This window comes from Enterococcus sp. E5-37 (assembly GCF_035726925.1).
GTDB classification, from domain to species: Bacteria; Bacillota; Bacilli; order Lactobacillales; family Enterococcaceae; genus Enterococcus_B; species Enterococcus_B faecium.
The window spans coordinates 1-42,646 of the sequence record NZ_JAPMLG010000015.1 but is presented as its reverse complement, the minus strand read 5'-3'; the positions used below and the strand labels follow the sequence as shown (position 1 = coordinate 42,646).

Below are 42,646 nucleotides of genomic sequence, written 5' to 3'. Positions count from 1 at the left end.
GTAGTGAGGGGTTGCCCCTTGTGAGAGTAGGACGTCGCCACGCTGATGTTATTCCGGCATAGCTCAGTTGGTAGTAGCGCATGACTGTTAATCATGATGTCGTAGGTTCGAGTCCTACTGCCGGAGTTCTCATTTTGAGAAAGAGTATTGAGCTTCTTTCACTCTGGAGAGTTGTCCGAGAGGCCGAAGGAGCATGATTGGAAATCATGTAGATGGTGCAAACTGTCTCAAGGGTTCGAATCCCTTACTCTCCGTAGCAAATTTACCTGGCCCGTTGGTCAAGCGGTTAAGACACCGCCCTTTCACGGCGGTAACACGGGTTCGAATCCCGTACGGGTCATTTTAATTGAATGTTGGAGGTTTAGCTCAGCTGGGAGAGCATCTGCCTTACAAGCAGAGGGTCAGCGGTTCGATCCCGTTAACCTCCATAATGAACTGGTTCCGTGGTGTAGGGGTTAACATGCCTGCCTGTCACGCAGGAGATCGCGGGTTCGATTCCCGTCGGAACCGTCGTTCTTGTTATTCAATTAATAATTTTAAAATATGGCGCGGTAGCTCAGTTGGTAGAGCAACGGATTGAAGCTCCGTGTGTCGGCAGTTCGATTCTGTCCCGCGCCACCATGGAGGAGTAGCGAAGTGGCTAAACGCGACGGACTGTAAATCCGTTCCTTAGGGTTCAGTGGTTCGAATCCACTCTCCTCCATTTTATAGGGGCATAGTTTAAAGGTAGAACAGCGGTCTCCAAAACCGTTAGTGTGGGTTCAATTCCTGCTGCCCCTGCCATGGCGAATGTGGCGAAGTGGTTAACGCACCGGATTGTGGCTCCGGCATTCGTGGGTTCGATTCCCATCATTCGCCCTTTTTATTCTTGGGGTATAGCCAAGCGGTAAGGCAAGGGACTTTGACTCCCTCATGCGTTGGTTCGAATCCAGCTACCCCAGTTTCTATAATTTATTCTTTATTTTATAGATTGATAATAGTATAATGGCGGTATAGCCAAGTGGTAAGGCAGAGGTCTGCAAAACCTTCATCACCGGTTCAAATCCGGTTACCGCCTTAGTACTAATAAATCAACTTGCCGGCGTGGCGGAATTGGCAGACGCGCTGGACTCAAAATCCAGTGCCCGTTGAGGGCGTGCCGGTTCGACCCCGGCCGCCGGTATTGACTAAGATGTCTTCATCTTAGTTTTTTATTGAGAAATTAAATAACATCTTTTATGATGGCGAATGTGGCGAAGTGGTTAACGCACCGGATTGTGGCTCCGGCATTCGTGGGTTCGATTCCCATCATTCGCCCTTTATTCTTGGGGTATAGCCAAGCGGTAAGGCAAGGGACTTTGACTCCCTCATGCGTTGGTTCGAATCCAGCTACCCCAGTTATTATTTTTAAATTTGCCGGCGTGGCGGAATTGGCAGACGCGCTGGACTCAAAATCCAGTGTCCATTGAGGACGTGCCGGTTCGACCCCGGCCGCCGGTATAATTATCAATATAGCAACTTTCTTATAGAGAGTTGCTATATTTTTTTGTTTTTATGTAATTACCTCCAAATCAATTCGATACAAGTATTATCATAAAACGAGTAAAAAAGATATTGATAACGCTTTTATTATTTGTTAAACTATTTTTGTAAATTATGTAGGGTGCTACTATTCAATTAGGCACGACCTAAGAAAGGGTTCTTTCTTAGGTCGTTTTTTGTCTTTAAAAATTGTTTGGAGACAAAAATATGTATGAAGGAGTCTGCAAGTTGTTTTGTTTTATCATATAGAGGAGGTGAATTAACGGTGTATGTGATGAAAAAGCTGAATCATAATGCTGTATTGATCGATGACGATGGAATAGAAAAAATTGCGATGGGGAAAGGGATTGGCTTTTCTGCTAAAGTGAGTAAGCCATTTGATGTTGAGGATGCTGACAAATTATTTGTATTAGATTCTAAAGAAAAGATCAAACGATTCAGTGAGATAGTCTCGCAGATTCCAATCGAATTTATGGATTTTGCGGAAGAAGTGATTGAACTGATAACAGCTAGGATCTCCTCTCCATTAGATTCAAATATCTATATTACATTGACAGATCATATTTATTTTGCTATTCAACGAAAAAGAGAAGATAGAGATGTCACAGCAATTATGTTGCCAGAAATGAGATTCCTTTATCCAAATGAATATGATATAGCAATAGAAGTAGTCGAGCGAATCAATCATCGATATCAAACCGAGTTAGGGTCAAATGAAGTAGGATTCATCACTATGCATATCATTAATGCTGAGCTAGGAGAGCCTAATAGTTTAAAGAGCTTAAAAATAGTAGAAATGACGACCACGATTTTGTCCCATCTAGAAAAATCCTATTCAAACGTTTATGATAAAGAATCACTGACTTATCATCGCTTAATGGTTCATATCAAATTCCTGGTTAAACGCTTGATTTATCAGGAAGAAACGCCAGTAGAAAATATTGGTTTTTTTACTGAAACATTTAAACATAGCAAAGCGTATTGTACAGCACTAAAGATTAAAGATATCATCGAACAGCAATTTCAACTTGCCATTCAAGAAAATGAAATCATCTATTTGGCAATTCATCTAGCACGAATCTATTAAAATAAGGGCGTAACTATCTATAGGCGCAACCAAATGACACATAGTAAATGGACTATGATTATTTGGTTGCGCCTATTTTAGTAGAAAAAAGAAGGAGAATGAAATGGGAAAAGTGATTTTTAATTCGGATGATTTTGGCTATAGCCATGGTGTGAATTATGGGATTATGGATGCTTATCAGCGAGGAATTTTGACATCAACTACATTGATGGCAAATATGCCGGGTTTCGAGCACGCTGTGAAACTAAGAAAGGAAATGCCTAGGCTAGGTGTAGGAGTCCATTTAACATTGACGTGTGGCAAACCACTTCTCAAAACTGTCGATACTCTTATCGAAAGCGGAGAGTTCAGATCCTTATCTTATTATCAGCATCCATTTAACATTGACAAAGATCAACTGTATCAGGAATGGAATGCTCAGATTCAAAAAATTTATCATGCGGGGATCATACCAACTCATTTAGACAGTCATCATCATACTCATACTTTGGATGAAAATCAGGAGGTAGTTGTTACATTAGCAAAAAAATATGATTTGCCGGTTCGGAGCAACTTTGAACGAAAAGATGAAGTTCGTCATGTCGATTATTTTGAGCCTTGTTTCGATGTCGTAGGAGAAACTGATGAAAAAAAACGACAAATCAATACGAGTGTGGAAGAATATTTGGCAAGTTTACTCATGATATTGAGAGAAGATAAAACGATCGAAGTCATGTGTCACGCAGCGTATTTGGATCAGGAATTGTTAAATGGTTCAAGTTTTGTGTATCCTCGTACCCACCAAGTCGAATTTTTAATTCATTCAGCATTTGCTCAAAAAGTGAAAAATGATTCTTTGATTGAGTTAGTAACATATGAGGATATTTAATAGAGGAGGAATAAAAATGAATGTTAAATCAAATGTGCAGAAACTTGGAAGAGCGATGCTACTTCCAGTTGCAGCGATGCCATTAGCGGGATTGATCATGCGTTTATCAGCTGATGATATGCTGAACATCCCAGTAATCGGTGCAGCTGGAAATGCCGTTTTTGGAAACTTGGATATCTTATTTGCTATAGGAGTTGCAATCGGTTTTGCCAAAAATAAGGACAAAGGAATACCTGCACTTACTGGTTTTTTAGCGATTGCTACCTTGAAAAAAGGCTTAGAAATTATGGACCCAGAAGTGAATATGGGGATTTTTGGTGGAATTATTTCCGGTTTAGTAGCGGCATGGACGTATAATCGCTTTAAAGAACAAAAATTACCAGTAGTTTTTTCTTATTTTGCGGGCGAAAAATTCCCATTGACTATGGTGATGATTCTACAAACAATCGCAGCTGTTTTTTTAGGCTTTATCTGGCCGCTCATCCAAATTGGGATTGATAATTTTGCAAAACTGCTCGTTGATATGGGGGCATTAGGTGTGGGGATATTTATGTTTTTGAATCGTTTGCTGATCCCCTTTGGACTGCACCATGTGTTGAATACGTATATTTATTACGATTTAGGAAGCTATACATCTCCTAGCAAGGAAGTTTTCAGAGGAGAGATGACACGCTTTATCAACGGAGATCCTCAGGCTGGACTGTTTTTATCAGATTTTTTTGTAGTAATGATGTTTGGTATACCAGCTATATGTCTAGCTATCTATAAAGCAGCTTATAAAGAAAATAAAGAGATGGTCAAAGGAATCATGGGAAGCGGTGCAGGAACTTCATTTATTGCAAATATCACTGAGCCTGTTGAATTTAGTTTCATGTTTCTTTATCCTATGTTGTACGTGATCCATGCACTTTTTGCCGGTTTAGCAGGGATTGTCTGTTACTTATTCAATATACGAATTGGTTTTACATTCGGAGCATGTATTGTTGATTATCTCATCAATTTTCGAATCGCTACCAATGCTATTTTGATTCTTCCAATCGGAATTTTCTTTTTTGCCTTGTATTACGTTACTTTTTATTATTTGATCAATAAGAGAAACATTCAGACATTAGGACGTGAAGCTAAGGCAGAGTTTGGCAATGAAGTAACCTTAGAAGAAACAGAGTTAGGGTTAGCAAGTAAAAATTATGAATATATGGCAACAAAAATGCTACAAGCGTTTGGAGGAAAAGCCAATATCCTGGATGTCTATAGTTGTAATACACGCCTACGGGTAGAGGTAGTGGATCCCACCATGGTCGAGGAACAGCGAATCAAGCAATTAGGGATAAGCGGGATCATTAAACCAACTGAAAAAAATTATCAAATTATCATCGGCTTAGAAGTGACTTATGTTATGGCAGAATTCAATAAATTATTAGAAGAATAGAAAGGAAAAGATGATGATGAAAAAACAGATTATTACTATAGCTGGAGGCGGGAGTACGTATACACCAGGAATCGTTCAAGCCATTTTGAACAATGAAAAACGGTTGCCATTATCTGAAATACGTTTATATGATATTGATGAAGAAAGAAATATGGATATGTACTTGATTGTTAAATTTATGCTGAAAAGAAAAGGTTTTTCAAATATTCGCATTCGTGCAACGGATGATCCAAAGCTTGCTTTTACAGGATGCGATTTTGTTTTCTCACAAATTCGTGTTGGAGGATTGGAGATGCGAGAAAAGGACGAAAAGATTCCACTTAAACATGGATTAGTAGGACAAGAAACGTGTGGACTCGGAGGATTTGCTTATGGGATGCGCTCAATCAAAGGTTTATTGGAAATTGTTGATCATATACAAGACTATGCCCCCAAAGCATGGATTTTGAATTATACAAATCCAGAGTCGATCGTTTCTGAAGCTGTTCGTCGTAAATATCCGAATGTAAAAATGATTAATGCCTGTGATATGACTATTTCAATTGAAGAAACGATTGCAGTGAATTACGGTTATGATCGTAAGAATTGGATCGTTACGTATTATGGTTTAAACCACTTTGGCTGGTATACATCGATTTATGATAAAGAATTGCAACGAGAAATTATGCCAGAGATTATTGAAAAACTAACAACAAAAGAAATGCAAGTCGCCGATTTTAATATAGGAGACAAAACTTGGCAAAAAACCTTTCAAATGATGTCAGTCATCACGAAAAATTTTCCAAGTAATATCCCGAATAATTACTTAGAGTATTACTTATATCCTGATATGGTCATTGAGCATACTGACAAAGAGTATACACGTGCTAATATGGTCATGGATGGACGAGAGAAAAATACCAAAGAAATGGCTGATAAAATACGCCGCGGTATTGTGGAAGAAGTATTGAACTTTAATTTTGGGGAGCATGGACAATATATCGTCGATATAGCTATTTCCTTGTTGAATGATGATCGTCGTCGCTTTATGCTAATCGTTCCTAATCAAGGGGCGATTCCGAATCTACGGTCAGATGCAGTTGTTGAAATACCGGCATATGTTGGTGCAACTGGTGTGGAGCCAATTACACTAAGAAAACCAATCAGTGATTTTCATAAAGGATTGATGGAGGCACAAGTTGCAGCAGAGAAGTTACTAGTAGATGCTTACTTTGAAGGTTCTTATCAAAAAGCTTTACAAGCATTTACATTGAATCAAACCGTACCAAATGCTAGAGTCGCAAAAAAAATACTAGATGAAATGATCAAAGTAAACAAAAAATATTGGCCAGCATTAAAGTAGAGGTGATAAAAAGTGCATTTCTTTAAAACAAGAAACATTCTAAAAGCTGTAGCTAGTGGTCAAATTATTCCATTAACAGCAGTAAAAGACGAGGTCTTTTCTTCAAAAATGATAGGAGTTGGATACGCTATAACGAATCATGATGGATATATCCATGCGCCAGTTAAAGGAATAATCGATAATATATTTCCTACCCGACATGCCATAACGATCGAAAGTGAATCTGGCAGAAAAATACTGATCCATATGGGGTTAGATACGGTTGAACTCGAAGGAAGTCCGTTTCAGATACGGGTTGAAAGTAACCAGGAGGTAAAAGAAGGGACACTGTTAGCTATTATAGATTTGAAGAAGTTGGAGCAAGCACAAAAAGATACGGTGATCATTGTAGTTTCTCCAGGCATTTTTGAAGGAAATTTATTAAAACAAAACCAAGAAGTAAAGATTAAAGATAGTTGTTTTGAATTTTAGTGTACGATGAAAAAAGTTAAATAGGGTGATATTTATGGGTGAATTTACAAAATTTTTTTGAAATGATATGTTTCAATCACTAGATTTAATCATTTTGATTTTTGTTAATTATCGAATTTTTTTGTTGCTCCTATGATTTAGAAAACTTATTTTCAGGATTCTTAAAAATAAATTTGATTATTTAAGAGAATATATTGAAATAAAATTTCTTAATTATATAATTAGTTATGAACATTCTTTGCGTTGTCATGCAATGAATGGTTCATATTTTATTGAAAAGGAGTGGTTTTAGTGGAAAAGCTGATGAAATGGGTCGAAGAGAAACTTGTCCCACCAATGGCAAAAATTGGTACACAGCGTCATTTATTAGCAATTCGTAATGGGGTTGTTTCAACATTGTCATTGATTTTGATTGGGACATTTTTTATGGTCTTTATCAATTTACCGTTTCCTGGATGGAATGAATTTATTGCCCCTTATTCGGCAACGATTGTTTTACCCTTTAGGATGACGATGGGATTGATGGCTATTTATGCAACTTTTGTTATGGGTTCGGATCTAGCTAAATCATATGGATTAGATAGTGTGACAGGGGGTATATTATCTTTAGGAACGTTCTTTATGTTACAAGTTCCTGAAAACGTTTTAACTCCTGAAGAGGCACCTCTTGGCTGGGTCTTACCTATGAGTTCTTTGGGAGCATCTGGGATGTTTGCGGGGATCTTATCTATGATTTTTGCAGTGGAAGTATATCGTTTCTTTAAAAATCGAAATATTACTATCAAAATGCCAGAACAAGTGCCACCTGCTGTTGCCCGTAGTTTTGAGGCATTGATTCCAGGTGCAGTCATTTTAACAATTACTTGGCTGATTCGAAGCGTCGCGGGCTTTGATGTAAACGCCGCCTTATTATCGTTATTCGAGCCTTTAACCAATATTTTAGGGAATAATTTGCTTGGTGTTTTACTACCAATGTTTTTGATCCATTTGTTGTGGTCATTTGGTATCCATGGCATGAGTATTGTAGGGGCTGTTGTTCGTCCAATGTGGCTGATCATGTTGGATGAGAATGCAAAGGCATTGGCAGATGGTACAGCTGCCACCCAATTACCCTATATCGCTCCTGAACAGTTTTATCAATGGACGGTAACAATTGGTGGTGCAGGAGCAACGATCGTGGTATCTGTTTTGTTTATATTCTTCTGTAAATCAAAATTCTTGAAAGAGGTTGGTCGTTTTTCTATTATTCCTGGTATCTTCAATATCAATGAGCCCATGATTTTTGGAGCTCCTATGATGTTGAATCCTTACATGTTCATCCCGTTCAACTTAGTTCCTTTAGTTTTGACTATTATCAGTTATTTTGCAGTCAAATTAGAAATGGTCAATAGATTTACTGTTTTGCCAACATGGACATTACCAGCTCCAATCGGCGGTTATCTTTCAGCAGGAAATGACTGGCGTGTTGTTATTTTGATCATGATCAACACATTGATAGCATTTATTATCTATTATCCATTTGTAAAAGCTTATGATAAAAAGATGCTGTCAGATGAACAAAGTCGTGGAGAAAACGAAGTCCAAACTGTCTAAGTTTGGTTTTTAGAAGGTGGGAAACAATGTATTGGCTGATTTTATTTTTTGTTTTTATCTTTTTATTAACGGCTAGTCACCTTATATTGAATATGCTAGCTACATATCATATTCAAATCAATCGATGGATTTGGGCACTGGCATCATTTTTGATCGTGATTCTTCCAAAGATCATTGTACCGCATATGAATGTTTTGTTTTCATGGGGGACATATGTACTTTGTGGAATTTTTGCTATCAATTTTATGATCGAGCAGCATAGATGGTTTGTCACATCGAAGCTTTAAATGTTCTAAAAGTGGTTGTGACAGAAGTGGTTAGCTTCAAGAAATAAGAAGAAATTTACAAATAAGAAGAAATTTACGAAAATTGCTTCTTAAATTTTTGTGAAATGTTGGCTTATTTTTCGTTTGGTTGAACTTATTACCGCAGATGCAAGCTTTTGACCACCGTTTATTCGGAATATGGGACTGTGACAAGGCTTTTGTCACAGCCCTTTTTTACATAAAGATTATTATTGTTTTAACTGTTTTGGCAGAAAGAAGGAGGCAAAAATGAAAATTTTATCAGCAATGGATTTAGAATTAGTAGATCTACTACCAAAGTGATCAAGTCAAATATAGATTTGGGAGCTTACAACCATATAGTAGGGGCTGCAGTATGGTGTATGAATGGTAATATGTATGATGAGAGTGTTTATTCAAATCATGAAACGTGTATAGAAATAATTGCGCTGGGAATAGCAATCAGTCATGGTGAACGTGACTTTTAGTGTATCGTTGCTGACGACATAGAACATTCTGACATGATCTACTCAGCATGTGGGGATTGCTGGCAGTTTATATAGGAGTATGCATCGGATTGCGAGATCATTGTCTCAACAGAAGAGGGAGGTTGATTATTAAAGATAAAGTGGTAAATCCTACATTTGATTTAGTAATTGTTGAGGGGACTAGCAGCACAAATCTCTACAAAGCGATGCTTCTAGATCTATATGACACACTTTAAGAAAATGTATTTGCCTAATTATTATGGTCTTTCTTTTGAAGAAACGTTGAGATGATCCAACCAGAGAAAGGTGTCAAAGAATTTGACTAAGAATAAATGGCAGACGCTACCTATGCTCATTTGGATAGCGTCAGATCTTTTATTTTAAGGATGATTTTGTGTTTTTTAGACACCGTAATTTAAGTAACTCTAACTTTTCAATCCACTATTTACTTTTTTTGTATTTTCACTGTCTGGGTCTCGAATAGCGAAATTACTGATGAGTCTCTATTAAAAAAGCTTTTTCTACTTGAAACTATATTGGGTGGTTGCTCAGGAAGGTTTCGATTTCTTGAATTGCTTGTTGTGGACCATTTATTGGAAAAACGGCTTGCAGCGTGCGTGCCTGCTGACGAATCTTGGGTGAAGAAACTTCGCGCAGAGCAATCTGCAGTTTTCTTTCAGTCACTGGTTTTGTGAGGGCGATTGCGTTTCCGTATTTTACACAATAGTCAATATTACAGCTTTGCTCAAATTGCATCCCCACACCGATAAACGGTTTGCCGGATTCACAGGCAGTTTGGACGGTCCCTTCCCCGCCGTGGATAAAAGAAAAATCAATAAATTCATGCAAAAGATGACTAGACAGATATTCTGTTATTAAAAGATCTTCTGAGTCAGATTGAATGTCATCAAGCAGATAGTCAATAGGTGCAATAACCGCTAGATCCGGTTGTTTTTGTAAGAAGAACAAAATTTTGCGTAACATACGCGGATTGCCTGAACTACCCATTGCGAAATAGATAATACGTTTTCTTTCTTGTTGCTTTCGCTGTATAAAAGTTAGCACTTCTTCAGGCAAGGAAGTACTGAGCTTAGCAAAAATTGGACCAACGATTCGATAATTTTCCGGCAGCTGTTCTTCTTCCAAAAATAATTTAGGCGTTGTGATGAGATTTAGATCAGCATCCATCATTTGTAAACTTGTTTTTGGTAAAGGAAGCATTTCTTTTTGTGCAGCGTGTTTGAAGGCATTGGGGATCCATCGGGTATTTACTATACGCTTTTTTGTCCAGTGCCAAAGGGGATTGCTTAAAGGGCCGAAGAAACGTAACTCGTGGGGCATCAGCGCATGCTCTGATTGAAAAAAAGGTTCACTCAAAGCATAGGGTTTAACATATACTAAAGGAATCTTTTTACTGCGGGCCGATAAAAAAATTGTCACATTCGAACCTGTCACAATCAGTCGAGGCTCAAACTTAGCAATCAGACTCTGTTCACTAGTGATACGAGAGGCAACCATTTCTTTGGTAAAAGGGTTTTTAAGTGTACGCAACTGGTCAAATTTTATGATTTGTTCTTCTTGTTTTTTCGTAAGGATCGGCGCTAGTAAATGATACTCAAAGCCACTTTCTGTGATCAAAGGAGCAAAAGTTTTAGAAAAGCCAAAGAATACACAGTAATAACGGTCTTTCATAGCTTTGGCAACCTCAATCATTCGTGTTGTCTCAGCTAAATTGAATACTGCAGGAGCAAAAAGAATTGTCTTCATGAAATCCTCCTTATTGGAATGAGTCTATCCCTTCGTTTCTTACTAGTATACTAAAAAACACAGCGTTCGAGTAGCCTATGTATATTTTGAATATTAAACTGTCTCTCGCTGTTTTCACAACTTCTAAATTTAAATTTTGTAATCAAGTTGAAACTCCAATTTTCAAAAAAACACGCAACAATTTTTTGATCGATTTATATGTTGTGCCAGATAAATACGAGAAGTTGTGTCATTAAAAATAAACATGATGATTGAGAACATAAAAAAATAAAATAATTATATTAATTGATAGGTGTGCTGTCGTCATTATACACACGTAAGAAAGAAATAGTTATGTTTAAAAATATTCTTAGACTTTCTCGCCATGACAATTTTCACTATGTGTTATAACTGTAAACGATAATTATTCAGATAACACAAAAAGAAATCAAGGAGCAGATACGCCAGTTGTTTAATTTGAATATTATTTTAAAATTAAAATTTTTATTCTGTTCTAAACATTTTTGGTTGTTTAGAACTTTTTTTTGTGTATGATATAAAGGAGAAATAATTTTTTAAAGGGAAGGAAATTGTTTTGATTAAAGTAGATGGAGCGTTACTAAAAGAATACCGAAAGAAAAAGGGGTTAACACAAGTACAATTAGCAGAAGGCATTTGTGAACAAGCAACTGTCAGCAATATCGAAAACAAGAATATGTCGCCAGGCATCAATATCTTAAGTGCGCTTTGCAAAAAGCTGAATGTCGAGATCTCCGATATATTAGTAGAAACAGAAGAAGACAAAATCAGGAAAAAAATAAATGAGATTCAATCATTGAATTCTGTATCAAAATACCAAGAATCTTATAAAATTTTACAAACGATCGATCAGGAAAAAGTAAGTAATTCTGATCTTTTAAATCAAATTTTATTTTATCAAGGACTGCTTGATCATCTTTATGCGAAAAAACCAGATGCAGCATTATTTTATTTTAATCAAGTGTTGGAACAAACGACCGAAACAGATATCCATCACTTACAAGCAGCTGCAAACGTGGCAATGATCTACTTGTCAAAAGGAGAATTAGATTTTGCGAAAGTTTATGTGGAGCGTACACTTAAAATCTTGAGTGAGACTGATTTTGATAATCTGATGGTCTGCATTGTATATTATGATATCGCCACCTATTACCGCAAAATCGAGGATTATGATAAAGCAATCCAATTATGTGAGAAGGGTATTGAGTATAATAAGAAACATAAATCAACTTATACATTGGAATACTTGCTTTATGAAATTGCTTCTTGTCATAAGCAATTAGGAGAAGACGATTATTTAGAAAGATATATGGACGCAAAAAAAATAGCGCGTTTCAACGGAAATGATTACGCGGTAAAGGTGATTGAAAACGACCTGAAATAAAGTGGTTGTGAAATCAGTGTTCTGATTTGAATACCGTTTATTCGAAAAAAGGAGGTGTGACTTTTGTCACACCTCCTTTTTTCGATATTGTTTGATTCCTATTTAGGCAACATATAACGGTTATAAAAGAAGCAATAGATTATGATGGTATCGATTGGATGGATACATCTTGGGATTCCTTTATCAATTTGAACGTAGTGTGTTTTTTATTAGAACTTATAACTGTAAAAAATGGTGTTTTAACCAGTTTTTCGATAATCTTAACTACCTAAACAAGCATATTTACATCATAATTCTTAAAATGAATCTACTTGAATGGTTTTTATCCCCGTATTTCTGATCTCCTCTAATACTTTTTCAGAACAAAATTTATCAGTGATCAAATAGTCAAAGACAGAAATATCAGCAATCTTGAATTTTGACGTCAGTCCGATTTTTCGATGATCAGCGACTAAAATCTTACATTTGATTGTCTTGTTGACCATCATTTCGTTGATCGTTGATTCATTTAATATCTTTGTTGTGACCCCATGTACTACATCGACTCCGCTACAGCCAATGATACAAATGTCTGCATTGACTGAAGAAATCGTATTTAATGCGATGTCGCCCACTAGTGCTTCTTTTGGAAAGCGCATCTCTCCACCAGTTAAAATATAACTACAATTATCTTTGTGCGGAGAGTAATTGATTTTCACGTTGTTTGTAATGACTGTCAAATGGTTAGATTGAAGAAAATCCAGTGTTTTCAACGCAGTCGAGCTAGAATTGATAAACAGCGTATCATAATCGTTAATGTATTTACTAGCTTCTCTGGCAATCGCTTGTTTAATCCTTTCAGGACCAGATTGATCAAAATCAGTCTGGTTTTTGTAATTATAAGAACAATAACCGTAATTGCGTATGATCTCGTTTTTTTCTTCTAATAAATTTAAATCTCTGCGTATCGTACTAATAGATACATCCAGAGATTCAGCTAATTCAAAAGTTGACAATTGTTCGGTTTGCTGAAGCAGTTCCAAAATTTCTTTTTGACGTTTTTCAATATTGACAAGTGAGTTTTTCATGACTTTTGCCTCCTAAGGGACATCTTGATCCATGGGTTTATTTGACTAGTTGTTCATTTAAACATTCATATCTGTCTTTATTATACTGAAACAATCATTGGTTACTGAAAGAAAATCATATAAAAAACAAACGGTCATATAAAAGGGTTTTCATGGATGCTGATACACATTAATATTTACTTGTAAGTTGTAACAACGATATGGGGGGAGCAAGCAAATGAGTAAAACTGTCAATGAAGTAACAAAAGAAAAGTGGTTAGTAGAAACATTTCCTGAGTGGGGCACATACTTGAATGAAGAAATCGAAACAGAAGTAGTGGATCCTGGAACTTTTGCTATGTGGTGGTTAGGCTGTACGGGAATTTGGCTGAAAAGTCATGAAGGAACGAATATTTTATGTGATCTATGGTGTGGGACGGGAAAACGTAGTCATGGGAATGGCATGATGAAAAAAGGCCATCAGATGATGCGTATGAGTGGCGTTCAAAATATGCAGCCTAATTTACGTACTCAGCCTTTCGTAATCGATCCTTTTGCGATAAAAAATGTAGACGCTTTAATCGTTACACATATCCATTCCGATCATCTAGATATCCATACAGCCGCAGCAGTTCATCAAAATTGTCCTGAAGCAACATTCATTGGGCCAAAAGAAGTGGTTCGCACGTGGCAAAAATGGGGAATTCCTGAAGAAAAAACGATTACAGTAAAGCCAGGTGATGCAGTCAAAATCAAAGACATCAATGTAGTAGCTTTAGAAGCGTTTGATCGGACAGCGTTGGTCACTTGTGAAGATCCAGAAGAGGTATTAAAAGGAAAAATGCCTCAGGAGATGGATCAAATTGCAGTAAACTATTTATTCGAAACATCAGGAGGGAATCTTTATCATGCAGGAGATTCACATTACTCCAATTTATTTGCCAAACATGGTAATGAACACAAAATCGATGTCTGTTTAGGGGCCTATGGTGAAAACCCACGAGGGATAACAGACAAAGTTACTTCTGTTGATATGCTGCGCATGGCGGAGTCATTGAACGCAAAAGTAGTGATTCCTGTCCACTACGATATTTGGTCTAATTTTATGGCTGATCCAAAAGAGATCACTGAAATTTGGAAATTCAAAAAGGATCGCCTGAAGTATGGATTTAAACCTTATATCTGGCAAGTAGGCGGGAAATTCATCTATCCGACAAACAAAGATGATCTTGAGTTTAATTTTTATCGAGGATTTGAAGATGTCTTCTCGATTGAAAATGATACACCGTTTCCGTCGTTTTTATAAGAAAGAAGGGGAGTTTCTTGCTGAAATACTTTTTTGACCATCAATTGATTCATTACCCAGATAAAGAAATCACGGATTGGCGTGAAGCTATCGCCGAAAGCTGTCTTGTATTGATCGATAAGGAAATTATTGATGAAACGTATGTGGAGGAGATTATCCATTGTGTAGAAAAATACGGTCCTTATATTGTGATTGCACCTCAAGTAGCAATGCCACATTCTTCAGAAAAAAGTGATGGTGTTTTTGGAACAGCTATTTCATTTACCAAATTGAAGCAGCCAATCCGTTTTGAAAGTGAAGGGGAGAATGAGGAGAAAACGGCTAGTTTGTTTTTTACACTCGCAGCAAAAGATCCAGAAGAACATCTAGAAAATATCCAAAAATTATCCGAATTATTAATGACAGATGGATTGGTTGAGCGTCTCATCTCTACGAACTCCATCGATGATTACCAAGTTGTGATGGCAGAATATAATTAATTGATAGAGGAGAAAAAAGATGGGGGAATTTTTGTTAAGCATTTGGACGTATTTTGCAACAAATATCTTGACGCAGCCAGCATACCTGATTGGTTTTATCGTGTTATTAGGCTATATTTTGCTGAAACGCCCGCTTCATGAATGCATCGCTGGATTCTTAAAGGCAACGGTCGGTTACTTTATTTTGACTGTTGGCTCTGGTGGTTTGGTCAATAATTTTCGGCCAATCTTGGTTGGACTAAAGGAACGGTTCAATTTGGATGCCATGGTTACAGATCCTTATTTTGGACAAAATGCTGTGGATGCTGGATTAATGGAGACATTTGGCCGTACCTTTGGAGATGTGATGATTTTATTACTGATTGCATTTGTTTTAAATATCTTATTAGTCCGTTTTCAGAAATATACGAAACTGCGTTCCGTTTTCACTACCGGAAACGTTCAGGTTCAACAAGCAGCTACCGCTTTTTGGATTTTACTGTTTTGCTTTCCTGATCTAGGTAGGATACAAGTATTGATTTTTATGGGACTGATTTTAGGTTGTTATTGGGCAGTAGCTTCTAACTTAACAGTAGGAATCACGCAGGAATTGACAGAAGGTGCCGGATTTGCAGTGGCACATCAGCAAATGTTCGGAATCTTTATATTTGCAAAATTAGCTGAGTGGATGAAAAAGCGGGATGAAAAGAAAAATAGATCAATCAAGCAAGACAAAAAAATCGAAGATATCAAATTACCAGGATTCTTGTCGATTTTCAATGAGAATATGGTTGCTACTTCGTTACTCATGCTATTTTTCTTTGGGATCATTCTGATTGTACTAGGCAAAGATTATTTGATTCAAGCGCAATTCATGCAAGAAGGGCAGAGTTTCTTATTCTACATTATGACGACTTCTTTAAATTTTGCGGTATATCTGGCGATCTTGCAATTAGGTGTTCGGACATTCGTCGATGAACTAACTCAATCTTTCCAAGGAATCTCAAACACGATTTTACCAGGAGCTGTTCCAGGAATTGACGTAGCTGCTACTTTTGGCTTTGGTTCGCCAAATGCGGTAACGATTGGGTTCTTGTTTGGTGCTTTGGGACAGTTTTTGATGATTGGTTTACTGATTTTATTGAAATCACCAACGATCGTCATAGCCGGTTTCATTCCGTTGTTCTTTGATAATGCCGTTATAGCAGTTTATGCCAATAACCGAGGTGGATTCAAAGCCGCTTGCCTGTTCCCGTTTCTTTCAGGAATCATACAAGTAGGCGGTTCAGCATTATTCGCTACATGGATTGGGATGTCAACATATGGTGGTTATATCGGGATGTTCGACTGGGCAACAGCTTGGCCATTGTTTACAGTAATCATGAAAGTCCTAGGTTATGCTGGAATTGCCGTAGTTGTCATTGGTTTATTGGCTATTCCGCAGTTACAATACCGGAAAAATCCTGAGGGTTATTTTTTGATTGTAGAAGACTATGACACATATGCAGAAAAGCAGAGAGTATAAAAGAAAATCTGATTAGACAACACTCATAATGGAGGGATTAAGATGAGAATTTTAGTATCGTGTGCAAATGGATCAGGAACAAGCTTGATGATGATGAGAAGTGTGGAAAAAGCAATGAAAGAACTAAACGTACCAATTACCAAAATCCATCATTGTGCCATTTCAGAGGGAAAAAGTTCAGCTGGCCAATACGATGTAGTTTTTACGCCAGTCAATTTTTTGAATATGTTTACTCAGGCAGAGAAAAAAGGAGTTACAGTTATCGGTATCAAAAATGTGATGTCAGCCAAAGAAATCAGTGAAAAATTTGCTGAAACAAAGTGGTACCAAAAAAACAAGTAAAGGAAGGAACTAAGATGAGCAGGCCGAATTTGCAAATTGCGTTAGATCACAATGACTTAGAACATGCATTAGGAGATGTTATGAAAGTTGGTGATGTAGTAGATATTATTGAAGTGGGCACAATTCTTTGCTTACAGGAAGGACAAAAAGCGATTCGCTGTATTCGCAGTATGTTCCCAGATAAAAAACTAGTCGCTGATACGAAATGTGCAGACGCTGGAGGAACAGTGGCGAGTAATGTTGCAAAAGCAGGAGCAGACTGGATGACAGTCATTTGTTGTGCAACGATTCCAACTATGGAAGCAGCACAAAAAGAAATAGGTGAATTGCAAGTAGAACTCTACGGCAATTGGACTTTTGAACAAGCCATGGATTGGCATAACATCGGTATCCGGCAGGTAATCTACCATCAAAGCCGTGATGCGCTGTTATCTGGTGAAACTTGGGGTGAAAAAGATTTATCGAAGATCAAAAAACTGATTGAACTAGGCTTTAATGTTTCTGTAACTGGTGGATTAAATCCACACACATTACACTTATTTGAAGGGATCGATGTGTATACCTTTATCACTGGTCGTGGTATTACAGCAGCAAATGATCCGATGAAGGCCGCACAAAACTTCAAAGATGAGATCATTCGTATCTGGGGGTAAGGAAATGGCTCAAATTGGGATTTATGAAAAAGCATTACCCAAAGATATTTCATGGAAAGAACGTTTTTCCCTTGTAAAAGAAATGGACTTCGATTTTATCGAGATGTCGATTGATGAGACGGATGAGCGGTTAGCACGATTAGATTGGTCTGAAGAAAAGATAGCTGAGCTGAGAGAAGAGATGTTCAGCTCCGGTGTACGTATCCATTCGATTTGTTTAAGTGCGCATCGGCGATTTCCGTTTGGTTCTGCTGATCCAGAAAAGAAAAAAGCAGCGAAACAACTAATGAAAAAAGCAATCCATTTGGCGCATAATCTAAGCGTCAAAGTAATCCAAATAGCTGGATACGATGTTTATTATGAAGAGAAATCAATGAATTCCAGAGAAGACTTTATCGAAGGAATAAAAGAAAGCGTAAAGGAAGCTTCTAAATATGGCATCATTCTTTCCGTGGAAATCATGGATGATCCATTTATGAACTCCATTTCAAAATTTTTAGAAATCAAAGAACAGATTCATTCCCCTTTTCTACAAGTATATCCAGACCTAGGCAATTTGTCCGCATGGCCGGAAAATAATCCGGCTCGAGAACTTGAGAAAGGGATCGATTATATCACTGCTATCCACTTAAAAGATACTTACCCTGTAACAAAAGAATATTCAGGAAAGTTTCGAGATGTTCCTTTTGGTAGCGGTTGTGTTGATTTTCTTGGATTATTAAGACATTTGAAACGTCTAGATTATGATGGAACATTTCTGATTGAAATGTGGAGTGAAAAAAGCCAAGACTTTCGAAGAGAAATCCAGCAGGCAAAAGACTACTTAAGTTCTAAATTGAAGGAGGCTGGCTATGATGTCTTGTGAAGAAAAAATTGCAGCAATGAAGCAACGTGTCCTTGAAGCAAATCTGGCATTGCCGCGATACGGATTAGTCAAATTGACTTGGGGCAATGTGAGTGAAGTGGACCGTGAGCTAGGAGTCATCGTCATTAAGCCAAGCGGTGTCAGATATGAATGCATGCAAGCAGATCAAATGGTGGTAACAGATTTGTCGGGAAATATAATAGAAGAAGATAGCTTAAAACCATCTTCAGATCTGCCCACACATGTTGTTTTATATCAAACTTTTGAAGATATAACTGCTATTACTCATACTCATTCCACGCACTCCGTCATGTGGGCGCAAGCAGGACGCGATTTGCCAGCTTATGGCACGACTCATGCTGATGCTTTTTATGGTAAGGTTCCTTGTACACGCCAATTAACGAAAGAAGAAGTAAGAGAAGCTTACGAAGTTCATACAGGGAATGTGATTGTCGAGACGTTTAAGGAAAGAAAATTAGATCCAAACGAAGTCTCTGGAGTACTTGTCTATGGACATGGACCGTTCACATGGGGGGATTCACCTATGAAAGCAGTAGAAAACAGTTTGATCTTAGATGAAATTTGTCTGATGGCCAAAGAAAACGAGCTGATCAACCCCAATATATGTGAAATCCCGCAATATTTACTAGATAAACATTATTTTCGTAAACATGGAAAGTATGCATACTACGGGCAATAGAAATCCTGGATCAAGTGTAGAAACTCCAAAATTAATACTTGTTAAAATGAATTAGAGGTTGTGAAAAAATCTTATCACAACCTTTTTTGTATATCAAAAAAGCTTATATCTTAAAAGAAAAGCTGAATTCTAAGGAATCGAGAGAATTTTTACAGGAGAATTGTAAGAGATAGACTAAATAATCAAAGACTTATATAATTAAATGAAGAAATATTATAAGAAAGGAAGAAAAAAATGAATGTTGATTCCATTATAATCGATGAGATTTCTGAATTATATAAGAGCGTTGGTTGGACGAATTACACAAAAGACACTGCAAGGTTAGCTAGAGCATTTGAACAATCTGAATCTCTGATAAAGCGTAATGGGGAAGGGAAGATTATCGGAATCGTTCGTTGGATCACTGATTTTGCGACGATCGCATTTATTCAAGATATCCTCATTCATCCGAGATATCAGCGCCAAGGAATAGGCAAAGTGCTTTTGAATGAAGCTTTGGAGAAGATCACTAGTTATGGACCAGTCCAAATCGAATTATTGACAGATGATACTGAGAAAACAAAAAAATTTTATGAATCAGTAGGATTTGTTCAAGTAAAGGAAATGGGTGGTATTTCTTATGTCATAGATACTAGAAGGAAAAAGGTGCTTTTTGGTAATGACAAATAACATATAATAACGTACAAAAGAAAAAATTCTAGCTTAGTTCTTTAGAAAAACAAGAGGATAGACTTAGTATCACTCAATCTATCCTCCAATGCTCAGCTATTTTATTTTTTTACTCACCTCTTTATCAAATACAATTTTTTGCAAATTCGAACTAATATAAAAAATGAACACATGTTTTTTTTTTAAAGCAAATGCTATGCGATAATTTTTTTTATTAATTTTAACTTTCATCTCGTATATTCTTTTTGCCGAACGAGTACGCACTGGCTTTATACGAAAAAAATTATGCTCCAAATACTCTGTCACTTTGTGGGAAATTGCTTCTTTATACATGAAATGTTCTTCTTGTGGAAATTGCTTAAGTAGTTCACTGTCAAATTCAACAGTATAATCCATGTTTTATTTCCTTTCTATACTGATACATTATAAAAATAAACAATTTTATAAGTCTCTATATTTCATGATGAATGACAAGTATATTTGATTCATCTTGATATAGCTCTACGAGATCTCCAATTCCAGGATACATATTGAAATAATCATATGGTATACAAACGTTTATTTTTTTTCAATTGTCAACACTGCGTCTTCTTCTTCTAATTCTATAATCTTAGCAATTTGTACGTCGCTTTTCATGTGTGATCTTCCTTTCTATACATTGGATTTACTTTTCGATGATATCTACAACAGCTTTGCCACAAGTCAGTTCTTTTTCTAGCTCGTTCTTTATTTTTATGGCACATGGTTTGGAAAAAGGAGCAGCTTCTTTCCATGAACCAAGTAAAGGATATTCGTTACTGATACCTTTCACATATTGTTTGTTTTTGACGCCATTTGTTTTTACTTCTACATAATACATTTGATCCTCTTCTTTCTTGCTGTTTTTAGTTAATATTCAAATATATGTAAGTGAAAATGATTATGTATCTATATCTTTATGATAAATAAAAAGAATCAATTTGAAAGTTTTTTTCACTCGATATAACTAATTTGAATAATATATATAATAAAAGGCTATTGTTCTTAAAATATAAATAGTATATAAAGAGATTGAAGGTAATGCTCAAATGAACATTACCTTCAATCTTAATGATGCCTATAACTAACGTAATAAAAACCTGAAACAAAAATAGCTCCACCGATGATATTTCCAATATAAACGGGGATAAAATTCGAGAGAAATTCTAACCAAGTCGCTTGACCTTCAAATATGGCAGCAGGTATCACAAAACAGTTGGCCACACTATGCTGGAAACCGATTGCCACAAAAATCATGACTGGAAACCAAATCGTTAGTACTTTGCCGGCCGCATCTTTTGCTCCATATGATAACCATAACGCTAAACCGACAAACCAATTACAACCTATTCCGGAGCCTAATGCTTGCCACCAAGAAACAGCGATTTTATGATCAGCAATATGAATCACTTGGTCGAGATAGACACCTGAATGAGTTAAACCAACAAAGTGTCCAAAGAAATAAGCAACGAAAATTGCACCAATAATATTTGCAAAAGTAATCACTGACCAATTCTTAACCAGCTGTGAGAATGTGACTTTTTTATCCATAAAGGCAATCGCCACAGCCATCATATTTCCGGTGATCAATTCACCACCGCCAAGAAGGATGACCAGCAGGCCGATAGGAAAAACCGAGGCACCAACTAAACTAGTCAAGCTAGCCATAGATTCTGGGATAGAAGCAGAGACTCGTACGTATGCCAAATAACCTAGAGAAATCATGGCTCCTCCGATAAAACCTAAAATCAGTTTAGCTAAGATAGGTTTATGTATTTTTTTCGTTCCAAGATGAATACTGAGTTCCATAATTTCTTCTGGTGTGTGCATAATACTTCGATTCCTACTTTCTTAATGAATTTTCATGTGATAAAATATAGTGAAAAAATTCACATTTTCTTTGTTGATTATATCATCTTATTATTTATATGTGCATATTATTGTAAAATTTTCTATTTAATCACATTTGATTCTAAAGAAGAAACAAAAATAAAAGTCATGTATATGGTGGTCAAAAAGTAAGTAATATCAGTTATTAAATTTCCTGTAAATTTTCTTGAAACTACAGCATATTATTACTTTAAAACAATCTACATTTTTTATAAAAAAGGAAATGAATAACTGAAAAAAATTATTATAGGAGAGAAAAAATGTCAAAATCTAAAAAAAATATCACCATAATTGGTTTAGGCTTAACCGTATATTTATTTACAGAATTTGTTTATAGACATGTGAATTTATTTGCAGAACCTTTATTTGTATTATACGAATCAAATTCCTCAATCGTCAGTGAACTTGCTAATTTAATGATAGCATTGCTGTTTACTCCCGCGTTGAGAGTCATAACTATTTTGGTCTGTTTAGTGCTATTGTTTTTTGTTAATAAAAAGAAATAACGTAGTATTTCAAAAGACAAAGAAGTGGGATGATGATTGCTATAGTATGTTATACGTGGTGCTAGTCAAGTGATAATAAACAAAAAAAGAAACACGCAATAAAGTTTATTTCAAAACTTTATTGCGTGTTTCTTTTTTAGATTTTTTATATCTGTTGCTTTAGTAGTTACCAATAGTTTTCGCTTAATCAATCAAAACGATTTTTTGTTTATTGTATTCTTTACGAACCTTTTCAGGAATTTCTTCTGAAATAAGATAGGTAAGGTCTTCAATTGGCCCGACGATATGATTACTGATGGTGCCGAATTTATCATTAGTTATCATCCCAAGTACTTCAGTAGAAATACGTATCATCTCACGTTTAATGTCGGATTCTTGCATAGTTGGCACGCTCGTTCCAACATCTAGATCTATGTTATAAATACCCATAATATAAAGGTCAGCTCGAATGTTTTGTAGTTGCTTATAAGCTTGTACCCCAATATTGATCATAGATTGTTTATAAAAAGTACCGCCAATATTGATAATTTCCAAATTAGGATGCTGTGCTAATGCTATGGCAATCGGCGGGCTATTGGTAATGATTGTTGCACGAAAATCTTGTGGGATTTCTTTTGCTAAAGCCAAGTTAGTTGTACTTCCATCAATGATGATGACAGATTCTTCTTTTAAAAAAGGGAGGGCTTTATGAGCTAATGCAGTTTTTTGTTCGCTAGCTACAGTTTCTCGGTAGTTAAAATTGGTAATTGGTGGACCAACACGTAAAGCGCCGCTGTGTACTCTTTTTAAGAGACCTTGGCTATCCAAATCTTTCAAATCTCGTCGAATCGTGTCTTCGGATACATTGAAACGTTGACTTAAATCACTAGCGATAACTTTTTGTTCTGCGTTTAATAAATCTAGAATTTTTTGATGACGTTCTAATTTCAACATGTTGCGTGCTCCTTCTTATTTATTCTTGTTTATCATGTCATTTATGCGTTTTTATGTCAATAATTTCCGTTTTTAATACACTAAAACGGCATAAACAAGCAAAAACAAAATATTTTTATGCAGTTTTATGTTTACTAGTATTTGTTAAGCGGTTACAATGAGGGAGTAATTAAAGGAGGGAATGTATGGAGAAAAAAATTATTTTGTCGCCTTCACTTATGTGTGGGGATCTAGCAAATTTGGAAGGAAGCATCCAAGAACTAGAAAGTATTGGGATGGATTCCTTGCATATTGACGTGATTGACGGTTCTTTTAGTCCCAGTATGCCTTTAGGGATCGAAACAATCAAAAGAATTAGAGAAATCACTTCAATGAATTTTGATGTACACATCATGGCTAAGGATAACGATTTTTTTATTGGAGAAATGTTGAAAATTGGCGTAGAGAGCATTACTTTTCATTATGAAACAAGCCTCCATATTGATCGATATATCCAGCTCATCAAGAATTCTGGAACAAAAGTAGGGATAGCTTTGAATCCAGCAACTCCGTTAAATGTATTACAATATATTTTACCCGAGATTGATAGGATTTGTTTGATGCTGATTAATCCAGGTTTTGCAACAAACAAGTCAGAAAAACAAATTTCTTACGCGCTAAAAAAAATTACAGATCTTTGCCAGTTAGTAAATGAGAAAGAGTTAGCAGTAGATATCCAAGTGGATGGACGGGTATCGTTAGAAATGATCCCGGGATTATTAGATGCAGGCGCAACAAATCTGGTATTAGGAAGTACAAGTTTGTTTCTTAAAGGAAATACATTAGCAGAAAATCAAAAACTACTTTATCAAGCGATGAAGCAATCAGTTAGGAAAAATCAATAGATGTAGTGGTCCTGAATAATAGAAATGGAGGGGAAATAGTTGAGTTATAAGGCGGCGAAACAAAATATTGTAAGAGAAATTACTGAAACATTAGACCGTATTTCTTCAAAAGATGTGGAACAATTGATAAAGAAAATTGAAAAAGCGGAACGAGTTTTTTTCGTGGGGGTTGGCAGAGTACTGTTAGCGCTAGAAGGAATGGCAAAACGCTTAGGGCATCTAGGAATTCAGACAGTAGTCGTAGGACAAATCACTGAACCGGCAATTACAGATAAAGATTTATTGATTGTTGGTTCTGGTAGTGGGGAAAGTGCTTTCCCACTAACTATTGCAAAAAAAGCAAAGGAATTTGGGTCCCAAGTTGCCCATATAGGATCAAACCCAGATAGCACAATGAAAGAATATTCAGATCTTTTTATTCGTATACCCGTACAAACAAAATTAGCGTTACCAGAGGAAATTTCTTCTATACAGCCAATGACTAGTCTGTTTGAACAAAGTGTTCTTTTGTTAGGAGATAGTATTGCTTTAGTGATGATAGAAGAAAAAGCAATTGATATGTCAAAGTTGTGGCAATACCATGCTAACTTAGAGTAGGTGAAAAATGAAAGCGGTACATTTTGGAGCAGGGAACATCGGCAGAGGGCTTATTGGACAAATTCTACATCAGAATGGATTCGATCTATGTTTTATTGATACGAATCCTGAACTGATCCATCAATTAAATCAAGATAAGGGTTATACTATCGAAATTATTGATGAAATGAACAGGAGTGATTTCATTGATCATGTTGTGGCACTGAATAGTTTATCCGAGCTAGAAGAGGTGATTACAGCAACAAAAAATGCAGATATCTTAACAACATCTGTTGGCGCAATAAATTTAGTAAAAATTGCACCGATCATTGCGCAAGCCTTAAGTAAGCGATTTGAACAAAAGCATAGCATCAATATCGTAGCTAATGAAAATGTGATAAATGCAAGTGATGTGTTGAAAAAAGAAATTTATTCTTTGCTGTCAGAAAAAGAACAAGAGAATTTTGATGAATATGCATATTTTGTGAATACGGCAATCGATCGACAATCTTTAGGAAAAGTTCTTGGAGGAAAAATGATCTCTGTTGTCGAACCTTATTATGAATGGATAATGGATCGACAGCAGTTAGATCCAACTACATCTTTTGATATGAAAAATGTAAATTTGGTTGATGATATGGAGCCTTACATTGAGCGAAAGCTTTATATCGTTAATGCTGCTCATGCGGCAGTAGCTTATTTAGGCGCACTGAAAGGATATAAGACAATTCAAGAAGCAATCCAAAATATGGAGATTTTCAATCTAGTCAAGCAATTTTTAATGGAGAATATAGAGTACTTTGTACAAAAATATCATTTTTCTAGAGAAGAATTAACATCTTTTGTGGAAAAAACATTAAACCGTCATGGGAATCAGAAACTCTCCGATGAAATTACTCGTGTAGGAAGTTCCCCTATTCGAAAATTAGGCCCTAATGATCGTTTAATTGCTCCCATAGTAAAACTAGATTCATATCATTTACCTTACGATGCAGGAATAAAAGTAATTGCTGCGGGATATCATTATCGGAATCTTGCTGATCCAGAAGCTGAACAACTACGTCGAATGATTGTAAATGATGGGTTGAAAGCAACGATTAAAAAGATTTCTCGTTTGGAAGGTAAGCTGCTGAATGAAGTTGTCGCTGCTTATGAGTCCCAGATTTAGAGGAGGAGAATATGCTAAAAGAACAATTGTCAGGAAATACAATGTTTATGGATGCGATCGATTCATGGCAAGAGGCAATCCGAGTAAGTGCGCGTCCTTTGATAGGAAAGGGAATAATAGAGGAAAGCTATGTACAAGCGATGATACAAAACGTGTTGGATAACGGAAATTATATTATATTACTGCCACTAGTAGCAATGCCTCATGCGCGTCCAGAATTTGGGAGCAAAGGGGTCGGGATGAGCTTTTTATGTTTAGATAAGCCAGTCATGTTCCCAAGTGAAGAACCAGTAAAATTCTTCTTTACCTTTTCTTCTGATTCGCCAAAGGGACATTTAGACTTAATGGCCAATCTTGGAGAATTGCTGAGTGATGAAAAAATGTATCAAAAATTATTCGATGTGAAGACAGAAAAAGCATTGTTAGATTTGATAAAGAAGTAAAGGAGAGAAGAAAATGGAGGTAGCAAACAAAAAAAAACGAGTCTCCATGCGAGCTAAAGTTCAAGCGATTGGCGGTTTCTTAACAAATATGGTATTGCCAAATATAGGCGCATTTATTGCATGGGGAATTGTTACTGCATTATTCATTCCAACTGGGTGGTTCCCAAATGAATCTCTGAATGAACTCGTAAGTCCGACAGTCAGCTATCTATTGCCCTTACTACTTGCCTATACTGGTGGTCGGATGGTTGGTGGTACACGTGGAGCTGTTTTAGGTACAATCGGAACAATAGGTTTGATTATTGGTGCTGACATACCAATGTTCATGGGAGCAATGATTATGGGGCCACTTGGTGGGTGGATGATGAAAAAAACAGATGATTTTTTAGATGGGAAAGTTCCTGCTGGTTTTGAAATGGTCGTCAATAATTTTTCTATAGGAATTATTGGTTTCATACTGATGTGCCTTTCTTATCTGGTAGTTGGACCAATAATCCAATCAGCTAATCAATTTGTAACGAGTGCAATTGAAGCATTAGTTTCAACTGGTTTTTTACCGATACTGTCCTTAATCAACGAACCGGCAAAAGTCTTATTTTTAAATAATGTTATTGACCAAGGTGTTTATTATCCATTAGGTATGCAACAAACATTAGAGGCAGGCAGATCAATTTATTTCATGGTAGCATCAAATCCTGGCCCTGGCTTAGGACTATTGTTAGCTTATTCTTTATTTGGTAAAAAGGCAGCAAAACAGACAGCACCAGGTGCAATCATCATCCATTTTTTCGGCGGAATACATGAGATTTATTTTCCATATGTATTAATGAAACCACTCACTATATTATCTATGATTGCTGGTGGAATGACAGGAATCATCACTTTTGAATTATTTGATGCGGGCCTGGTAGCAGGTCCAAGTCTAGGTTCTATTTTTTCTTATTTAGCTCTAACGCCTCGAGGAAATTTTTTGGGTGTCATGGCGGGAGTGGTCACAGCAACACTGGTTTCCTTTTTTGTAACATCAGTAATTTTAAAAGCAGATAAATCAACAGATGAAGACAGAAATTTTGAACTATCAGTTCAAAAATCGAAAACGATGAAATCAGAAGGAAGAAAATTATTAAAAGAAGAAAATGCTAGAGAAATATGTACCGAGAAAAAAGAGATGAATAAAATTTCCTTTGCTTGTGATGCAGGAATGGGAAGCAGCGCAATGGGCGCAACAATATTCAAGAAAAAATTGCAAAAAGCAGGTATTACTGATATTGAGATAAAAAATTATCGAATTGAAGAGGTACCAGAAGATAGTGATTTGGTGATCGTACATCAAGATTTGGAGGAACGGACTAGAAAAGCACATCCCAACATGAAAATTGTGACATTAAAGAATTATTTGCAAGATCCAGTAATCAATGGATTAGCAGAAGAAATCATTGGATTAAAAACAGAAGACTAATTTATGGGAATTTTTGATTAACCTTTATTAAAATTATTTTGCCTAATATAAAAAGGTTGTGACATGGCTTGTGTCGCAACCTTTTTTTGTCGCACAAATAATTAATCGGATATTTTATGTTCATATTTTTTGTGATCAACGAGAACTGATGGGGCAAAGATACATTTTAGATACTTTTAACTGTTAATTTACAAAACAAGGTGAAACGAATAGAAAAATGAAAAAATCGATACGGAAGAATATGTTTGATTAAAACATGCATGAAGATAAGGAGGGTGATGATACATGAAAAAAATATATTCAAAGGAAATTGATTGTTTTAGAGGCATTGCTGTTTTAGCAGTGATATTTTATCATTTGCCAAATAGTATGCTGCCAGGCGGATTGCAAGGAGTAACGATCTTTTTTGTGGTTTCTGGTTTTTTAATGGCTAAAAATACGATAAGAGATGAAAAAAACAGACAATTCAGTTTTTTACATTTTTACTATAAGCGTATCAAACGTATCTATCCATTTTTACTGTTTTCTTTGGTCGTATTCATTTTCATACTAGGGATTAGCAACATTCGATTGATTGGAAATATTCGTAGTGAGCTACCCAGTTTGATTTTTGGCTATAACAATTGGTGGCAGCTGAATCAAGGAGTATCTTATTTTGACTCTTACTTTAATGCTTCTTTATTTAAACATTATTGGTCGCTTTCAGTTGAACTACAATTCTATTTGATATGGCCATTTTTGTTTATTGTCATTAAGCGTATGAGAAGAAAACAAGTGTTTTACTTAATCTATACATTGATTTTTGTTTCTATTCTTTTTAGTTTGTTTTTACCTTCAACTAAGGCATATTATCATACGATAGCTAAACTTTTTCCATTTTTATTAGGAGTTTGGGGGTATTTTAATCGAATAACTATTGGCCGTTTCTTTGAACAAAACACTTTTAGTAAAATCTGGCTTTTATTACTAGCTAGTCTTTGTCTGATTCTGTTCCCGATTTTTCCTTATACACTAAATGAACTACTGATCAGTATTTGTTTTGCTCTATTGTTAGCCAGTATCCATGATATGAACATTGCAAAAAAGACCAAAATCGCTAGTACAAAACTTTCTTTTGTAGGAAAAATCAGTTATGAACTTTATTTGGTGCATTTCCCAGTATTGATTGCTCTGACAAATCTATTCAAACATCATCATTGGAAATATTTGGATATCGCAGGTCTATTCACTGTATTTTTATGTACATTACTCATGATTACTTGCTTTAGAAAAGGAGTGCAGAAGATGAGATCACCCAAAATTTGGACAGCTATGGCACTAATGATAATCGGAGTTTCTGTACTGGTATTACGTGCTCCTGAAAATCGACTGACCGCTGACCAAAATCAGTTGCAAAGTTTATTAAAAGAAAACTCTAGTAAAGCAAATGCAGGAGAAAATCTGTTGTCACAAGAGAAGAAAATATTATTTATCGGTGATTCTGTTATGCTGGGGGCGTATCAGGAACTGAAAGAGACATTTAAAAAAGAAGCATTGGTAGATGCAAAAGAATCAAGACAAATCACTGCGTTACCAGAAATCTTAAAGGAGCATAAAGATTTAGTTTCTTACCAACAAATAGTGATCGGGTTAGGAACCAATGGTGTGATAACAGATGAAGCTATAGAACAAACAATGTCTTTGCTGAAAGATAAAAAAGTATACTGGGTAAATATAAAAGCTCCAACTGGCTGGCAAGATACGATAAATGCCACATTAGCTACATTGCCAAATCAGTATTCTAATATAACGATGATCGATTGGTATAGTGAGAGCAAAAACCATCCTGAATTTTTTTATGATGATGAAACCCATTTGAATGAAAGTGGACGTACAGCTTATGCAAAGTATATTGCTTCAGTTATTCAATAAGGTAGTGATTACGTGTGTTAACCTTACTTTTTCTTAATAGGTGAATCAATTTAAATAAAAAATACTTCATATGATAAACGGTGTTTAAGAGGAGGAGCTTTTTAATATTCGTGGTAAAAAAGAGATGGGCGAGGTCGTTAACTGAGAGCTTCTTGGAAAGAAATCGCTTTGGATTTATCCTCTTTGTTATACAGAACATGAGCGAGACGACAATACTAGGATGTATGTTCTGATCGAAGTTTTATGGTTACAAGCAGCAATCAGCTTAGATAAAATTAAGGATCGTAGGAACCAAGTAAAGAAGGCTGTTAGTAAAGAAACAAACGATCAAGCATGTTTTATTCTTAAGAAGATGCAGTGAATAAATAATAGTAATATAATGCTAGAAGGGACTGTGACAAAAGACGTGTCACAGTCTTTTTTGTTATTTTAATTATCGTCCAGTCTTTTTTTATAAATGATTGCTTAAGCATTAAATATTAAAAAATATAGAGTTCAAAATTACTGCACAAATTAGGTGAAAAATTTGAACAACAAAAAGTGTATTTTTATACTATAATAGCTTTTGAATTTAGTTACTCTATTCAAAAGTTATGCTATGGGCAAGAAAAAGAATAAATAGAGGTGAGAAAATGAATAGTTTCAAGAAAAAATTTGTGAGTAGATTTTTAAATATGAAAAATTTTTTGAAAAAAAGGGAGATTATGATGCATATAATTATGTATTAAATCTAGAAAAGCAAACATATTATACACTACGTAAAAACGATGATAATGACTTTTGGACTATGTTACCTAAAATGCTTTCGATTGACTCTAAGCTTTCCCTTTTAGAGGAATTTATTAATTTAGACATTGAAGAATTTTGCGGGGGAAAAGAGTTAATTAATATGGTAGAGAGTGATTATCATACCTATTATAAAGAAAGTTGTGGATATAAAGTGGATGAGCAATGTCCACAATCAATTATTTTTTACATTGAGTAATATGAACTATTAAGCAGGAAAGCAACTAGAAGCTACTGGTTTAGTATTTACAAATATAAACTATATTGCTAACAATTATTTTCTAGAAGGAATAAAAGAACTAAGAATCAAGACGTTATCTTGATTCTTAGTTCTTTTAACATGGAAAAGATGGATAATGCACTGTTAATTCATGATGCATCATCAGAAAAGTTGGAAGGAGAAGATAGAAATCATTAAATGATTTCTACAGATGGTAAATGAAAAAACAAAATATTAGCAAAAATTTGCCTAAATAGATAGTAACACTTTCTAAATTAAATACAAGCGCATTCATAAAATGTTTATACAAATATCTATGTGAGAAAAATTGGATATGTTCACGATAAATAGGAATTAAAATAACGAATTTACGTTTGTTTTTATTTAACAATCAAATTATCTTAATGCAGGAATAAAAAATTAAATTACATATTGTTAATCATTTACATCTCCGTTAATAACTCAAAATGAAAAGATGTTTTTATTTTTATTCTATATTTCAGAAAAAAATTAAACTAGATTATAATAATTCTTCATGTAAAAATAAAAACAATTACAGCTATAATGTTTAAGATAAAACAATTATGAAATCGATATCCGTTTATATACTTATCATAAGCTAGAAGCAAATAACTAGCCTATGTATGTAAGTGAGATTATATTTATTAAAAGGCTTCTTTTGTTCGATCAGTTATAGTCGAACGAGAGAAGTTTATTCTTTGATTAAAATAAACAAAAGTAACTTATTGAGGTGAAATGATGCAAACTTTTTTAACTAAAACATCTTTCAAAAAAGTAGTTTTATTAGATTATTTGTTAGAAAAAGACAATTGGTGTGCAATGGAAGAACTTAGAAATTTACTTAATGTTACGGAGAAGTCAGTCTTACACTATATAGAAGAACTAGAGGATTTATTTAAGCAATATAATGGTAATATCCTTCTGAAAAATGAAGATAATAAACGCTTTTTCATAAAAAAAGAGAAAGATTTTCCTATTTATAATATTTATCTTCATTTTTATAAAGCTTCTTATAATTATCATTTGATTGATTTTATGTATAAATATCCTAGAAGTGTTCTAAAAGATTTCGCTAAAGAACAATTTACTAGTATATCTACTGTTTTTAGGTATGCAAAGCTATTAACTCCCTATTTTCAACGGTATCATATAACATTTCATCCCTTTCAGTTAGAATTGGATGCATCAGAGGCAAATATCCGCAGCTTTTTTTATTATTTCTATTGGAACTCTACACGAGAAAGTAGTGATAAATGGCCATTTCATATCGAACAAAAGGAAATAGAAAAGTATATAGTTGCTTTTGAAGGGATTTATGATATTACGTTAACTGTTTTTCAAAAACGTGTATTTTCTTTTTGGTTAGCCATTAATATAGAAAGAAGTTCATTTAGAAAAGTACGAGTAGATAATGAATATAAATCAGTTATCTCAGATGATCCGCATTTTAATCTTTTGAAGAAGTGGTCAAAACAAATCAATCTTTCTTTTAACAGCGATGAACTGTGTTTCCTTTATCGAATAATTTATTCTTTTGGAGTAATTGATGGAAATGCAATATATGAAAATAGTCATGCATATGCACATCAGCGACAAAATACTTGTTCTTATCGAGCAGTTGAGAATTTGGAGAAAGTTTTACAAAGCATGTTCCGTTTTTCTTTAGATATAAAGGAGCCAGAACTCATATTCAATTTTATTGCATTTCATGAAAGAAGTTATCTATTTTATGGTAATCCAGATCTTTTTTTTAATCGTTCGTATATCGAAGAAATGAAAGAAGAAGAACCTCGAACTTATCACATAATGGAAAAACTCAAAAAAGAATTACAAGCAAATGCGGATTTGGACGTATCAAAGAAATTAGAAAACTGGGCACAATTATTTTTGGATTATTATTATGTGTTAGATTATTATGATTTATTTTTAACAAATGTTAAACCGATTAAGATTTTAATACAAGATGATTTACACCATACGCATCGGTTATGGTTAATGAATAAAATTAATCTGTATTTTGGGCATTCTTATGTTTTTGCTTTTTATGATTACAGGACAAATATAACTGAAGTAGATTTGGTTATTTCTAATTACTACATCAACACTGGAAAAACGCCATTACTATTAATGAAAAATATACCTACCGAAAGAAACTGGCGTTTGTTCGAGAAAACGATTTATCAATTGAAAAAAGAAAAAGAGGTTGTGAAATCAGCGTTTTGTCCTGAGTATTAGAGAAACAAACGGAAAAATAGTTTTTCATATTTTGTCGTTTTTTGAGCTAATACCGAGGAGTTGGCAAGAGAACACTGTTTATTCGGAAAAAGGGACTGTGACACTACATGTCACAGTCCCTTTTTGATTGAATTATCTCATTTGTTTTCTAATTTTTTCTTTATTTGGGAAAATAGTTGAACTAGATAAAAAGTACTGGACGTGTCAAAATTATTTTGGATCAAATTAGATCTATTATTATTTAGGAGGAATTATAAAATGAAGAAAACAATGATCACAACTGCTGCGTTAGGTTTGTTAGCAGTAACTGCTTCAGGAATTATTGCATCAGCAGATACAGTGCCAGCAGAACCCAACAAAAAAAGTATTACGAACAAAACAGACGTTACTTTGACGGAAGGATCTGGAACAGATGTCACACCAGTTGTGCCAGATGATACGCACGATGATGATCCAAGTACAGGAGACGTTGGTTCTTTATCGATTCCATTTGCATCTAATATCACATTTGGTAAACAAGAAATCCAACAGGGAGATACGGATTACTATGCATTGAATAAAAAACCGCATGTACAAGTAAACGATACTCGTGGCGGAGCAAAAGGCTGGACATTGGGAGTTACCATTTCTCCATTTATTGGAAAAAATGGGAAAAAATTAACTGGAGCGAAGATGTCTTTGACAAATGGTCAAGTAGTAACTAAAGACAATACTTCTGAAGCTCCTAAATTAGCCAATCAAACATTTGATTTAAATGAAGCTTATCAAGACGTAATGCTTGCTAAAGAAGGACAGGGAGCTGGAGCTTTTGCTGCAGTTTTTGAAGGAGAAGATGGACATAATGAAAGCGTGAAGCTTCATGTACCACGAGCTGGAGTAGAAGCACAAAGCTATACAGCTGATTTGACTTGGGTGTTGTCTGATGCTCCAGCATAATGTTCAAAAAGGGTGGGGAAGAAGCTTTCCCCTCTTTTTTGTTGGTATAGTATTCTTTGCTTTATTCTATTTGTCTACAAACATATTCGCAGATTCAAACAAGGTATCTTTTGATGCACAAGCCATTTTACCAGATAACCAGCAGTCAGAAGCAAGTTATTATGATCTAAAGGTGACACCTGGCGCCACACAAGATTTATCACTAAAATTGAAAAACACTACTGCCAAACAAATAAAAGTAGTGGTAGAGGCCAATAATGCTTGTACTAATAAAAATGGAGCAATCGATTATTCTAACCATGAGGCTAAGTTATTGGGAAAACCTGTATTCCAAGATTTAATTTCTAAATCACAGACGATCACATTGAAACCTTCTGAGGAACGTGATGTGACCTTTCAATTGAAAATCCCAGAGAAAGGTTTTGAAGGAACCATTTTAGGAGGATTTTATTGCTATGAAGATACAAAAGGAAAAGAAGAAAAAAATGAAGGTTTTAGTCTAAAGAATAAGTTTGCATATACAATCGGTGTAAAGCTGGTTTGTTCAGATAAAAAAGTGGAACCAGGATTTGCTTTAACGAAGGCTAAACCCGGGTTAGAGAATGGCTATTTGACTCTTTTTGCCAATTTAGAAAATTCAGAGCCTGTACTTAAAAGCAAAATGGATCTACATGCAGTTATCAAGAAAAAAGGGGAAAAAGAAGCGTTACATGAATTCAACCAAAAAGTGTCTTTTGCACCACGCACACAATTTCAGATTCCTTTTAATTTGAATAATGAGCCACTGAAAAAAGGAACCTATGAATTAAGTATTCAGTTAAAGGATGATTCAGGTAAAAAATGGACACTCTATAAAGAATTCGTAATCAAAGGAGAGGACGAAACGCTCAACAAAGATGCAGTGGAAGTAAATAAAGAAAATAATGATCATTCTTTATTCTATATTCTTTTAGTTCTTTGTTTGATTATTATCATCAGTTTAATTGGGTATATTACTAAGTTACGACGAAAAAATCCATAAAAGTATTTGAATCATTTTTTAAGATTGTGAAGTGGGGGAACGATCTTAAAAAATGTGTGAATAATTCATATATATAATAGATGATTTGGATAACTTTCTATAAAAATGATTGTATAAAAGATGTAGAAAGGAGACAAAAATGAAAAAAATTTTAACAATTATTTGTCTGGGATTGCTGATTGGGGCAGCAATCCCAGTGTCTGCATCAGCTGATGATCAAACAACTAGTAGAGTAGGAATTACTTTTTACCAGTCTACTAATAAGGTAGTACCTATGAAAAAAATAGTTGTACCTGATAAGCTAGATCAGATTGCGCCAAAAGAATATAACCAATTGTTACCTAAAACAAATGATAAACAAAACTTTTTTAGCAGTCTAATAGGTATAAGTTTAGTATTAAGTGTTGCGTTATTTTACTATTTAAAAAAACAAATGGTGATGAGGAGAAAAAATGAAAAATAGTAAAAGTTTAACATTGTTGTTACTTATTTTTAGTGGACTACTATTTTTAACATCTAAAAAGGTAGAAGCTGCGCCACGTCCTTTAACTCAGTTAGGATACTTTCACTGGGCAAATCAGGCTAAAACGCCAGCTAATAATACGTTTATCATGCATCATGGGCAACAAACTGAGGTGATACCACTCTCTGGGAACGTCCGTGGTGAAATTCTAACAGTGGATAGAAATACTAACGTAAGTAGTTGCCTAGTTAAAAATGTAGGATATTATCATGGTGAACAGATTAATTTAAAAGTTACTATAGAAAGAAATAAGGGGAATTTAGCTGGGGGGTCTATCTACTTCTCGAAAGGTTATTTTCTAGGTATTGATATTGATGGTGAAATGATGGTAACCTATGAATTTTTAAATCAGAACAATACGCCAGTAACAGTAGAAACAGCTTTTAATTATTACGGATTAAATCCTAATAAGTATATCGGTTTTCTATCTCCAAGTACTTTGATCAAGGGATTGTATGCTAATAATCCTACTCATATTTTGTACGACGTTTGGGATGGTGGAACAGACGATTATTGGGTATATTTTAAAAATATAACGAGAGGGATTCCGCGGCGTGATCCTAGACAAAATCTAGAACTAACTACCAATCCTATTAATAAAGTGAAATTTATTGTCCACAATAATGATGCCACCACTTCATCGTTAGGTTATGTCACTGACTTCTTAGCTGAACCAGAGTTTCCTGTAGCTTACGGAGTAGATTCTTCATTTGAGAAAGCAAATCAGGACATTTATTTAAGCACACAGCAAACGATTCCTAATATAGAAAAATGGGAAAAAAATAAATCGATGGAGTTATGTTTTAATTTACAAAAAATTTATTCTACCCATCAATATTCTTTTAAGGAAGCAAAAGTAACTAATCTCAATGGTGATGATTTAACAGACTTGTTTAAAATAAGCAATGAACCAAACGGCAATGTCGCTTTAGTGATAAACAATTTAAATGACAAACGTTTATATGACACGGTACTGCTATATGATATTAAACTAAACTGGAAAGGAATGGATTATCCTGTAGACATCGGTCTGCTTAAAGATGAAAAGTTACCATTATCATTCGACATAAAGACATTGCTCAATGATCAACCACTAGGAGAACAATCAGGGAAAAGTTCTGTAAATTACAAAGGTAAAATAATCATTCCTTTTCTTGATGAGAAAGATAATATCTTACAATCGCCTTCAGTCAAAGAGGGAATTATCACAACTCCATATGATGTTTCAAAAGATTATCCTGAAATAAAAGATTATTATCCTATAAAAAATGAGAAGGAAGATGTAGGGGTTTATTTACCAGATGAACAGACGATTGTTCATAGGTATAAGAAAGGCGAGCCAATACAATTTGAATTACTAGATAAAGAAGATCCCTTATACGTATCTCGCTTCACTAAAGATAGAGAAATTACGTTTAATTTTTCACATAAAGCTAACGAAAAGATTTATTTGATGGCTAAATGTGGGAAAGAAGAAATAACTTTGGAAAAATACTCTGAAGCGGCTGAAACAGTAAAGAATCGTACTTTCCATTTTAAAGCACCAGAAAAATGGTTGGGTCAACAAGTCTCATTTTATTTAAAAGATGAAGAAGGCCGTGTTTCTCAAGAGGAAGTAAGAACGATTCAAACAGAACCAAGTCCCCAACTCACACTTCCTGAAGATATTAATTTTGGGGTGAAAGAAATACCATCCATGAATACTGTTTCTTCGCTAGAAGAAGGAAATATTTTTAAAGTAGAAGACAATAGCAAATTAGATAAGAGCTTATGGACCATTAAACTGTCTGAAGAAACCCCATTAATGAATAGCCAAGGTAACAAACTTAATGACCGATTGTCTTTTACTACGTATGAAGGAAAAGAAGTTCATCTAAATTCTACGGAACAAATTATTTGGCAAGATAGCGGGAATGCAAAAGTCGATCTATCTGATAAACTGCATTTGAAACTACAGCCTTCGGATAATGTAGGCATCTACAGTGGTATATTAAAATGGAATTTTGAAGATGCGCCAAATTAAAATAAGGGTGGGCTGGATGAGGAAAAACGGAGGGAAAACATGTGGCATTTACTAAAAAAAGAATTTTTATTAGGTATATCTATTGTTTTTATGCTGACACTTATCTGTGTTATGGAACCAATAATAGTATGTTCTGAAGATATCCAGCCCGACTCTTCTATTTCAGATTCCTCCTTTCCAACTAAGAAAGGTAAAGAACAAGTAGTAAATTCTGATAATAACCAGAATGAAATATCAGATTCCAATAATAACAAAACAATAAGCGGCTCTAAAGAGGAGACTGATCCAACTTCAGAGTCTATTAATAAAGTAGAAGGAAAACAAAACTCTGAAAAATCGGATAGTCGTGAATCTATGCCTTCAGACGATAGCGAGAGTATTAAAGATTCAAAAGAAAATTCTAGTGTGAAAGTAAGTAATTATAAAGAATTCAAAGATGCTTTGTTGAATAAAAATATTCATACGATTTATTTGGATAAAGATATTAAGATACTTGAGTCGTTTAACTTTTCTAGTAATAAGGACATTTACGGAAATGGTCATATTATTGACATGAATTTTCAAAGCATTGGCATAGCTTTAAAAAATGCTAATTGTAAAATCAGCGATATTAAATTAACCAATCAACCTATTTATCCTTTATTTTGGTCAGAATATCCTGGTGTCACAGTAGATTATACTAATGTTTCTTCAACAGGTTATCAGTTTATTTATCTAAGTGCTGGAACAGCTAATTTAGAGGGAGAAATAGAGGCTACGGCAACTGCGGAAGAAGTATTTCAGGGAAAGCACATAAACATAAACAAGCAAGCAAACGTTTATTTTAATGACACTTCTGGCACTAATGCTATCTATACAGGAGACGGAATCAATATAGAAGAAGGTTCAAATTTAATCATGAATGCTACGGGACTAGGTTTGTACATGTATAAGCCTAATGGAGCCATCAACATTGCTGGCAATGTGCAAATAAGTTCCCAAACTAATTCTGCTATTAGAAGTGATGCTACTGGTGGAGAAATGAATTTACAAGAAGGAGCTACGCTAAAGGCATATTCAAAAGGTACAGATGAAGAAGCTATTCTGCTATGTAATGGTAGCATCGTGGTAAAAAAACAAGCTAATTTGGAAGTTACTTCTGAAGGGTATCAATCAACGGTACAAACAGGGAATAAGCTAGAGTTATTAAAGGGTTCTAATTTCTTGATTTCTAACAGGAAAGGAAACGCTTTAGGCGCTTGGACGCAAAAAACTTCAGTAAGTCTCTCTTCTTCTAAAGGAATAGATACTTGGAAGGTAGGTAGTTCTTTATCGGAAGATCCTGATAAAACCTATAAAGGCCCTTTGACGGCTTCATTTATTTTAGATACGTACGTGCCTGCTCAGCATACTACAAACGTGATATCTAACAACATAGATTTTCAAAAAAGTTTTGATTCGGGGGATGTCGGGACGATAGCTGGAGGAGACTATGTGAAAAGAAAAGAGATAGCTCCAACTACTATAGAAGAACTGACAAATGAAAGTACTGAGGTTAAGGGTACGGCAGAACCGAATGCACATATAGAAGCAAAGATTAATAATCGCTTAATAACTAGTGGAAAAGTTGACGGTAATGGGATTTATCAATTATCTATCCCTAGACAAAAAGCAGGTACAGTAATAGATGTAGTGGCTAGTATAGATGGGTTATATTCCGAAAATAGTACAGTTGTAAAATATGTGGGACCTTCTATTTCAATTCCTAATGCTATTAATTTCGGGAAACAAGAGATTCCTCCTGTCGACAAATTGATTACTGCCAGTGACTCACAAAGTATAGATATAACAGATAACAGTTTACTTAAAGATAGTACATGGAAGCTATCAGTGAAAGAGGATCAGCGATTAATAAATGAAAAAAAAGAGCAGCTTTTTAATCGTATACTCTTTAATAAGGGAAATAAAAAAATAACTATTAATGATCAAGACCAAATAGTTGCTGAAGGAAAAGGTAATAAGGAATTTAGTTTAGATAAACACATGTATCTATCTTTACATCCTTCAGATAAAATTGGCATGTATGAAGGGGAACTAACGTGGACATTTATTGTCGCACCAAGTTAAAAAATATAAAGTAACATCTTTTTTACTTTCTTATTCATTTTAATCCTAAGCCTAATAATATAGATTTTTAAATAAAATATTTATATAAGAAAAATAAGTTTTGGGAGGTATTTGATATATAATAAAGGAAAAGGAGGAGAGTATGACATATTATTTAGAAAACAAGGTTATTGGAAAGTACTTTCGATCAGCTACTAATCAATTTTTAGGAATTGTTCGTATCTATGGTACTTATACAGAATACCGTGTAATAGAAGGGGTCCCTGAAAAAGATGCTATGCTAGAAATCATAGATGTTCAGTCCGGTGTGCTTCTTACAAGAGTGAATAATAGTTTATTTGAAAATGGAAGAGGGTATATAGAATGTTGGTTGTGAAAATAATCGTTGGAGTAATTGTTGCAGCTTTTCTTATATGGTTATTGACTAGTACGGCAGTCGTTGTACGTCAAGGGGAAGTAAAAGTAGTAGAAAGTTTTGGGAAATATGTGAAAATTCTGGAACCAGGATTACATTTTCTTATTCCAGTACTATATACTGTTCGAGAAAGAGTATCGCTAAAACAGATTCCTTTAGAAATAGAACCTCAAAGTGCTATTACAAAAGATAATGTAATGGTTGAGATTGACGAAGCTATCAAATATCATGTTACAGATGTACGAGCATTTGTTTATGATAATGAAAATTCCGTAGTATCAATGATCCAAGATGCGCAATCGAATTTGCGTGGAATTATCGGGAAAATGGAGCTAAATGAAGTATTGAATGGTACTGAAGAAATTAACGCCTCTTTGTTTGCTTCAATTAAAGATATTACTTCTGGCTATGGTTTGGCAATCGATCGAATTAATATTGGGGAAATAAAAGTATCTAAAGAAATTGTTGAATCAATGAACAAATTGATAACAGCTTCAAGAGACAAAGAATCAATGATTACTCGTGCAGAAGGTGAGAAATCATCTGCGGTACTTAATGCTGAAGCTAATGCATCTAAAATGACCATTGATGCACAAGCAAGGGCACAACAAACCCAAATTGACGCAGAAGCAAGAGCAAAGCGTATTCGTATTGACGCAGAGGCAGAAGCTGATCGTATTGAAAAAATTACTGAAGCAGAGAAAAAAAGAATAATAATCTTAAATGAAGCAATCAAAAATAGTCAACTCGATGAGATATCCTTATCTTATTTAGGAATAGAAGCATTTAAAGAGGTAGTTTCTAGTCAAACAAATACAATTATATTACCTTCTAACATGACGGAATTAGGCAATATCCCTGTAGCAAAACAGTTATGGGAGAAACAAATAAAAGAAAATTAATTATGAATTGCATTTATATTTTAAAATAGTATAAACCTTTATCTTACTTACATTGTTACTGAAAAGGTTAGTGATACGTAACCTTGGATTTCATAGTTAGAGAAAATTCACTATCCTGTTTTATATTGTCAAAAAGTAATAGATACAATTCTCCCTCTCAAAAGTTAGTTTAACTATTAACTTAGGAGGGAGAATTTTTGCAATATAATACTTTTTGGATTTTTCGATCAACATTTCCTATCGTTATCAAATTGATACTAACCTTAATTTCATAGATTACTTTTTGAGAAAATATTTCGCTCCAATTGTAATGGCTTATTAAAGATATCTCTTTTGCGCCATATCAATATAACTAGTATGATTAAAACAAATAAAGAAACAATTATACTCATATAATCAATTGAGCTATGATAGATAGTTTGGAAAAGTATACCTTCGCTATCTTGAGTAGAATTAGCCAAACCAAAAAAGTCAGACATAAAAAAGTTATAGGCTCCATGAGAGGCTGCGGCTACCCAGGTGTTAGAAAATAGAATTCTTAGTAAAGCCCAAACCATACCGATCAAAAAATAATCTAATAACTCTAGAGTGAATCCTCCAGTATTGCTAAGATGCATTAACATAAAAAATAAACTACTTACTATAACTCCCCATAAAAGATTAGTTTTTTTAGCAATTCCACCTAATACGAAACCTCGGCTAATTACTTCTTCTTGTGATCCTTGTGCTAGATAAAACACTATGCTTATTAGTAATTTAGTCCAAGAAGATTTCGAAAAAACCTCTTGAAAATCAGCACCACCGACTAGGACATAGCCAGCTACAATAAAAGTAATTATAAAAGCTCCAGTAAGGTACCCAAAGAAAAAGTTTTTAAAAAAATTCTTTTTGGAGAAACCTAGTATACGTATATCTTTATAAATTATTTTAGTTAGAAGGATAAAAAGGAAACTAATCATCAAAAAAAAGAATACATCCATTATTAGGCTAACAAATAGATTTCCTTGTAAATTTGGAAATAACTGTTCATAAAAAATGGACTCTAAATAGCTTGAAATAAACAAACCAAAAAAAGCAATAAAAAAACTCAGAACGGGGGGACTAAAACATCAATTGTTTTTTTAATAATCCTCATAAAATAAATCTCCTTTTTTACTTTATTCTAATGGAACACACTTATTTAGTAAAGAAATCCCTCTAATATATGATTTATAGTTAAAAAACATATATAAAAAGACTAAGTATAATGATAATTTAATAAATTTATTTTACCTTTCATAAATATAGGTACATTTTTATAATGTTTTAGGATCGCTAAATAGAAGATTTGGCCGACCATAGAATTTGTGTATGTTAGTAGTATTTGACATAAATACTATCACTTGAGAAACTTGGTTTAAACCTGTAATTAGTTGTTTTTTAATGAAAAATCACTTTTTCTCCGTCCATAGTAATCTTCGAAAGCAAAATGATTAAAGTACATCCTTAAAAATTAAGTGAAAGCTGATTACTTTCAGAGCAGGTGACTAAGGCAGATAAATAAAGACCGTTTATAAAGTAAATAAAGAAGAAAAATGATAGTACGAAATCATTATGAAAAGCTGTCTCAACAACCGCTAAGAGAATATTTTTTATTTAAAGACGCCGTTTGTATAATTAAGCGAGACAAATAAAAAAGCCATTTATGTTACACTCAAATTGTAATACCCGCTAAAGCATACAAGGAGAGTGAACATAAATGACTTATACCCATCTTACACCAAACGAGCTTGTAATGATAGAAGCATATTTTCATCAAGAAACTCCGGTTGCTATCGTTGCGAAGCAGCTTAAACGTGGACGCCAAACAATTTA

38 protein-coding genes, 15 tRNA genes and 2 pseudogenes are annotated in these 42,646 nt (G+C 34.6%); 48 read left to right on the top strand and 7 right to left on the bottom strand.

What is annotated here, in order from left to right:
- The first annotated feature begins 52 nt into the window (after positions 1-52).
- From OS138_RS11375 to OS138_RS11270, 22 genes are all read left to right on the top strand, one after another.
- Positions 53-126: transfer RNA gene (locus OS138_RS11375), tRNA-Asn, on the top strand.
- A 39-nt stretch (positions 127-165) separates the two neighbouring features.
- A tRNA-Ser gene (locus OS138_RS11370) sits at positions 166-254 on the top strand.
- A 14-nt stretch (positions 255-268) separates the two neighbouring features.
- A tRNA-Glu gene (locus OS138_RS11365) sits at positions 269-340 on the top strand.
- A 15-nt stretch (positions 341-355) separates the two neighbouring features.
- Positions 356-428: transfer RNA gene (locus OS138_RS11360), tRNA-Val, on the top strand.
- A 9-nt stretch (positions 429-437) separates the two neighbouring features.
- Positions 438-510: transfer RNA gene (locus OS138_RS11355), tRNA-Asp, on the top strand.
- A gap of 35 nt (positions 511-545) precedes the next feature.
- Positions 546-621 (top strand) — tRNA-Phe (locus OS138_RS11350).
- Between the two features lies 1 nt (position 622).
- Positions 623-703: transfer RNA gene (locus tag OS138_RS11345), tRNA-Tyr, on the top strand.
- Between the two features lie 6 nt (positions 704-709).
- Positions 710-783, top strand: a tRNA-Trp gene (locus tag OS138_RS11340).
- A 2-nt stretch (positions 784-785) separates the two neighbouring features.
- A tRNA-His gene (locus OS138_RS11335) sits at positions 786-858 on the top strand.
- 11 nt (positions 859-869) lie between these two features.
- Positions 870-941: transfer RNA gene (locus tag OS138_RS11330), tRNA-Gln, on the top strand.
- A 45-nt stretch (positions 942-986) separates the two neighbouring features.
- Positions 987-1,057, top strand: a tRNA-Cys gene (locus OS138_RS11325).
- 20 nt (positions 1,058-1,077) lie between these two features.
- Positions 1,078-1,162: transfer RNA gene (locus OS138_RS11320), tRNA-Leu, on the top strand.
- 61 nt (positions 1,163-1,223) lie between these two features.
- A tRNA-His gene (locus tag OS138_RS11315) sits at positions 1,224-1,296 on the top strand.
- Positions 1,297-1,305: 9 nt separating this feature from the next.
- A tRNA-Gln gene (locus tag OS138_RS11310) sits at positions 1,306-1,377 on the top strand.
- Positions 1,378-1,394: 17 nt separating this feature from the next.
- Positions 1,395-1,479, top strand: a tRNA-Leu gene (locus OS138_RS11305).
- Positions 1,480-1,732: 253 nt separating this feature from the next.
- Positions 1,733-2,608, top strand: a complete 876-nt coding sequence (locus OS138_RS11300; RefSeq protein ID WP_002307050.1) for a PRD domain-containing protein — start codon at positions 1,733-1,735, stop codon at positions 2,606-2,608.
- 103 nt (positions 2,609-2,711) lie between these two features.
- Positions 2,712-3,476, top strand: a complete 765-nt coding sequence (locus OS138_RS11295) for a carbohydrate deacetylase (protein ID WP_002307048.1) — start codon at positions 2,712-2,714, stop codon at positions 3,474-3,476.
- The gene (locus tag OS138_RS11290; RefSeq protein ID WP_325070129.1) at positions 3,463-4,905 is read left to right on the top strand and encodes a PTS transporter subunit EIIC; all 1,443 of its coding nucleotides are present in this window, start codon (positions 3,463-3,465) and stop codon (positions 4,903-4,905) included. The genes OS138_RS11295 and OS138_RS11290 overlap by 14 nt, the downstream gene beginning before the upstream one ends.
- A 13-nt stretch (positions 4,906-4,918) precedes the next feature.
- A complete protein-coding gene (locus OS138_RS11285) occupies positions 4,919-6,247 on the top strand; it encodes a family 4 glycosyl hydrolase (protein WP_442784209.1) in 1,329 nt (442 codons plus the stop codon).
- A 12-nt stretch (positions 6,248-6,259) separates the two neighbouring features.
- Positions 6,260-6,718 carry a PTS glucose transporter subunit IIA gene (locus OS138_RS11280; protein WP_002288815.1) on the top strand — a complete coding sequence of 153 codons (459 nt, stop codon included), beginning with the start codon at positions 6,260-6,262 and terminating at the stop codon, positions 6,716-6,718.
- Positions 6,719-7,009: 291 nt separating this feature from the next.
- On the top strand, positions 7,010-8,311 hold the full coding sequence (locus OS138_RS11275; protein ID WP_325070127.1) for a PTS sugar transporter subunit IIC: 1,302 nt from the start codon (positions 7,010-7,012) through the stop codon (positions 8,309-8,311).
- A 26-nt stretch (positions 8,312-8,337) separates the two neighbouring features.
- Complete coding sequence (locus OS138_RS11270) at positions 8,338-8,598, top strand: diacylglycerol kinase (protein ID WP_002295336.1); 261 nt, start codon at positions 8,338-8,340, stop codon at positions 8,596-8,598.
- 1,016 nt (positions 8,599-9,614) lie between these two features.
- On the opposite strand, the gene OS138_RS11265 is transcribed toward OS138_RS11270, so the two are convergent.
- Positions 9,615-10,850: a glycosyltransferase gene (locus OS138_RS11265; RefSeq protein ID WP_002331059.1), complete on the bottom strand. Its 1,236-nt coding sequence runs from the start codon at positions 10,848-10,850 to the stop codon at positions 9,615-9,617.
- A gap of 574 nt (positions 10,851-11,424) precedes the next feature.
- On the opposite strand from OS138_RS11265, the gene OS138_RS11260 reads away from it, so the two are divergent.
- Positions 11,425-12,252: a helix-turn-helix domain-containing protein gene (locus OS138_RS11260; protein WP_002318964.1), complete on the top strand. Its 828-nt coding sequence runs from the start codon at positions 11,425-11,427 to the stop codon at positions 12,250-12,252.
- A gap of 296 nt (positions 12,253-12,548) precedes the next feature.
- Here the strand turns inward: OS138_RS11260 and OS138_RS11255 are convergent, their stop codons facing one another.
- Complete coding sequence (locus OS138_RS11255; protein ID WP_002288823.1) at positions 12,549-13,319, bottom strand: DeoR/GlpR family DNA-binding transcription regulator; 771 nt, start codon at positions 13,317-13,319, stop codon at positions 12,549-12,551.
- A gap of 217 nt (positions 13,320-13,536) precedes the next feature.
- On the opposite strand from OS138_RS11255, the gene ulaG reads away from it, so the two are divergent.
- From ulaG to OS138_RS11215, 8 genes are all read left to right on the top strand, one after another.
- Positions 13,537-14,604 (top strand): L-ascorbate 6-phosphate lactonase, encoded by a 1,068-nt coding sequence (gene ulaG / locus OS138_RS11250; RefSeq protein ID WP_002288825.1) that lies wholly within the window; start codon positions 13,537-13,539, stop codon positions 14,602-14,604.
- A 17-nt stretch (positions 14,605-14,621) separates the two neighbouring features.
- Complete coding sequence (locus OS138_RS11245) at positions 14,622-15,083, top strand: PTS sugar transporter subunit IIA (protein WP_002295331.1); 462 nt, start codon at positions 14,622-14,624, stop codon at positions 15,081-15,083.
- A 19-nt stretch (positions 15,084-15,102) separates the two neighbouring features.
- The gene (locus OS138_RS11240; RefSeq protein ID WP_002324626.1) at positions 15,103-16,587 is read left to right on the top strand and encodes a PTS ascorbate transporter subunit IIC; all 1,485 of its coding nucleotides are present in this window, start codon (positions 15,103-15,105) and stop codon (positions 16,585-16,587) included.
- A gap of 42 nt (positions 16,588-16,629) precedes the next feature.
- The gene (locus OS138_RS11235; protein WP_002299656.1) at positions 16,630-16,929 is read left to right on the top strand and encodes a PTS sugar transporter subunit IIB; all 300 of its coding nucleotides are present in this window, start codon (positions 16,630-16,632) and stop codon (positions 16,927-16,929) included.
- A 14-nt stretch (positions 16,930-16,943) separates the two neighbouring features.
- Positions 16,944-17,582, top strand: coding sequence for a 3-keto-L-gulonate-6-phosphate decarboxylase UlaD (locus OS138_RS11230; protein WP_002288832.1), 639 nt, complete (start codon positions 16,944-16,946; stop codon positions 17,580-17,582).
- A 4-nt stretch (positions 17,583-17,586) separates the two neighbouring features.
- Positions 17,587-18,447, top strand: a complete 861-nt coding sequence (locus OS138_RS11225) for an L-ribulose-5-phosphate 3-epimerase (protein WP_325070126.1) — start codon at positions 17,587-17,589, stop codon at positions 18,445-18,447.
- Entirely contained in the window at positions 18,437-19,147 is a 711-nt protein-coding gene (locus OS138_RS11220) for an L-ribulose-5-phosphate 4-epimerase (protein WP_325070131.1), read from the top strand. The genes OS138_RS11225 and OS138_RS11220 overlap by 11 nt, the downstream gene beginning before the upstream one ends.
- 234 nt (positions 19,148-19,381) lie before the next feature.
- Positions 19,382-19,816, top strand: coding sequence for a GNAT family N-acetyltransferase (locus tag OS138_RS11215; RefSeq protein ID WP_002318955.1), 435 nt, complete (start codon positions 19,382-19,384; stop codon positions 19,814-19,816).
- Between the two features lie 96 nt (positions 19,817-19,912).
- On the opposite strand, the gene OS138_RS11210 is transcribed toward OS138_RS11215, so the two are convergent.
- From OS138_RS11210 to OS138_RS11200, 3 genes are all read right to left on the bottom strand, one after another.
- A complete protein-coding gene (locus OS138_RS11210; protein WP_325070125.1) occupies positions 19,913-20,212 on the bottom strand; it encodes a hypothetical protein in 300 nt (99 codons plus the stop codon).
- 268 nt (positions 20,213-20,480) lie between these two features.
- On the bottom strand, positions 20,481-20,675 hold the full coding sequence (locus OS138_RS11205; protein WP_325070124.1) for a hypothetical protein: 195 nt from the start codon (positions 20,673-20,675) through the stop codon (positions 20,481-20,483).
- A gap of 227 nt (positions 20,676-20,902) precedes the next feature.
- Complete coding sequence (locus OS138_RS11200) at positions 20,903-21,664, bottom strand: formate/nitrite transporter family protein (RefSeq protein ID WP_087625688.1); 762 nt, start codon at positions 21,662-21,664, stop codon at positions 20,903-20,905.
- 320 nt (positions 21,665-21,984) lie between these two features.
- On the opposite strand from OS138_RS11200, the gene OS138_RS11195 reads away from it, so the two are divergent.
- The gene (locus OS138_RS11195; protein ID WP_002307018.1) at positions 21,985-22,230 is read left to right on the top strand and encodes a hypothetical protein; all 246 of its coding nucleotides are present in this window, start codon (positions 21,985-21,987) and stop codon (positions 22,228-22,230) included.
- A 183-nt stretch (positions 22,231-22,413) separates the two neighbouring features.
- Here the strand turns inward: OS138_RS11195 and OS138_RS11190 are convergent, their stop codons facing one another.
- Positions 22,414-23,163: a DeoR/GlpR family DNA-binding transcription regulator gene (locus OS138_RS11190; RefSeq protein ID WP_002307017.1), complete on the bottom strand. Its 750-nt coding sequence runs from the start codon at positions 23,161-23,163 to the stop codon at positions 22,414-22,416.
- 185 nt (positions 23,164-23,348) lie between these two features.
- Here OS138_RS11190 and OS138_RS11185 point away from each other — a divergent pair, with 185 nt between their 5' ends.
- The 15 genes and pseudogenes from OS138_RS11185 (at position 23,349) to OS138_RS11115 (ending at position 40,792) form a co-directional block, all read left to right on the top strand.
- On the top strand, positions 23,349-24,047 hold the full coding sequence (locus OS138_RS11185) for a ribulose-phosphate 3-epimerase (RefSeq protein WP_325070123.1): 699 nt from the start codon (positions 23,349-23,351) through the stop codon (positions 24,045-24,047).
- A gap of 39 nt (positions 24,048-24,086) precedes the next feature.
- Positions 24,087-24,644: a 6-phospho-3-hexuloisomerase gene (gene hxlB, locus OS138_RS11180; RefSeq protein ID WP_002307014.1), complete on the top strand. Its 558-nt coding sequence runs from the start codon at positions 24,087-24,089 to the stop codon at positions 24,642-24,644.
- A gap of 7 nt (positions 24,645-24,651) precedes the next feature.
- Positions 24,652-25,791, top strand: a complete 1,140-nt coding sequence (locus tag OS138_RS11175; protein WP_002330245.1) for a mannitol-1-phosphate 5-dehydrogenase — start codon at positions 24,652-24,654, stop codon at positions 25,789-25,791.
- Positions 25,792-25,802: 11 nt separating this feature from the next.
- Positions 25,803-26,234, top strand: coding sequence for a PTS sugar transporter subunit IIA (locus OS138_RS11170; protein WP_002307011.1), 432 nt, complete (start codon positions 25,803-25,805; stop codon positions 26,232-26,234).
- Between the two features lie 13 nt (positions 26,235-26,247).
- Complete coding sequence (locus OS138_RS11165) at positions 26,248-27,693, top strand: PTS mannitol transporter subunit IICB (protein WP_325070122.1); 1,446 nt, start codon at positions 26,248-26,250, stop codon at positions 27,691-27,693.
- Between the two features lie 285 nt (positions 27,694-27,978).
- Positions 27,979-29,604 (top strand): acyltransferase family protein, encoded by a 1,626-nt coding sequence (locus tag OS138_RS11160; RefSeq protein WP_325070121.1) that lies wholly within the window; start codon positions 27,979-27,981, stop codon positions 29,602-29,604.
- 632 nt (positions 29,605-30,236) lie between these two features.
- Positions 30,237-30,589 (top strand): annotated as a pseudogene (locus tag OS138_RS11155) (DUF7006 family protein).
- 780 nt (positions 30,590-31,369) lie between these two features.
- Positions 31,370-32,866, top strand: coding sequence for a helix-turn-helix domain-containing protein (locus tag OS138_RS11150; protein ID WP_325070120.1), 1,497 nt, complete (start codon positions 31,370-31,372; stop codon positions 32,864-32,866).
- A 258-nt stretch (positions 32,867-33,124) separates the two neighbouring features.
- Complete coding sequence (locus OS138_RS11145) at positions 33,125-33,802, top strand: WxL domain-containing protein (protein ID WP_325070119.1); 678 nt, start codon at positions 33,125-33,127, stop codon at positions 33,800-33,802.
- Complete coding sequence (locus OS138_RS11140) at positions 33,789-34,823, top strand: DUF916 and DUF3324 domain-containing protein (protein WP_010728423.1); 1,035 nt, start codon at positions 33,789-33,791, stop codon at positions 34,821-34,823. Before OS138_RS11145 ends, OS138_RS11140 begins: the two co-directional genes overlap by 14 nt.
- A 139-nt stretch (positions 34,824-34,962) precedes the next feature.
- A complete protein-coding gene (locus tag OS138_RS11135) occupies positions 34,963-35,286 on the top strand; it encodes an LPXTG cell wall anchor domain-containing protein (protein ID WP_113808955.1) in 324 nt (107 codons plus the stop codon).
- The gene (locus OS138_RS11130) at positions 35,276-37,369 is read left to right on the top strand and encodes a hypothetical protein (RefSeq protein WP_325070118.1); all 2,094 of its coding nucleotides are present in this window, start codon (positions 35,276-35,278) and stop codon (positions 37,367-37,369) included. Before OS138_RS11135 ends, OS138_RS11130 begins: the two co-directional genes overlap by 11 nt.
- 39 nt (positions 37,370-37,408) lie before the next feature.
- Positions 37,409-39,475 carry a pectate lyase-like adhesive domain-containing protein gene (locus OS138_RS11125; RefSeq protein WP_325070117.1) on the top strand — a complete coding sequence of 689 codons (2,067 nt, stop codon included), beginning with the start codon at positions 37,409-37,411 and terminating at the stop codon, positions 39,473-39,475.
- Between the two features lie 142 nt (positions 39,476-39,617).
- Entirely contained in the window at positions 39,618-39,851 is a 234-nt protein-coding gene (locus OS138_RS11120) for a hypothetical protein (protein ID WP_002299851.1), read from the top strand.
- Positions 39,839-40,792 (top strand): SPFH domain-containing protein, encoded by a 954-nt coding sequence (locus OS138_RS11115; RefSeq protein ID WP_002299849.1) that lies wholly within the window; start codon positions 39,839-39,841, stop codon positions 40,790-40,792. Before OS138_RS11120 ends, OS138_RS11115 begins: the two co-directional genes overlap by 13 nt.
- Before the next feature lie 269 nt (positions 40,793-41,061).
- Here the strand turns inward: OS138_RS11115 and OS138_RS11110 are convergent, their stop codons facing one another.
- On the bottom strand, positions 41,062-41,751 hold the full coding sequence (locus tag OS138_RS11110; protein ID WP_325070130.1) for a CPBP family intramembrane glutamic endopeptidase: 690 nt from the start codon (positions 41,749-41,751) through the stop codon (positions 41,062-41,064).
- 779 nt (positions 41,752-42,530) lie between these two features.
- Here OS138_RS11110 and OS138_RS11105 point away from each other — a divergent pair.
- Positions 42,531-42,646, top strand: a pseudogene (locus OS138_RS11105) (IS30 family transposase); the annotation flags it as partial.

Excerpts from the sequence above, each read along its gene's own strand:
- OS138_RS11300 (WP_002307050.1), top strand. The coding sequence starts at position 1,733 with ATGAAGGAGTCTGCAAGTTGTTTTGTTTTATCATATAGAGGAGGTGAA.
- OS138_RS11295 (WP_002307048.1), top strand. The coding sequence starts at position 2,712 with ATGGGAAAAGTGATTTTTAATTCGGATGATTTTGGCTATAGCCATGGT.
- OS138_RS11290 (WP_325070129.1), top strand. The coding sequence starts at position 3,463 with ATGAGGATATTTAATAGAGGAGGAATAAAAATGAATGTTAAATCAAAT.
- OS138_RS11285 (WP_442784209.1), top strand. The coding sequence starts at position 4,919 with ATGATGAAAAAACAGATTATTACTATAGCTGGAGGCGGGAGTACGTAT.
- OS138_RS11270 (WP_002295336.1), top strand. The coding sequence starts at position 8,338 with ATGTATTGGCTGATTTTATTTTTTGTTTTTATCTTTTTATTAACGGCT.
- OS138_RS11265 (WP_002331059.1), bottom strand. The coding sequence starts at position 10,850 with ATGAAGACAATTCTTTTTGCTCCTGCAGTATTCAATTTAGCTGAGACA.
- OS138_RS11255 (WP_002288823.1), bottom strand. The coding sequence starts at position 13,319 with ATGAAAAACTCACTTGTCAATATTGAAAAACGTCAAAAAGAAATTTTG.
- ulaG (WP_002288825.1), top strand. The coding sequence starts at position 13,537 with ATGAGTAAAACTGTCAATGAAGTAACAAAAGAAAAGTGGTTAGTAGAA.
- OS138_RS11240 (WP_002324626.1), top strand. The coding sequence starts at position 15,103 with ATGGGGGAATTTTTGTTAAGCATTTGGACGTATTTTGCAACAAATATC.
- OS138_RS11235 (WP_002299656.1), top strand. The coding sequence starts at position 16,630 with ATGAGAATTTTAGTATCGTGTGCAAATGGATCAGGAACAAGCTTGATG.
- OS138_RS11230 (WP_002288832.1), top strand. The coding sequence starts at position 16,944 with ATGAGCAGGCCGAATTTGCAAATTGCGTTAGATCACAATGACTTAGAA.
- OS138_RS11225 (WP_325070126.1), top strand. The coding sequence starts at position 17,587 with ATGGCTCAAATTGGGATTTATGAAAAAGCATTACCCAAAGATATTTCA.
- OS138_RS11220 (WP_325070131.1), top strand. The coding sequence starts at position 18,437 with ATGTCTTGTGAAGAAAAAATTGCAGCAATGAAGCAACGTGTCCTTGAA.
- OS138_RS11215 (WP_002318955.1), top strand. The coding sequence starts at position 19,382 with ATGAATGTTGATTCCATTATAATCGATGAGATTTCTGAATTATATAAG.
- OS138_RS11210 (WP_325070125.1), bottom strand. The coding sequence starts at position 20,212 with ATGGATTATACTGTTGAATTTGACAGTGAACTACTTAAGCAATTTCCA.
- OS138_RS11205 (WP_325070124.1), bottom strand. The coding sequence starts at position 20,675 with ATGTATTATGTAGAAGTAAAAACAAATGGCGTCAAAAACAAACAATAT.
- OS138_RS11200 (WP_087625688.1), bottom strand. The coding sequence starts at position 21,664 with ATGCACACACCAGAAGAAATTATGGAACTCAGTATTCATCTTGGAACG.
- OS138_RS11195 (WP_002307018.1), top strand. The coding sequence starts at position 21,985 with ATGTCAAAATCTAAAAAAAATATCACCATAATTGGTTTAGGCTTAACC.
- OS138_RS11190 (WP_002307017.1), bottom strand. The coding sequence starts at position 23,163 with ATGTTGAAATTAGAACGTCATCAAAAAATTCTAGATTTATTAAACGCA.
- OS138_RS11185 (WP_325070123.1), top strand. The coding sequence starts at position 23,349 with ATGGAGAAAAAAATTATTTTGTCGCCTTCACTTATGTGTGGGGATCTA.
- OS138_RS11175 (WP_002330245.1), top strand. The coding sequence starts at position 24,652 with ATGAAAGCGGTACATTTTGGAGCAGGGAACATCGGCAGAGGGCTTATT.
- OS138_RS11170 (WP_002307011.1), top strand. The coding sequence starts at position 25,803 with ATGCTAAAAGAACAATTGTCAGGAAATACAATGTTTATGGATGCGATC.
- OS138_RS11165 (WP_325070122.1), top strand. The coding sequence starts at position 26,248 with ATGGAGGTAGCAAACAAAAAAAAACGAGTCTCCATGCGAGCTAAAGTT.
- OS138_RS11160 (WP_325070121.1), top strand. The coding sequence starts at position 27,979 with ATGAAAAAAATATATTCAAAGGAAATTGATTGTTTTAGAGGCATTGCT.
- OS138_RS11150 (WP_325070120.1), top strand. The coding sequence starts at position 31,370 with ATGCAAACTTTTTTAACTAAAACATCTTTCAAAAAAGTAGTTTTATTA.
- OS138_RS11145 (WP_325070119.1), top strand. The coding sequence starts at position 33,125 with ATGAAGAAAACAATGATCACAACTGCTGCGTTAGGTTTGTTAGCAGTA.
- OS138_RS11140 (WP_010728423.1), top strand. The coding sequence starts at position 33,789 with ATGCTCCAGCATAATGTTCAAAAAGGGTGGGGAAGAAGCTTTCCCCTC.
- OS138_RS11135 (WP_113808955.1), top strand. The coding sequence starts at position 34,963 with ATGAAAAAAATTTTAACAATTATTTGTCTGGGATTGCTGATTGGGGCA.
- OS138_RS11130 (WP_325070118.1), top strand. The coding sequence starts at position 35,276 with ATGAAAAATAGTAAAAGTTTAACATTGTTGTTACTTATTTTTAGTGGA.
- OS138_RS11125 (WP_325070117.1), top strand. The coding sequence starts at position 37,409 with ATGTGGCATTTACTAAAAAAAGAATTTTTATTAGGTATATCTATTGTT.
- OS138_RS11120 (WP_002299851.1), top strand. The coding sequence starts at position 39,618 with ATGACATATTATTTAGAAAACAAGGTTATTGGAAAGTACTTTCGATCA.
- OS138_RS11115 (WP_002299849.1), top strand. The coding sequence starts at position 39,839 with ATGTTGGTTGTGAAAATAATCGTTGGAGTAATTGTTGCAGCTTTTCTT.
- OS138_RS11110 (WP_325070130.1), bottom strand. The coding sequence starts at position 41,751 with ATGATTAGTTTCCTTTTTATCCTTCTAACTAAAATAATTTATAAAGAT.